The 56,995-nt window shown below is 70.0% G+C and carries 44 protein-coding genes (2 of these 44 running past the window's edge); 21 read left to right on the plus strand and 23 right to left on the minus strand.

Annotated features, from left to right (window positions below):
- Positions 1 to 21, plus strand: the end of a protein-coding gene (locus G4D85_RS32975; RefSeq protein WP_164018038.1) for a hypothetical protein. Its footprint begins 351 nt before the window's first position; 21 of the gene's 372 nt are visible here — the last part of the coding sequence; its start codon lies beyond the left edge, outside the window; the stop codon is at positions 19 to 21.
- A gap of 16 nt (positions 22 to 37) precedes the next feature.
- Here G4D85_RS32975 and G4D85_RS32980 read toward each other — a convergent pair whose 3' ends face one another.
- Positions 38 to 1,255, minus strand: a complete 1,218-nt coding sequence (locus G4D85_RS32980) for an RICIN domain-containing protein (RefSeq protein WP_164018039.1) — start codon at positions 1,253 to 1,255, stop codon at positions 38 to 40.
- 285 nt (positions 1,256 to 1,540) lie between these two features.
- On the opposite strand from G4D85_RS32980, the gene G4D85_RS32985 reads away from it, so the two are divergent.
- From G4D85_RS32985 to G4D85_RS33015, 7 genes are all read left to right on the plus strand, one after another.
- Complete coding sequence (locus G4D85_RS32985) at positions 1,541 to 1,897, plus strand: hypothetical protein (protein ID WP_164018040.1); 357 nt, start codon at positions 1,541 to 1,543, stop codon at positions 1,895 to 1,897.
- Entirely contained in the window at positions 1,897 to 3,912 is a 2,016-nt protein-coding gene (locus G4D85_RS32990) for a hypothetical protein (protein WP_164018041.1), read from the plus strand. The genes G4D85_RS32985 and G4D85_RS32990 overlap by 1 nt, the downstream gene beginning before the upstream one ends.
- Positions 3,913 to 3,931: 19 nt before the next feature.
- Entirely contained in the window at positions 3,932 to 4,408 is a 477-nt protein-coding gene (locus tag G4D85_RS32995; RefSeq protein WP_164018042.1) for a hypothetical protein, read from the plus strand.
- A gap of 148 nt (positions 4,409 to 4,556) precedes the next feature.
- Complete coding sequence (locus G4D85_RS33000) at positions 4,557 to 4,748, plus strand: hypothetical protein (protein WP_240359641.1); 192 nt, start codon at positions 4,557 to 4,559, stop codon at positions 4,746 to 4,748.
- Positions 4,749 to 5,402: 654 nt separating this feature from the next.
- Positions 5,403 to 6,728, plus strand: a complete 1,326-nt coding sequence (locus G4D85_RS33005) for an SIR2 family protein (RefSeq protein WP_164018043.1) — start codon at positions 5,403 to 5,405, stop codon at positions 6,726 to 6,728.
- Between the two features lie 302 nt (positions 6,729 to 7,030).
- A complete protein-coding gene (locus G4D85_RS33010; protein WP_164018044.1) occupies positions 7,031 to 7,603 on the plus strand; it encodes a tRNA-uridine aminocarboxypropyltransferase in 573 nt (190 codons plus the stop codon).
- 142 nt (positions 7,604 to 7,745) lie between these two features.
- A complete protein-coding gene (locus tag G4D85_RS33015; protein WP_164018045.1) occupies positions 7,746 to 10,205 on the plus strand; it encodes a helicase-related protein in 2,460 nt (819 codons plus the stop codon).
- Positions 10,206 to 10,247: 42 nt separating this feature from the next.
- Here the strand turns inward: G4D85_RS33015 and G4D85_RS33020 are convergent, their stop codons facing one another.
- On the minus strand, positions 10,248 to 11,162 hold the full coding sequence (locus G4D85_RS33020) for a JmjC domain-containing protein (protein ID WP_164018046.1): 915 nt from the start codon (positions 11,160 to 11,162) through the stop codon (positions 10,248 to 10,250).
- Positions 11,163 to 11,232: 70 nt separating this feature from the next.
- Here G4D85_RS33020 and G4D85_RS33025 point away from each other — a divergent pair, with 70 nt between their 5' ends.
- A complete protein-coding gene (locus tag G4D85_RS33025) occupies positions 11,233 to 11,649 on the plus strand; it encodes a hypothetical protein (RefSeq protein WP_164018047.1) in 417 nt (138 codons plus the stop codon).
- Here the strand turns inward: G4D85_RS33025 and G4D85_RS33030 are convergent.
- The 3 genes from G4D85_RS33030 to G4D85_RS33040 all read right to left on the minus strand — a co-directional run bounded on the left by G4D85_RS33030 (position 11,629) and on the right by G4D85_RS33040 (position 15,070).
- Positions 11,629 to 12,510 (minus strand): hypothetical protein, encoded by an 882-nt coding sequence (locus G4D85_RS33030; protein WP_164018048.1) that lies wholly within the window; start codon positions 12,508 to 12,510, stop codon positions 11,629 to 11,631. The genes G4D85_RS33025 and G4D85_RS33030 overlap by 21 nt on opposite strands.
- 130 nt (positions 12,511 to 12,640) lie before the next feature.
- Entirely contained in the window at positions 12,641 to 13,477 is an 837-nt protein-coding gene (locus G4D85_RS33035) for a hypothetical protein (RefSeq protein ID WP_164018049.1), read from the minus strand.
- Positions 13,478 to 13,630: 153 nt separating this feature from the next.
- Positions 13,631 to 15,070 carry a di-heme oxidoreductase family protein gene (locus G4D85_RS33040; RefSeq protein WP_240359642.1) on the minus strand — a complete coding sequence of 480 codons (1,440 nt, stop codon included), beginning with the start codon at positions 15,068 to 15,070 and terminating at the stop codon, positions 13,631 to 13,633.
- 372 nt (positions 15,071 to 15,442) lie between these two features.
- On the opposite strand from G4D85_RS33040, the gene G4D85_RS33045 reads away from it, so the two are divergent.
- Positions 15,443 to 16,432, plus strand: coding sequence for a fatty acid desaturase family protein (locus tag G4D85_RS33045; RefSeq protein WP_164018050.1), 990 nt, complete (start codon positions 15,443 to 15,445; stop codon positions 16,430 to 16,432).
- Between the two features lie 42 nt (positions 16,433 to 16,474).
- Complete coding sequence (locus tag G4D85_RS33050; protein WP_164018051.1) at positions 16,475 to 17,233, plus strand: tetratricopeptide repeat protein; 759 nt, start codon at positions 16,475 to 16,477, stop codon at positions 17,231 to 17,233.
- 13 nt (positions 17,234 to 17,246) lie between these two features.
- Here the strand turns inward: G4D85_RS33050 and G4D85_RS33055 are convergent, their stop codons facing one another.
- The 4 genes from G4D85_RS33055 to G4D85_RS33070 form a co-directional block, all read right to left on the minus strand.
- A complete protein-coding gene (locus tag G4D85_RS33055) occupies positions 17,247 to 18,284 on the minus strand; it encodes a pirin family protein (protein WP_164018052.1) in 1,038 nt (345 codons plus the stop codon).
- A gap of 188 nt (positions 18,285 to 18,472) precedes the next feature.
- Positions 18,473 to 19,192, minus strand: coding sequence for a VOC family protein (locus G4D85_RS33060; protein WP_164018053.1), 720 nt, complete (start codon positions 19,190 to 19,192; stop codon positions 18,473 to 18,475).
- A complete protein-coding gene (locus tag G4D85_RS33065) occupies positions 19,189 to 19,647 on the minus strand; it encodes a MarR family winged helix-turn-helix transcriptional regulator (RefSeq protein ID WP_164018054.1) in 459 nt (152 codons plus the stop codon). Before G4D85_RS33065 ends, G4D85_RS33060 begins: the two co-directional genes overlap by 4 nt.
- Positions 19,648 to 19,764: 117 nt before the next feature.
- The gene (locus G4D85_RS33070) at positions 19,765 to 20,667 is read right to left on the minus strand and encodes a LysR substrate-binding domain-containing protein (protein WP_164018055.1); all 903 of its coding nucleotides are present in this window, start codon (positions 20,665 to 20,667) and stop codon (positions 19,765 to 19,767) included.
- A gap of 108 nt (positions 20,668 to 20,775) precedes the next feature.
- Between G4D85_RS33070 and G4D85_RS33075 the strand changes: the two genes are divergently transcribed.
- On the plus strand, positions 20,776 to 21,672 hold the full coding sequence (locus tag G4D85_RS33075; protein WP_164018056.1) for a DMT family transporter: 897 nt from the start codon (positions 20,776 to 20,778) through the stop codon (positions 21,670 to 21,672).
- A gap of 71 nt (positions 21,673 to 21,743) precedes the next feature.
- On the opposite strand, the gene G4D85_RS33080 is transcribed toward G4D85_RS33075, so the two are convergent.
- From G4D85_RS33080 to G4D85_RS33090, 3 genes are read right to left on the minus strand one after another with little or no spacing between them, the layout of a single operon-like run.
- The gene (locus G4D85_RS33080; RefSeq protein WP_164018057.1) at positions 21,744 to 23,975 is read right to left on the minus strand and encodes a xanthine dehydrogenase family protein molybdopterin-binding subunit; all 2,232 of its coding nucleotides are present in this window, start codon (positions 23,973 to 23,975) and stop codon (positions 21,744 to 21,746) included.
- Positions 23,972 to 24,967, minus strand: coding sequence for an FAD binding domain-containing protein (locus tag G4D85_RS33085; protein ID WP_164018058.1), 996 nt, complete (start codon positions 24,965 to 24,967; stop codon positions 23,972 to 23,974). The genes G4D85_RS33080 and G4D85_RS33085 overlap by 4 nt, the downstream gene beginning before the upstream one ends.
- A complete protein-coding gene (locus G4D85_RS33090; RefSeq protein WP_240359643.1) occupies positions 24,964 to 25,500 on the minus strand; it encodes a (2Fe-2S)-binding protein in 537 nt (178 codons plus the stop codon). The genes G4D85_RS33085 and G4D85_RS33090 overlap by 4 nt, the downstream gene beginning before the upstream one ends.
- A gap of 398 nt (positions 25,501 to 25,898) precedes the next feature.
- Here G4D85_RS33090 and G4D85_RS33095 point away from each other — a divergent pair, with 398 nt between their 5' ends.
- A complete protein-coding gene (locus tag G4D85_RS33095; RefSeq protein ID WP_164018060.1) occupies positions 25,899 to 27,080 on the plus strand; it encodes a bifunctional methionine sulfoxide reductase B/A protein in 1,182 nt (393 codons plus the stop codon).
- Between the two features lie 17 nt (positions 27,081 to 27,097).
- Here G4D85_RS33095 and G4D85_RS33100 read toward each other — a convergent pair whose 3' ends face one another.
- The 4 genes from G4D85_RS33100 to G4D85_RS33115 form a co-directional block, all read right to left on the minus strand.
- Positions 27,098 to 27,919: a mechanosensitive ion channel family protein gene (locus G4D85_RS33100; RefSeq protein ID WP_164018061.1), complete on the minus strand. Its 822-nt coding sequence runs from the start codon at positions 27,917 to 27,919 to the stop codon at positions 27,098 to 27,100.
- 163 nt (positions 27,920 to 28,082) lie between these two features.
- Positions 28,083 to 29,699: a sigma-54-dependent transcriptional regulator gene (locus G4D85_RS33105; RefSeq protein WP_164018062.1), complete on the minus strand. Its 1,617-nt coding sequence runs from the start codon at positions 29,697 to 29,699 to the stop codon at positions 28,083 to 28,085.
- Positions 29,700 to 29,744: 45 nt separating this feature from the next.
- Positions 29,745 to 32,723 (minus strand): serine/threonine-protein kinase, encoded by a 2,979-nt coding sequence (locus G4D85_RS33110; RefSeq protein ID WP_164018063.1) that lies wholly within the window; start codon positions 32,721 to 32,723, stop codon positions 29,745 to 29,747.
- A 27-nt stretch (positions 32,724 to 32,750) separates the two neighbouring features.
- The gene (locus tag G4D85_RS33115) at positions 32,751 to 36,254 is read right to left on the minus strand and encodes a pyruvate carboxylase (RefSeq protein ID WP_164018064.1); all 3,504 of its coding nucleotides are present in this window, start codon (positions 36,252 to 36,254) and stop codon (positions 32,751 to 32,753) included.
- Between the two features lie 139 nt (positions 36,255 to 36,393).
- Here G4D85_RS33115 and G4D85_RS33120 point away from each other — a divergent pair, with 139 nt between their 5' ends.
- On the plus strand, positions 36,394 to 37,749 hold the full coding sequence (locus G4D85_RS33120) for a cytochrome P450 (protein WP_164018065.1): 1,356 nt from the start codon (positions 36,394 to 36,396) through the stop codon (positions 37,747 to 37,749).
- A 10-nt stretch (positions 37,750 to 37,759) separates the two neighbouring features.
- Here the strand turns inward: G4D85_RS33120 and G4D85_RS33125 are convergent, their stop codons facing one another.
- The 4 genes from G4D85_RS33125 to G4D85_RS33140 all read right to left on the minus strand — a co-directional run bounded on the left by G4D85_RS33125 (position 37,760) and on the right by G4D85_RS33140 (position 44,480).
- Positions 37,760 to 39,028, minus strand: coding sequence for an MFS transporter (locus tag G4D85_RS33125; protein ID WP_164018066.1), 1,269 nt, complete (start codon positions 39,026 to 39,028; stop codon positions 37,760 to 37,762).
- A gap of 166 nt (positions 39,029 to 39,194) precedes the next feature.
- Entirely contained in the window at positions 39,195 to 41,780 is a 2,586-nt protein-coding gene (locus G4D85_RS33130; RefSeq protein WP_164018067.1) for a response regulator, read from the minus strand.
- A gap of 634 nt (positions 41,781 to 42,414) precedes the next feature.
- The gene (locus tag G4D85_RS33135) at positions 42,415 to 43,521 is read right to left on the minus strand and encodes an isopenicillin N synthase family dioxygenase (RefSeq protein WP_164018068.1); all 1,107 of its coding nucleotides are present in this window, start codon (positions 43,519 to 43,521) and stop codon (positions 42,415 to 42,417) included.
- Positions 43,522 to 43,712: 191 nt separating this feature from the next.
- On the minus strand, positions 43,713 to 44,480 hold the full coding sequence (locus G4D85_RS33140; RefSeq protein WP_164018069.1) for a Uma2 family endonuclease: 768 nt from the start codon (positions 44,478 to 44,480) through the stop codon (positions 43,713 to 43,715).
- A 265-nt stretch (positions 44,481 to 44,745) separates the two neighbouring features.
- On the opposite strand from G4D85_RS33140, the gene G4D85_RS33145 reads away from it, so the two are divergent.
- Positions 44,746 to 46,026: a dicarboxylate/amino acid:cation symporter gene (locus G4D85_RS33145; RefSeq protein ID WP_164018070.1), complete on the plus strand. Its 1,281-nt coding sequence runs from the start codon at positions 44,746 to 44,748 to the stop codon at positions 46,024 to 46,026.
- Positions 46,027 to 46,150: 124 nt separating this feature from the next.
- Complete coding sequence (locus tag G4D85_RS33150; protein ID WP_164018071.1) at positions 46,151 to 47,944, plus strand: thiamine pyrophosphate-requiring protein; 1,794 nt, start codon at positions 46,151 to 46,153, stop codon at positions 47,942 to 47,944.
- A 34-nt stretch (positions 47,945 to 47,978) separates the two neighbouring features.
- Here G4D85_RS33150 and G4D85_RS33155 read toward each other — a convergent pair whose 3' ends face one another.
- Positions 47,979 to 48,668, minus strand: a complete 690-nt coding sequence (locus G4D85_RS33155; protein WP_164018072.1) for a hypothetical protein — start codon at positions 48,666 to 48,668, stop codon at positions 47,979 to 47,981.
- Positions 48,669 to 48,807: 139 nt separating this feature from the next.
- Positions 48,808 to 51,714, minus strand: a complete 2,907-nt coding sequence (locus G4D85_RS33160; RefSeq protein WP_164018073.1) for a carboxypeptidase regulatory-like domain-containing protein — start codon at positions 51,712 to 51,714, stop codon at positions 48,808 to 48,810.
- A 149-nt stretch (positions 51,715 to 51,863) separates the two neighbouring features.
- Here G4D85_RS33160 and G4D85_RS33165 point away from each other — a divergent pair, with 149 nt between their 5' ends.
- From G4D85_RS33165 to G4D85_RS33185, 5 genes are all read left to right on the plus strand, one after another.
- On the plus strand, positions 51,864 to 52,442 hold the full coding sequence (locus tag G4D85_RS33165) for an ArsR/SmtB family transcription factor (protein WP_164018074.1): 579 nt from the start codon (positions 51,864 to 51,866) through the stop codon (positions 52,440 to 52,442).
- Positions 52,439 to 53,215, plus strand: coding sequence for an SRPBCC family protein (locus G4D85_RS33170; protein WP_164018075.1), 777 nt, complete (start codon positions 52,439 to 52,441; stop codon positions 53,213 to 53,215). The genes G4D85_RS33165 and G4D85_RS33170 overlap by 4 nt, the downstream gene beginning before the upstream one ends.
- 66 nt (positions 53,216 to 53,281) lie before the next feature.
- Positions 53,282 to 54,253 carry a Rieske 2Fe-2S domain-containing protein gene (locus G4D85_RS33175; RefSeq protein WP_164018076.1) on the plus strand — a complete coding sequence of 324 codons (972 nt, stop codon included), beginning with the start codon at positions 53,282 to 53,284 and terminating at the stop codon, positions 54,251 to 54,253.
- Positions 54,237 to 55,157 carry a fatty acid desaturase gene (locus G4D85_RS33180; RefSeq protein ID WP_164018077.1) on the plus strand — a complete coding sequence of 307 codons (921 nt, stop codon included), beginning with the start codon at positions 54,237 to 54,239 and terminating at the stop codon, positions 55,155 to 55,157. Before G4D85_RS33175 ends, G4D85_RS33180 begins: the two co-directional genes overlap by 17 nt.
- A 64-nt stretch (positions 55,158 to 55,221) precedes the next feature.
- Positions 55,222 to 56,739, plus strand: coding sequence for a phosphatase PAP2 family protein (locus G4D85_RS33185; RefSeq protein ID WP_164018078.1), 1,518 nt, complete (start codon positions 55,222 to 55,224; stop codon positions 56,737 to 56,739).
- Here G4D85_RS33185 and G4D85_RS33190 read toward each other — a convergent pair.
- Positions 56,702 to 56,995 carry the final stretch of an SgcJ/EcaC family oxidoreductase gene (locus G4D85_RS33190; RefSeq protein WP_164018079.1) on the minus strand. Its footprint extends 330 nt past the window's final position, so the window shows 294 of its 624 coding nt (coding positions 331-624); its start codon lies beyond the right edge, outside the window; it ends in the stop codon at positions 56,702 to 56,704. The genes G4D85_RS33185 and G4D85_RS33190 overlap by 38 nt on opposite strands.

Consider the following 56,995-nt stretch of genomic DNA (forward strand, 5'->3'; position numbering starts at 1 on the left):
CAGCGCGGTGCGCACGGGTGAGCTCAAGGTGGCTGGCTCACGGCGAATCCTCCACTCCAGGCTCAGGGAGCGCGGGGACGGGGGTCACCTTCCACAGCTGCCCCGAGTCATTGCAGCCTGTCTTGTCGAGGATGGGGATGTTGTTGGCCCTGCTGTCATTGACGATGTCCAGTGATAGCGCGTCGCCCTGCGCCTGGGTCGTCAGCCGGTAGATGCCGTTGGGCTCCGGAGTCAGCTTCCATCGCTGCTCCGGAACAGCCGCCGATTTGACGAGGAGGGGGCGATTGCTGGCGGTGTTGGCCAGGGACAGGCTGGTCCCATGCCACTGGGTCGTCAGTCGGTAGAAGCCGTTGGCCTCCGGAGTCAGCTTCCACAGCTGTCCCCAGTAGTCGCCCGTCTTGGCGAGGATGGGCACGTTGTTGGCCTTGCCGTCAGAGAGAATGTCCAGCGACATGCCATCGCCCTGCCACAGGGTCGTCAACCGGTAGTAGCAGCGGGCATCGAAGGCGGCGGACACCGGCGGCGGGGTGGGGGGCGTGGTCGTGGGCACCTGCCACACCTGCTGGAGCAGCGCGAGCATGCCCGGGTCGTGCTTGCCCAGCTCTTCACGCGTGAAGGGATAGAAGTCGTTACGGCCGAAAAACGCCTCCGAGTTCTCCGCGAAGTACTCCCCCACGTCAGTCATGGCATAGGCACGTTCGAACGTGTTGGGCTGCTCGGGCCCACGCCAGCGCTCCACGCGGTCGTAGCTCTTGCATGCCCTGGCGTGCTCATAGACAGCCGCGAGGCCGGCGTGCTCCCAGCCGAGCACCTGGTCATGATAGGCGTGGCTGAGCTCGTGGAGCACGAACACGGGCATCCGCTTGGATTCCTCCTCGAAGATGAAGACATTCGAAAACTCGACGCTCTTCAACATCGCCAGGTTGCGACCATTCTGGCTCATCCAGGATTCGGAAAGATGGTACGTAGCCCTCGGCTTCTCGTTGGGATAGGGCGGCGACAGCCACAGCGTCACCTTGCGGAGCTGAGCCACGGGGCCCGCGGGGACGATCCGGACGACATCCTTGAGCTGCGCCGCCAGGAGCACCAGGGCCTTGTCCGTCGCGGGCTTGTTCGCCGCTGTCAGCAGGCGGTCATCGATGCGAACCGTCCAGCCCTCGAGGGTCTGGGTCTGGTAGGTGGGAACGGGGCTGGCCGCGGAGGCGACGCAAGCGAATGCCAGGGCGGCCAGGAGGGGCCATTTTGGAGAGCGCATGCCTCATCCTACTGCCCGCGTGGCAGGCAGCGCCCACCCTCCACGCTGGCGATTCCCGCCGCCTCCACATTTTCCGGCATGCAGCCGCGTCTTCACGGAACGCTCCCGCGTCCCGGCGAGACGCGGTCGCCCTGAGCCGGAGCGACTGGCTCCGGGCCCGAGGACGAAGAGCGCCCACGGCGAACAGCCTTGCGCGCCATGGAGAAGGAGCCGCCGGTGCCTCTGGCACGCTCGTTGCGACCGGGCCTTCCACAGAAGGCTCGCTTCGCTCACGGGAGGAACTCGGTGCTCGTCATCCGGGATGATCAAATCGCCGCCCTCCGGCAAGCCCGCGGCGAAGCCTTCGAGCGCCGCGTCGAGGCGCTGCTCCGAGCCCAGCTGCCGGAGTGGCGCGACGCGCCGGAAGGAATGGTTCGCCAGCTCGTCACCGCCGCCCGTGCGCGAGCGGCGCGTCACGCCATCTTCCAGCCCGCGGATCTGGAGCGCTTCATCCTCTATGCCGGACGCTACGGGGCAGATCTCGGCGAGACGCCGGAGACCGGGTGGGCCCGGCCCATCCTCGAGGATCGGTCCAGGCTCGGGCGGCAGAAGCTCGACGCCCTCGACGCGCTGGGGCGCTCACCGCTCGCCCGGAGCCGCTGATGCCCATCATCACCGCCCAGCCCGGGACCCCGGAGGAAGTCGAGGAGCATGCGCTGAGCTGCTCCCCCACCCGTGTCATCGTCACGGTGTGCAACGCCGGCACCGAGAACCGCGCGGGGGGCACCGGCGTTCGCCTGACGCTGCTGGCAGACGGGCCGAGCGCGGAAGGCACCACCGATGCGCACGGCGTCGTGACCTTCACGATCACCGACCTCGACCAGGGCAGCGCCGAGCTCACGCTCACGTCCACGAACCCGAAGCGTCCCGCGAAGGCCTGTCAGCGCAGCGTGACGCGCGGCGAGTACCATGCCGTCCCCCTGGAGCTGGGAAGCCACATCGCGGCGATCGACATCCTCCACGGCGACGACGTGGCCGGCGAGGGCGACCTCATCCAGTTCGTCAATCTCCCGGCGGAGGAGGCGTGGCTCGCCCGGACGAAGGCGCCGAACCTGGACCGGCTGTCGACATGCATCCGCGTCCGGGTGCGGTTCCACTACCCATGCGTCGAGCCGTTCACCGTCAAGATGGCCGCCTCCGTCGACAACGCCATCTACACGGCCCATGAGAGGGAGCGGAACGCGCGGTACAAGCCCGTACCGGAAGATCCCGAGGGCGGTGTCAAAAGCACTACCGACGACAAGGGCATGGCCACGCTCCCCGACGACTTCCGGGTGACCGCGGCCGGTGGCGACCGCTATCGCTTCGAAGCCGTGGACTCCTATGGGAACGGGGTCAGGACGGAGAACGCGTCCATCGTGACGCGCCGGCTCTTCTTCCTTCAACCCCTGCTGATGACAGGGCTGACGAACCAGCCCACCCGCGAGCTGTCGGTGCTGACCGAGGAGTACCGGACGCACCACGTCGAGCTCGTCATCCTCGAGCCCGTGGACATGGCCTACATCTCGAACGTGGGCCTGTCCAACATGGATGACTTCAAGGTCAAGGCCCGGGAGGCCTGCCCGGAGAGCGAATACACGCCATACGTCATCTTCGTCGCGTTCGCCGAACAGCTCGCCGAACGCGCGGATGGCCTCTCGCTCAAGAACAACTACACCGTGAGACCGGGCATGCCGGACTACACCATCCTGTGCCTGGCAACACTATGGACCGGCTTCGGCGACGGCATCCCCTGGCTGCTCGATGCCACGTTCACACCGGACGCGCCCAGGGACGACGATCTGGAGAATGACGCGGAGGAGCTCAGGCTTGCGTTCGACGCGTATGATGCGAAGCGCGATACGTTCGAACTGGAGCGCTCCGAGCTCAACGAGGAGTGGACTCTCCTCCGAAAGGATGCGGAGGGCGTGACGGAGCAGTCAGATGGCTTCGCGGCACTGAAGGACAGGAAAGAGGAACTCGACGAGAAGCAACGGCTCCTCGACGAACGAAAAGAGGATCTCGACGCCGAGGAGGACGACCTCTCGCAGAGGCAGGAGGACATCGATGCGCGCCGGCAGGTAACGGCCTTGGAGCCCATCGACCTCACAGACTACTGCATCGCCGTCAACAAGGAGGGCGGGACCGACGTGGGGCCGTTCAAGCGAATCGTCATCAAGCTGGGCGACGCCGTCGAACAGGAGATGACCGGAACGCTGAGGGTCAGCTACCAGAAGATTGGCTACCAGCGCGGCGGCCTCAGCATCCCCAAGACCAACCTCTGCGCCGTGGCGACACGCATCAACGGGAAACCGAAGGACGCGTCGGGGCAGAACCAGATCCTGATTCACGAGATCGGGCACCAGATTGGCATGGTTCCAAGCCATGATCCCCAGGGCAACGTCGGGCCCAGGAGCGCGGCCGAGCTCGACCGCCACGCGAACCAGTACGAGGGCAGGGGACACAATGGCTCTCATTGCTGCAATGGGCTGGATGCAATGGCCGAGGACTACCAGAAAGTGAAAGAGGGCGCCCTGTGTGTGATGTTCGGCTCTGTGCATGCGCCCACCACGTTCTGCGTGGACTGCGCGAGCGCGGTTCGCCGCAAGGACTTGAGTGCTGGATTCACTTTCGTCTGAGCCACGGAGAGGTGATGTCATGACCCGCAGGGACGACTTCTCTGACGTGGTGCTGGGCTCGCTGACGTCGAACGCGCAGTCCCCCCGGCCCCCTCACCCCGGCTTTCAAGGTGTCCTCCTGCGCGCGCCACGGCGGGTCGTGCTGCGCCCGGGGGCGGCAATCCCGGTCTGCGGGTTCTACCTGCTCCCCGCCGCGTCCCTCCTGCCGCCAGGCGATCCTCCCTCGGCCATACAGCTCATGGCGGTGGACGTGATGACCGGACTCGTGCTGTCCGCGCACCTGACGCCGCCGGACCCGATCGAGCCGCCGGACGAGGCGGATGCCGTGAGTCCGGCAGAGGTTGGCGACGCGCTGTGCGGAGGCTACTTCAATCCCAACCTGTTCGATTACCTCCCGCTCCCCTGGCGCCCCGCGAGCTATGAAGTCGTCGCGGAGCTCGCCGGCCGGAGGTCCAATGTGGTGCGTATCCGGCTGGAGGAGGAGCGCCGGGCCTGAGTGAAGGCGATGCGGTGGCGCGGCCGTGCCGCCCGTGAAGGCCGGCACGGCGTGGGCTCCGGGACTACTGGACGAGCACGCTCCAAGGCCAGCGCCTTCTTCATCCAGCTGCTGTGGCGACTGGCCCGCGAGTACCGGAGCGCTCGGCGTGTGCTACTTCCCCCAGGCCAACCGCATCGAGCGCGTGTGGTTGGACCTGCACGCCAACGTCACCCGCAACCACCGCTGCCGCGCCCTGAACGGGCTGATGGCACGGGTCCATGCCTACCTGGCTGCGCGCAACACCCAGCGCCATGCCAGTCCATGCCTGCGGCGAGCCGAGCTCAGGCGGGCCGCCTGAGCCCGTGCGAGAATCCCGATTCTTTGTTTTGTTCCTCCTCTGTGCGGAACAGCTCTGCGTAGAGATCAGCCACACGACCGCTGTCGCTGACAATGAACTTTGGAGTGGAGGGATTGACGCTGAGGAGGAGGCAGTGGCGGTGTGAGGATTGGTCGGCGAACCCGGATGATGAGCTCGCCTTCGCTGGACTCTGTGGCTTCGGTATCGTTCGATACTGTCCCCACACTGCGATTGAGGCGGACGGAGGGGTATCGCGGCAAATCGTGGAGCCTCAGGCTTCAGAGTTGCTCACGCAACAGGCGCGGCTCCGGGTTGCGGTGTTGGTTCAGCGTCTGGAGGTAGCGGTAGAGGCGGGCCACGCGGTCGCGCGCGACACGCAATTTATCTGGGGACGTCATCGGATTGACTTTGAGAATGCCCCTGCCGATCATGATGGCCGGGCGTGGAAGGGTTTCGCATTGTGCCCTTACAGAACCAGGACTGACAACACAGGGTCAGGAAGGCCCCACCGTAGGCCCCCAATACCGACAGCAGGTAGCGCGTAATACGCTGTGGGGTGCTGCCACTGTATATCATGCAGCGTCAGCGCTCGTCAGCGCGAAGCCTGAGGGCCGTGCGAAGCCCATCCGTCTTATCAGTACTTTCAGGAGAACCATGGACACGTCCAAATCGAGTGCAGCCGAACTGCCAGCGGGGCTTATCTCCGCCATCCAGGCAGGAAACTGCATTGCCTTCGTTGGCGCAGGCTTCAGCATCCCAGCAAAGCTGCCGAGCTGGTCTGAACTCCTGAACGACCTTTCCCAGCATGTCGGTGCGGGGCTGCGCAAACACCTGAAACTGCTCCTTGAGAAGAAGGATGGCGGCGCTTCCTTGGAGGAAGCGGCACAGGCTATCGAGGATGAACTCGGCCAGAACAAGCTGGCCAAGCGCCTGAAGGCGCGGCTGACCACCCGCGAGCTTCCGCTGGAGATGGCAGAACGTATACGCCTTCTACAGGGCATCCCTTTTCGCGCAATACTTACCACGAATTTCGACATGCTGCTCGAAGGCGAGACACCAAGTCCCCCTGCCTACCGAAAGATCATGCGGGCGCCGCGCCCAAGGTGGTGGGACGAGGGATTCTGGGACCAGAAGGCGTGTTTCCCTCCAGTGCTAAAGATCCATGGCGACGTTCGAGATGCGGACACCGTCGTCTTCACCCGACGAGGGTACCGCCAGCGCCTGCACAACGACCCACATTTTACGAGATTTCTGAGCTCTCTATTCACACAGCACACAGTGCTGTACCTCGGTTTTTCCTTCAGCGATGCGTACCTAAATGAACTGCGCTCTGGAGCGCTCTCGCTGCTCGGGGAAGGTGGCGGAGATAGTCCAATCGCATACGCCATTGCGAACGACATTCCACCTCGCTCATGCCGCCACCTCATGCGCCACGAGGGCATCCATGCTCTCTCATACTCGAGCAACGGCCACAAAGACTTCTCAGGCTTTGATGCTCTCCTGCGCGACCTCCATGAAGCGACGAACCCCCTCCTCCATTTCGGCCGGCGTCTGAAAGGACGAAGACTTCTCTGGCTCGACAAAGCTCCTGAGAACAACGCTCTGGTCGAGCGGTTCTTCTTGCAGGCGAAACGAGAGGCTCATTTACCACTCGGCACGCTACAAGTTACGCATGTGCGGAGTGTAGAGAAGGCAATCGCCGCGCTGCGCTCCGAGAAAATGAAGAACGAGCAATTCGATCTTGTCATCTCCCACTTCGGGCAAGAGCTTAAAGGCCTGACCGTTGCTGAACGGTTGCTCGAAGCAATGCGACACCAAGACCTTCGCAGCCCTGTCCTCATCTTCTCCAAAAATGATGACGCGTCAGAGCGTCGGCGTCGCGCGCTTGCCCTTGGCGCCCATGAATACTGTTGGTCCTTCGGGGGGCTATTACGAGCAATCGAGCGCGTGCTGGGACCAGGGGTCGAACACGAACCATAGGTGCGCGGTAGGGACGGCCCTTGATAGGCCGCCCCCACGGATCCCAGCAAGCACTGCTAACACACCGAGCTCTTGTCTTGGGTCCTGATGTGGAGTCACTCGATGGGCCAGGGATGCAGAGCCCGTGTGCAAGCGTAGTTGTCGCCCGGACCACGAGGTCGGAAGAAGCACCCAGGAGCGTGAAGTGCAGAGAGGGCGTCCTGCCTGGGGTTTCTTATCGCCGTGTCCACGGGGGCAATTCCCGCCGCCACCATCCAACGAAGGCTTCACTTCCCGCGGCCACCGGATCAGGATGAGGGAGGATGTCTCACCGCGCCGCCCTCCGACCCCGCTGTCACCGTTGCAACCTCCCGTCACACCTCTGCCTGTGTGCGGAGATCCCCCGGGTGGAGACGCGCACCCGGTTCCTCCTGCTCCAGCATGTGATGGAGGCCGGGAAGAAGAGCAACACGGGGCGGGTCGCCGCGCTGGCCCTCGTGAATGGCAGGTTGCTCCTCCACGGAGCACCCACCGAGTCCTACGACACCGCGCTGCTCTCCGAGCCCGGCACCTGGCTGCTCTTCCCCGATGGCCCGTCCGCGCCGCCGGACGCTCCCGCGCCGAGGCAGGTGGTGGTGCTGGACGGAAGCTGGTCCCAGGCACGGCGGATGACCCAACGGCTCCCCGCGCTGCGGGCGCTGCCCCGACTGGTGCTGCCGCCGCCCGAGCCCGGGATGCTCCGGCTCCGCGAGCCCTCGCACCCGTCAGGGATGTCCACCCTGGATGCGGTCGCCCGCGCGGTGGCGATGCTCGAGGGGCCGGAGGCGGCCGCGCCGCTGGAGCGGCTGGCCGCGCTTCGGGTGCAGCGAATCGCCGAGTGCGGGACGCTGAACTGAGCCTCCCGTCGAGCTGGAGCGCCGCGCCCAGCGAGCTCGCCTCCTCTGCATCCACCGTGTCCCTTCCATAGGGAAGTCGTCCTCGGCCTCCGGGTGTTTCATCCTCCCGGGCGGAAGGCCCTGCCGAGGTTAGACTTCCCGAATGAACTCCAGCCCATCCAGCCGAGCGTCCATCGTCGTGGCGGAGCTGGGGCCCACGAACACGGGGAAGACCCACCGTGCCATCGAGCGGATGCTCGAGCACGACACGGGCATGATGGGCCTGCCGCTGCGCCTGCTTGCTCGCGAGGTGTACGACCGGGTGACCGCTCGGGTGGGCGAGGGGCGGGTGGCCTTGATGACGGGCGAGGAGAAGCGCCTGCCGCCACGTCCCGACTATTGGATCTGCACGGTCGAGGCGATGCCGACCGACCATCCTGTCGACTTCCTCGCCGTCGATGAAATCCAGCTCGCCGCCCACCGCGAGCGCGGGCACGTCTTCACCGACCGGCTGCTCCATGCGCGGGGGCGCAGGGAGACCTGGTTCCTCGGCGCGGACACGATGCGGCCGATGGTCCAGACGCTCATCCCCCATGCTTCGGTGAAGCGCGCCAACCGCCTGTCCCAGCTTCGCTACTCCGGGCGCCGCTCCCTGAAGAGCCTTCCCCCGCGCTCGGCCGTGGTCGCGTTCTCCGCGGACCGCGTGTACGAGCTCGCCGAATCGCTGCGCCGCCTCCGTGGAGGGGTGGCCGTGGTGATGGGAGCGCTCTCCCCGAGGACGCGGAATGCCCAGGTGGCGATGTACCAGTCCGGGGAGGTCCAGTACCTCGTGGCCACCGATGCCATTGGCATGGGTCTGAATCTCGACCTCAACCACGTGGCCTTCGCGGCGCTCTCCAAGTACGACGGCGCTGAGCAGCGAGACCTCTACACGGACGAAATGGCCCAGATCGCGGGCCGCGCGGGGCGCCACCTGAATGACGGGAGCTTCGGCACCCTGAACACGCTGCCCGAGCTGTCTCCGCGCGTGGTCTCGGCCATCGAGTCACACCGGTTCCCGGCGGTGCGCAGTCTCATCTGGCGCAATGCCGCGCTCGACTTCTCCAGCCCGGAGTCTCTGCTGGACTCGCTGTCGCGAGCCCCGGGCCACAACGCCTTCGTCCGGGTGGAGCGGGCGGATGACTTCGATGCGCTTCGGGAGCTCTCGCACACTCCCGCCATCCGAGACGTCGCCACCACCCGGCCCATGGTCGAGCTGCTGTGGCAGGTCTGCCAGATTCCGGATTTCCGCAAGGGGCTCTTCGGTCAGCACGTCTCGCTGTTGCGAGAGACGTTCCTCCAGCTCACCGCGGGGGATGGGAGGCTGGAGCCGGACTGGCTGGCCAGGCAGGTGTCGCCGCTCGACGATGTCTCCGGAGACATCCACACCCTGATGGATCGGCTGGCCGCCATCCGCATCTGGACGTACATCAGTCATCGCGCGAGCTGGCTCCACGACGCCGAGCACTGGCAGGAGCGCACCCGCCGCATCGAGGACGCGCTGGGCGACGCCCTGCATGAGCGGCTCGTGGAGCGCTTCGTGCAGCGGGCCGCCCGGAGGAGTGCCCGCCGGTTCGTGAGAGCCGCCGCACACCCTCCGCCCGGGTCGGACAGCCCCTTCGCCAGGCTGGGGCTGCTGCTGGGTGAGGTGTCGGGGGCTGACGGCGCCGCGATGACCGAGGAGCAGTTCGTCCAGCGGGTGGTCGATGCGACGCATGACGCCTTCGAGGTGGATGCAACAGGAAGCGTCTCATTCGAAGGGCAGCCGCTGGCCCGGCTGGTTCGCGGCAAGGACCGGCGCTCACCGCAGCTTGCGCTCGCGGAGCCGGAGGTCTGGACCGGAGGCGCGCGGCAGCGACTGGAGCGCCGGCTGTTGGCGCTGGCGCGGGACCTCGTCACCGAGGCCATGGGAGGCTTTCCCGCCGAGGCCCTGGCAGGAGCGGGGCGCTCCGCGGCGACGCGGGGCCTTGCCTACCGTCTGGCCGAGGGGCTGGGAGTGATTTCCCAGGGCGAGGCGCGCGAGCAGTGGCGGCTCCTGGACGATGAGGCACGGGAGCGCCTGAGGGCGCTGGGCGTCCGTGAGGGACAGCGCTTCCTCTACGTCGCCGAGGCGCTCGCGCCGCACGCGCTCGAGCGGCGATGCATGCTGACGGCGCTGTTCCAGCAGAGTCCCTCACCCAGGGGCGTTCCACGAGATCCAACGCTCGACGTCGCGGAGCGTGGCGGCCGGAGCGCGCGCGCCTTCGGCTATGAGGTGCTCGGTCCCGTGGCGTTGCGGATTGACGTCGTCGAGCGGCTCTGTGAAGCGCTGCGCCACCCGCAGGGAGCCCGGCAGGTGCACCTGCTCATGCAGGAGCTGGGGCTGGAGAGTGGAGCGCGCGCGCGGGTGCTGCGAGAGCTCGGAGGCCCGTCCGGGGGCGCTCCGTCGAAGCGGCGGCGGCGACGGCGGGGTGGCAGAGCGCCGGGGACGGCACCTGACAAGAGTGGCGCCCACGGGCCACCGGCTCACGCCGGCGCGCACCCGCAGCCTCGGAGAAGCGGGGCCGGGGAGGGGCGTACCGGGGGCGGGCCGAAGCCCGATTGAAGGGGCCTGGGTTGGGGCAGGCAAGGCGCTGCCCTGGAGGACTCAGCTCTCCTCGACGATCTTCCGGGCCTCCAGCTCCAGGACGTGGGCCTGCAGCTCGTGCAGCAGCTCGGAGAGGCGCGTGCCGCACGCCCCGCTGCGCTCGGGGTCCGGCGAGCCGATGCCATCGGCGAGCTCGCGCCACCTCACGTCCTTCAGCAGGTGCTGTCGCAGCGCGGCGCTGACCACGTCCGCCCAGGTGGGCTGGCTGTACGTGAAGTTCAGCGCCAGCGTGTCCTCCGAGGCCTCGGTGGAGTGCCAGTAGCCTCGCGGCACGAAGAGGACCGAGCCGGGCTCGAGCGTGATGACCTCGGCGCCCTCGGGCATCTGCTCAGGCAGCTCCTGCTCCAGGTAGCTGGCCAGCTCGGGGGAGGGCGGGCCCATGTTCATCGCCCAGCGGTCCGTGGGGAGGGGCAGCTGCGTGTTGGGCGCGAGCGTCCAGCGCTTGGTGCCGCGCACCTGCACGACGATGTTCGCGTTCGCGTCGAAGTGGGGGCTGTTGCCGCCACCCGACGGCGAGGCATAGAAGATGGCTCGTGCGACAGCGTTGCGCGCAAGGCCCAGCTCGAAGGCCAGCATGTGCAGCCACTGCTCGACCAGCGGGAGGAAGCGCTCCGCCGAGTCGAGGATGAGCGCCATGCCGCTGCGGTACAGCGCCCCGGCGGTCTGCGCTTCCACCCGGATGACACTGTGCTCATCTCGCCGGTCCGGCAGCGCGACCATCACCGGGCCGCGGTAGGTGTGCAGCAGCCGCTCGAGGTCATGGAGCTCGGGAAGCTGCGCGAGTTCCCCGAGTCGTTCGAGCGGGCCGTGGCAGACCAGGTGCCGCCTGGGCCAGTACTCCGCCAGGAACTCGCGGGGCGGGTGCGGCGTGAAGAGCTGTTCGAGGAAGGGATGCTCCGACGACTCCAAAGCCATGCGAGACGCTAACACGCGAGCCAATCAGCGGGCGTAGACTGAAGCGAGCGGAGGGTAGGTGGGAACAGCCGTGGGACAGCACCTGGAAGGCGCCCTGTGCGGCCAACACGTGAAGGCCATGGCCGTGGGCGTGTGTGCTCGCTGCGGCACGTTCACCTGCCTGGAGTGCGTGTGCAGCGTGGCGGGCGCGGTGTGGTGCGCGGCGTGCGCCCGGCGCCCCGTGGAGGCCCGGGAGGACTCGCAGGTGGGCGTGGAGCTGGCGCGGCTGCTCTCCTTGCTCGCGTGGTTCCTCCCACCCCTCGCGCTGGTGGCGCTCGCGGTGGGGTGGCATCAGCGGCGGCGGCTCCAGCGCGGCGAGCTGGCGTGGTCCGCGGGCTGGCACCTGCGCCAGTCCCTACGCCAGGCCCTGGTGGTGCTCGCCGTGTGGGGTCTCATCCTCGGCGGCGTCGTCACACTCTTCCTGCTCTCAGGCGGCGCGAGCGACTGAGAGTCCCCGGCGCTCCATGAAGGTGCGCAGCTCCGGCCATTGGGCGGTGAGCGCCTCGAAGTCGCCCGGCCGCACCGGCTGCGCGGCGGCCAGTGCGTCCTGGATGGCCGCCGCGTGGGCGGACGCATCCTGCGCGTCCAGCGCGAAGGCCTTGAGCAGCTTGAGCCTGCGCACGTCCCGGCCTCCCGACGCATCCGCCTCGGCCCACCGCGCGTCGACAGTCTTTACCGCCACCGGGTAGTGGCCCTCGCGGCACAGGATTACGACCTCCGGGAGCAGCGCGTACATGGGCGGCGTGTCGCCCAGTCGCTTGCGCCCCTCCTCCAGCCAGGCCCTCGCGGAGGCCGTGTCGCCCAGGACCGCGCCACACGTGGCGATGAGGTTGGGCATCCACCGGTGCGCGGCGGGTATCCCCCACTTCAGGTTGCGAGCCCGCTCCGTCGTGCCGAAGAGCTCGAGCGCGCGGCCCGGCTCTCCCAGCGCGAGGATGCACTGTCCCAGCATCGCGACGGAGACCGAGCGCTGCACTCCATTGGTGCTGCGCCGCGCGGCTTCCTCGAAGCAGCCCGCTGCCTCCCGCTCGTTCCCCGCGCCGTAGAAGGAGATGCCCCGGTTGTAGAGCGTGGACCACCGGCGGAGCCGCAGGAAGAAGAAGCCGAACAACCCCAGGAACGTCACTGCGGCCAAGGGGATGTAGAAGCCCGGAGTGAGGCGCTCCCGGAGCGCTTCATTGCCCTGGGAGAAGAGGTTGTAGAAGAACACGAAGAGCACGACCAGGATGACCCACCCGGCGACCTTCTTCAGCGGCGAGGAGGCGAAGGGCCTGAGGTGGCGCTCCTTCGGAAGTGGCAGCTCGGTCATGCGGCGCTCCGGCAAGGCGGGGACGGCCCTCTCGTAGCGCGTGCGACTCCCTGGAGTCCAGCCGCACTGCGTGCGTCGAGCCACCCCTCCGCGACAGACGCGGAGGGGCGGTCCGACACGCGGGCGGTGACTACTTCCCGCCGTTCGCCGTCACGTCGGTGAGCGTCGTCGTCTTGGCGTTGGTCTCGACGAGGATGCGGTCGAAGTTCAGGTAGGGGTAGCTGCCGCCCGGGACGATGTCCTCGGTCAGCACCACCGTGTCACCCTCGACAGTCTCACCGTCGGCCAGCCCCTGCGTCAGCGCGAAGCTCGCCCGCTGCACCTGCAGGGTCCAGCGGCAGGCGCCGTTCTCGTCCACGCGGTCGAACGTCCGTCGGCACGGGATGGAGCAGTAGCCGCAGAGGTAGTTGCCCTGCTGGCGGCACTGCTGCATGCACTGGTTGTAGGGCAGGTTCGTGCAGCCCGGCGAGGTGGTGCCGCCGATGACCGGACCATAGCTGATGAACGCCACCCGGCCGCTCCGCACGTTGCTGACGGAGCCCACGAGCCGGCCGTTGGAGAACACCTCCGCCGTATAGGTGGACGTCTCCTGCGTGGCCGCCGTGAAGGTCGCCGCGAAGGACGTCCTGCCGCCCTCCGTCGCGATGGTGGCGGTGCTGGCCGCCGCGCCTTCCGACTCACCCGTGAGCACGGTCTGCTCCACGGCCCGGCCAGAGGGCTCACTGCGGAAGCCCGCGCTCCAGAAGGTGGAGCCCTCGGTGGAGATGGCCACGCCGTCCCGCTCGGACGCGTCCGGGGATACGACGTGCAGCTCCTTGCCCTCCACGGCGAGCTGCGCGCTGCCCAGGCCGCAGTGCTTCAGTCCGGAGAAGGTCACGCAGTCCTCCGCGTGGGCCTGCGTGAGCGGGAGGGCGAGGGTGAGCAGGGTGGCGAGGCCCGCGGGGGCCAGACGGTGGAACAGACGCATGGGGGGAACTCCAGATGCCTCCCGGGGGAAATCCCCGGCGGGCATGCGGCCGCTGTTCATGTGTCGTGCCAGGAATTCCCTGCGCACGGCTCCGAGGGAGACGAGCCCAGGCGCCAAAAGGTTTGTAGCCAAATCAGTTACACGGCCCGGGCGTCAGAGCGACCGCAGGAAGCTCACGAGCGCATCCCGGTCCGCGCGCTCCAGATGGGTGAAGCGCTCCTGGGCGCCCGCGGCCTCACCGCCGTGCCAGAGGATGGCTTCCTCGAAGCTGCGCGCGCGGCCGTCGTGGAGCATCCGCACCTGGCGGTTGACGGCCTCCAGCAGCCCCAGGCCCCACAGCGGAGGTGTCCGCCACTCGGAGCCGGTGGCCTCGGCGTCGGGCCTGCCGTCCGCGAGGCCCTCGCCCATGTCGTGCAACAGTAAATCGGTATACGGCTGGAGGTCCTGCTGGGACAGCTCCGGCAGGTCGGCCACGTCGCCGGTGCGCAGGGCTGGGTGGTGGCAGGTGGCGCAGCCCACCTGCTGGAACAGCGCCTGTCCGCGCAGCACCGTGGGGTCTTCCACGTCCCGGCGCGCGGGCACCGCCAGCAGGCGCAGGTAGAGCGTCACTCCGTCCAGCTGCGCGTCGTCCAGCGCGGGCTTCGCGGAGGGCGCCCGCGAGCGGCAGCGGGGTTGCTTCGCGGTGCAGGTGGGCTCCGGGTAGAGGGGCGACGTCAGGCCCAGGTCCTCCGAGAAGGCCCGGGCCGTCTGCTGCTTCACCGAGGGCTGGTTGGCCTTCCAGCCAAAGCGCCCCAGACGCGGCGTGCCCGTGAGTGCGTCCGGGACGCGGTTGGGGCGGCCCGAGACTCCATCCCCGTCGCGGTCATCGGGGTCCGCCAGCGCCAGCAGGGCCTCGTCGGGAACCGCCTCCAGCAGCCCCAGTCCGAACACGGGCGAGGAGATGCGCGCGGAGCGCTGCGTGTGGGGCGACAGCTTGCCGTAGCCCAGCCGGGTCAGCCGGACGTCGGGCCTGCGCAGGGCGTAGGCGGTGCCATCCGGGTAGCTGCCAGAGAGCTCCGCATAGGTGACTTCCAGCGCGCCCTCCGCGGGCACGCCGGGCACGGCGCGGTCGTTGATCTGGCCTCCGTAGGTCGGCTCGGGCAGGCCCGCCGGGCTCCGGCGGGAAGGCACGCTCAGCCGCACGAGCAGCGGCGCCTCCGTGCCCAGGTCCGGAAGGGGCCGCCCCCGGCCGTCCTTGAAATGACAGTCATTGCACCGGACCGCGTTCGACAGAGGGCCAGCGAGTCCGCCCGGCGCCCGGCTCCAGTCCTTCATGAACAGCGCCTTGCCCGCGGCCATCGTCATCCAGCGGCGGGGCTCCATGTTGGCCAGGGCCCGGCCGAAGGCGTTGTGCGAGGTATCGAAGACGGTCGTCTGTCCCCCTGAGCGTGACGCGGCCGGACGTGGGGCCTTCTCCGGAGGCGGGACGGTCGGTGAGGCCGTGGCCTCCAGGGCCTGCGCCCCCGGAGTGGACGGAGGCGCGGCGGCCGACAGCAGCAGGCACAGGGCGGCTCCAAGCGACGGCATCCACCAGCGGAATCGGGAAGAGGGCATGGGTCTGCCACGCGCATTTCATACTGCGTGCCAGGGCCTTGCCCGCGGTGCCACGGGGGTGTCCCCAGGTGCCGCCGCCGACGTCGCGGTGCGTGTGACACGGAATGTCACGGCCCCCGGGGTCATGTTGCATCCCTGGCTACAAGGCGACTGAAGGCCTCGGCGGGTAGGGCGGGCCCCACTCCAGCTACTCATGCAATGCAATGGACGTGGGTCCAGGGTGGAGCGAGCGCAGGGACCGCTGCCTGCCCGGCGCAGGGGGCCGGGCCGACGCCGCCTCGTTCCGCCGGGTGACGCGCCCATGACATGGCCATGTCAAAAGCCCGGAGTGTCGTGACTCGCCGTCCCCACACCCCTCGGAGCCCGTCACCCATGGAACGGACCGCCCAGCACGCGGACAAGGAACTCCTCGCCCGGACACGTCCCTTCGCCGTCCAGGACACGGCGCGTGCGGGGTGGAACATCGCGGCGACCTTCGGTGCGCTGGTCGCCGCCGTGGCCATCGCCGCCGCCGCGCCGTGGTGGCCGCTGCGAGTCGTGGGCACCGTTGTCGAGGCGCTCGTCCTCGTCCGCGCGTTCATCCTCTTCCATGACTTCATGCATGGCGCACTGCTGCCCGGCTCGCGCGTGACGCGGCTGCTCTTCCACGTCCAGGGCATCCTGACGCTCACGCCCGCGCGCATCTGGAACGACACCCACAACCACCATCACGCCAACACCGCGCGCCTCGCCGCGTCCGCCGCGGGCACCTTCACGACCTGGACCACCGACACCTGGCACAAGGCCTCGCGCTGGCAGCGCCTGGCCTATGTCGTCGAGCGTCATCCGGTGACGTTCCTGACCGGCTACTTCACGGCCTTCCTGCTGAGCCTGTGCGTGGTTCCCTTCCTGCGGAATCCGCGCCGGTACTGGACGTCGGGGCTCGCGGTGCTCGTGCACGTCGCGCTGTCGGTGGCCGTCTGGAGCCTGTTCGGTCCGGGCGTCTACTTCTCCGCGCTCCTCGGTCCCCTGGTCGTGGCCTACGCCCTGGGCGTCTATCTCTTCTATTCGCAGCACAACTTCCCGGACGTGGAGATCCGCTCGGAAGAGCGGTGGACGCACGCGGGCTCGGCGCTGGAGGCCTCCAGCTACCTGGACTGCGGGCCCGTCCTGGCGTGGTTCACCGGCAACATCGGCTACCACCACGTCCACCACCTGAACCCGCGCATCCCGTTCTACCGGCTGCCCGAGGCGATGGCCGCCATCCCGGAGCTGCAAGGGCCCCACGTCACGACGCTGCGCCTGCGCGACATGCTCGCGTGCCTGCGTCAGAACCTGTGGGATCCGGAGCAGGGGCGGATGGTGCGCTACCCCGGGGCCTGAGGCTCGCGCGCCGGGGAGCGTCCCGGCTACGCTTCGCGTGCCATGCGCTTCCGACGGTCCGCTCCCGTACTGTCCGCTGTCTCCGCGCTGCTCCTCGTCGCCTGCGCGCATGACCCTCCGAGCCCCGTCTGCGTTCTCGTGAGGGACCACAACGAGCAGTGCGCCCAGAAGCTCGCGGAGGGTGACCTGGAGCGCGCGGAGACGTACTGCGACCTGGGCCTGGAGTTCTCTCCCCAGTCCGCGGACCTGTGGGCCAACAAGGGCCTCATCGCGCTCTACCGGGGCGACACCGCGAAGGCGAAGGAACGCCTCCTCTGGGCGCTCCAGTACAACCCGGACCACCGGGAGGCGCAGGTGCACCTGGGCTCCGCCTACCTGGAAGAAGGGGCCTACGCACAGGCGCGGGAGCGCTTCGTTCAGGCCCTGAAGGGCGACCCGAAGTTCGTCCCCGCGAGGTACGCCCTGGGCCTTGCGCTCGTGAAGCTGGGCAGGCGGGCGGAGGCCCGGACGGAGCTCGACGCCGTGCTGGCCGCCGACCCCGGCCATGTCGACGCGCACCACACCCTGGGCATCCTGGACTACGAGGAGGAGAGGCTGGAGGGCGCCTTCCAGCACCTCTCCAGGGTGGCCCAGCTCACGCCGGAGGCACCTGTCGTCTGGATGGAGCTGGGCACCGTGCTGATGGCACAGCGCCGCTTCAGTGAGGCGGAAGTGGCCTTCGGCCACTGCGTGCTGCTGGAGGAGGCGCATGCCGACTGCCGGAAGGGGCTGGCGCGGGCCCGGCACGCGTCCTCCCCGTGAGCGCCGCGCGTCCTCAGCTCGGCTTTTCGATGTGGCCGTCCGCGTGCCGGGCGAAGCGGCCTTCCTCGCGCGGGTGGACGGGGTCGTTGTTCGGCCAGGGCCAGCCGCCGAAGTTCGTGCGCTGGTAGTCGGCGAAGGCCTGCTGGATTTCCTGCCGTGTGTTCATCACGAACGGGCCGTATTGGACGACGGGCTCGCCAATGGGGCGCCCCTGCAGGAGCAGCAATTCGGCCACGTCCGCGCCGTTCTCCAGCGCCACATCCACCTCGGCGCGCAATTCGATGCCGTGGGATGACGGAATGGCGCGGCCTGCCACGCGCAGCCCGGAGCCCTGGAAGTAGTAGAGCATGCGGTGGGTGCCCTTCGCCGCCGCCGGAAGCGTCCACCGGGCGCCGGGCTCCAGCTTGAGGGTCCAGATGGCCACGTCCGCGTCGGCGCGCGCGGCCCAGGACTTCGGCGGCGGCGGTGGCGCCTTCACGTCGCCCAGGCGGCCGGCGACCACGGTGACTTCGGTGGTGCGTCCCGCCTCGTCCCGTGCGACGTGCCGGGGGATGACGTGGCTCCAGAGCATGGAGAAGTGCGGCGCCACGAGCTTGTCCGCGCGCGGCAGGTTCAGCCAGATCTGGAACAGCTCGACGTGGTTCGGCTTGTCCTTCTGGAGCAGCGGGAACATCTCCGAGTGGTTGATGCCGCTGCCCGCGGTGAGCCACTGCACGTCACCCCCGCCAAAACGCGCCGCCGCGCCCAGCGAGTCCGAGTGGTCGAGCAGTCCGTTGCGGACGATGGTCACCGTCTCGAAGCCACGGTGCGGGTGCTGGGGAAAGCCGGGCACGACGGTGCCGTGGTACATGTTCCAGCCGTCCCGCCCGCCGAAGTCCTGGCCCAGCTCGCGCCCCGCCAGCGAGGCGGCCGGCCCCATGCGCTCGTTGCCTGCGGGATACCGGTCGTCATGGTGCACGCAGAACAGGAACGGGTCTGGCGTCCGCCAGGGCATCCCCAGCGGGTCGACACGGACGATGGCGTCTGGCTGCTTGCTCTCCTGCTGACTCATCCCTTGCTCCTTCGCTTCCCCGGAACCTCGCGAGCAGCCAGCGGCAGTGGAGACCCCCGCTGCCGCAATCAACTTCAGTGCCGCTCTCCGGCTCACTTCGTCCAAGGTCCACCTCGCTCGTGCTGCCGGTTGGAGTGATTAATCCTAGCAGCCCTCCCGGGCACTCCTTTCTCAAGGCGGCGCTCCCGCTATCCGAGGGCGCGCACCAGGTCCTCCGCGGCCCGCAGCTCCCCCTGGAGGCGCTCACGCTCCTCGTCGGACAGGGGTATTTGCTGGAGCTCGGCCTGGAGGGCCCGCGCGCGCTCCACGTCCCCCAGGGCCACCGCCAGCTCGGCCCGGGCCGCGAGCGCTCGAGCGCGTTCGACGGGCGCGGCGGGTTCCTTCCGCGCGAGCGCCGCGTCGAGGACCTTCGCCGCCGCGGCGTCGTCCGTCTTGAAGTCCCGCAGGCGGGCGGCAGCGGCCAGCGCCTTCGCCATGCGGGACTGGGGCTCCGTCGCCGGTGGGGCCTTGGCGGCTTCGGACGTGGCGGGCTGCTGCCGCCGGACGAAGATGAGGGAGTTGCCGGACAGGTCGACCAGGGTGAAGCGGCCCTGGCCCGGCTTCATCCGGGTGAGCCGGGGGATGCCGGACACCGGGAGCTTGCCGCGCGTACGCCGCAGGGCCTCGGCGAAGGTCGCATGCAGGGACTCCACCTCGGGCAGCACCACCAGGCACGAGCTGAAGGCCGTCGAGGGCTCCAGGCCCTTGAGGGTGAAGAAGTGCAGCTCGAAGCCCCCTCGGCGCACCACCGCGTACGGGTTGGGCGAGGTCTGCTGGTAGGTCACCTCGAAGCCCAGGGCCCGGTAGAACTCCAGCGTCTCGCCCAGCGAGACACAGGGCAGGAGGGGAATCGTCGACTCGCCACTCATCGCGCACCTCCAGCATGCTCTTCCAGTTGCCGCCGCGCCTCGCGCAGCCCGTCCACCGCCGCCCGCAGGGCCCGCGCGTCCAGCTTCGCGGCGAGCTGGTTGGCCCAGGCCGCCTGGCGCGCCTCGACCTTGCGGAGCGCCTCTCGCCCCCGGTCCGTCAGCGCGATGAGCTTCGCGCGGCGATGGTGCGGGTTCTCCCGGTACTCGATGAAGCCATCCCGCTCCAGCGCGTCGGCCGTCTGCTGCACGCTCTGACGCGCAAGCCCCATGACGCGGGCGACATTCGCGACGGGCGCCGGCTCGTGGTCCACCACGCCGAGCACCTGCCAGCGGGCGCTGCTCAGTCCCAGGGACTCCGTCAGGGCGTCGCCCGCCTCCAGCGCCAGGCCGTTGACGCGGAAGACCTCCACCACCAGCTCCGTGAAGACCTCTCCTGCCGCCGTGAGCTTCGCCATGGGCAGTGGTATGTCAATTGGACAGGTTCCTGTCAATCTGAGCGAAGGCCGGGAATTGGCCCGGGCCAGGCGCTCACGCCGCCGCCGGGGCCTCCGGTGCTGGTGGCCGCTCGAGCGTCACGCGCGTGGTACGGACGGGCGGACCGCCTGCTGGAGCAGCCAGTCCACGAAGGTGCGTGCCGCCGGGCGCAGCCGCCGGTGGGCCGGGTACACCACGAAGTAGCCGGAGCGGGCGGGCAGGGTGGGGCCGGGCAGGCGCACCAGGCTGCCCTCGGCGAGGAACGGCGCGACAATCTGCTCGCGCCCGAGCGCCGCGCCCAGGCCATGCACCGCGGCCTTCAGCGCGTCGGTGGTCTCGCTGAAGTGGTAGCGCTCTTCCAGTCGCGAGTCGCGCATGCCCGCCGCGCGGAACCAGTCCTGCCAGCCCTGGCGCGACAAGTCTCCTATCAGCGGCAGCTTCGCGACGTCCGCCGCGTCCCGGAGGTCCTGCAATCCCGCCAGCCGGGGCGAGGCCACCGGGAAGAGGGTGTCATCCATCAGGTGGTGCGCTGTCAGCCCTGGCCAGTGGCCCTCCCCAAAGCGGATGGCCAGGTCGGGGCCTCCCTCGTCGAAGCGCGTCAGTGACATCTCCGTGTCGACGTGGATGCGCAGGTGCGGGTGCGCGGTGGTGAACGCCGGCAGGCGCGGCATCAGCCAGGAGTACGTCAGCGAGTGCAGCGTGTTGACGCGCACGCGGTGGCGCTCATCGCGCGCGGCGCTGAGCCCTCGCAGCACGCCGTCGATGTCGGCCATCGCGCTGCTGGCGGTGTCCGCGAGCTGGCGCCCCTCCGCCGTCAGCGACACGCCCCGCGCGTGCCGCTGGAAGAGGGCGACGCCGAGCTGCGCCTCCAGCTTGCGCACATGGTGGCTGACCGCGCTGGCGGTCAGGTGCAGCTCCTCCGCCGCGTGGGCGAAGTTCTGGTGACGGGCGGCGGACTCGAACGCCGCCAGGGCCGGGAGCCATTCCGAGGGTAGGGGCATGGTGAGCCTCAAATCTAGCTTGTGGCTGGCCGGAAAAACATGCGCTTGTGAGTCAGGACGGCCGGCGACATTCATGGGCGCAGGCAGCAGTCATTTTGGAGTCTCGCCATGAGCGCATCCACGCTGGTCCGTCCTTCCTCTCCCTCCCTCTCGTTCGCCTGGCAGACGCCGCTCGAGCTGGGGTTGCTGGGCGCCATCTGGGGCGCGTCCTTCATGTTCATGCGCGTGGCGGCCCCGGATTTTGGCGCGCTGCCCCTGGTGGAGATCCGGCTCGCGCTGGGCGCGCTGGTGCTGCTGCCGTTCCTGTGGCGCGCGCGGGCGGACTTCCCCCTGAAGGTCTGGCCGAAGCTGGCCCTGATTGGCGCCATCAACTCGGCGGTGCCCTTCGCGCTGTTCGCCTGGGCCGCTGCGCGGGCGCCGGCCGGCGTGGGCGCCATCACCAACAGCCTGGCGGTGCTGTTCACCGCGCTGGTGGCGTTCCTGTTCTACGGTGAGCGCATTGGCACGCGGCGGGCGGTCGCGCTGTTCGCGGGCTTCGTCGGCGTGGTGGTGCTGGCCAGTGGCAAGGCCGCGGGGGCGAGCATCGGCCTCGCGGTGGGCGCGGGCACCACGGCCGCGTTCCTGTACGGCGTCGGTGTGAACATGCTCCGGCGTCACCTCAAGGGGCTGCCTGCCGGCGCGGTCGCCGCGGCCACCCTGTTGAGCGCGGCGGTGCTGACGCTGCCGTTCGCGGTCGCCTCGTGGCCGACGCGCTCCATCCCCGCGCTGTCCTGGCTGTCGGCGGGGGCGCTCGGTGTCCTCGGCAGTGGCCTGGCGTATGCCGTGTACTACCGGCTCATCCAGCGTGTCGGCGCGGCGCGCGCCGTCACCGTTACGTACCTCACGCCGCTGTTCGGCGTGGCGTGGGCCTGGCTCCTGCTGGGCGAGGCGCTGACGCTGCCCATGCTCGTCGCCGGGACGCTGATTCTCGGCAGTGTGGCGCTGAGCCAGCGGCAGCCGGCGTAGTGGGGCGCCGGCCCCGGCACCCGGAGGGGCGGGCCATGGGCCTGGCCCTCCGGGCGCTGCGTCCCAAGAGGCTAGAGCAGCTTGTCGAGGGTGATGGGCAGGCTCCGGACGCGCTTCCCCGTCGCATGGAACACGGCGTTGGCGATGGCCGCGGCGACACCGACGATGCCAATCTCTCCCAGGCCCTTGGCCCCGAGCGGGTTGACCACCGTGTCCTCCTCGTCCACGAAGATGACGTCGAGGTCGTGCACGTCCGCGTTCACCGGCACGTGGTACTCGGCGAGGTTGTGGTTGATGAAGCGGCCGAGCTGCTGGTCGATGGCCGTCTCCTCTTCCAGCGCCATGCCGATGCCCCAGACGATGCCGCCCAGAATCTGACTGCGCGCCGTCTTCGGATTGAGGATGCGGCCTCCGGCAATCGCACTGACGACGCGGGTAACGCGCACCGTGCCCAGCTCCTCGTCGACCTTCACCTCGACGAACACCGCGCTGTGCGTGCTCCGCGTGTACTCCAGTTGCTTGGGGTTCGGCACGGCCAGCGACTTCTCCTCCAGGTGGGTGACGTCACCGTGGCGCAGGGCCTCGACAATGGAGACGGACTGGGAGCCGTCGGACGTCAGGCGGACGCGGCCCTCCGCGAAGGTCACCTCCTCCAGGCTCGCCTTCGCGAGCGGCGAGCCCTTCGCCTTCCGGGCGAACGTGAAGACCTGCTCGCGGAGCTTCTCGCAGACCTCCTTCACCGCCGAGCCCACCGACGACACCGTCCAGGAGCCACCCTCGAGCGGCGCCATGGGCAGCGAGCTGTCTCCCAGCTTGAACGTCACGGCTTCAATGGGCAGGCCGAGCGTGTCCGCGGCAATCTGCGTCATCACCGTGTAGGTGCCCGTGCCGATGTCGGACGTGGCGCTGCTGACGGTGAGCCTTCCATCCAGACTCAGGACGGCCTTCGCGCTCGCGGGCTGCTGCATCGCTTCCCAGACTCCGGTGGCCATGCCCCAGCCGACGAGCTCTCGGCCGTCGCGCATGGAGCGCGGCGCCGGGGTCCTCCGCATCCAGCCGAACCGGTCCGCGCCCTGCTGGTAGCAGGCCCGCAGCTCCTTGCTCGAATAGGGCTTGTCCTTGTTCTGGTCTCGCTCCGCGTAGTTCTTGAGGCGCAGCGCGATGGGGTCCATGCGCAGCGCATGCGCCAGCTCGTCCATGGCGCACTCCAGCGCGTAGACGCCGAGCGCCGCGCCCGGCGCCCGCATGTCCAGGGGCGTGTAGCAGTCCAGCTGGGCAAGCTTGTGGTCAGCCCGGACGTTGTCGCAGCGATACAGCATGCTGCCCCAGTTCACGAGGACCTCGACGTAGTCCTCGAAGCGCGAGGTCTCCTGTACGGCCTCGTGGATGAGGGCCTCGAGCGTGCCGTCTTCCGAGGCCCCGAGCGCCACGCGTTGCAGCGTCGCGGGGCGGTGGCCGAAGGTGAACATCTGCTCGCGCGACAGCGTCACCCGGACCGAGCGCTTCAGCTCCCGCGCCGCGAGGACGGCGAGGAAGAGCTGGTACTGCGGCCGCAGTCCCGAGCCGAACGCACCTCCGACGAAGGGGGACCTGACGCGCACCTGCTCCTTCGGCAGGTCGAACACGTTGCAGACATACGCCTGGGTGTTCAGCACGCCCTGGGTCTTGTCGTAGAGGGTGAGCGAGCCATCGTCCTCGTGGATGACCGTGGACGCGTGGGGCTCCATCGGGTTGTGGTGCTCGACGGGGGACTCGTACTCCACGTCGACCTGGATGGCGGCTTTCTTGTGGGCCTTGTCCGCATGGCCCCAGGGCTTGGGTGGCGGCTCGTAGCCGCTCTTGGCCTTGCCCGGGGCATACGCCTTTCTGCGCCGGGCGCGCAGGTCCGTCTCGTGCGCGTCGATAGCGTAGTCGATGCGCACGAGCGAGGCCGCGTGGCGGGCCTGCTCGAAGGTCTCCGCCACCACGAGCGCGACGGGCTGTCCGCTGTAGACAATCGTGTCGTCGTAGAGAGGCCGGAACGGTGAGCCATTGGGTGAGTCGTCGTCACGGTACTTGCGGTCGAACCAGGGCAGGCTGGGGCGGTTCTCGTGCGTGAAGACGCGCAGCACGCCCGGCACGGCGAGCGCCTCGCTCACGTCCAGCTTCTTGATACGCCCCCGGGCGATGGTGCTCGACACCACCTGTCCGTAGAGGAGCCCGGGGACGTTGAACTCCCCGGCGTACCGGGCCTCGCCCGTCACCTTGGCGCGGCCATCGACGCGGCTGACGGGCCGTCCGAGCTGCGTGGAAGAGGTCGTCATCGGCGTGCCTCCAGTCCGGCGGCCTGCTCCAGGGCGCGCACGACGGTGCGCTTCGCCAGCTCTATCTTGAAGGTGTTGTGGCCGTGGCCCTTCGCGTCCCGGACCAGCGCGTCGGCCGCTGTCTGGAAGTGTTCCCGCGTGGCGGGCTTGCCCGTCAGGAGCGCCTCGGCGCCCATGTCCCGCCAGGGTTTGTGCGCCACGCCGCCGAGCGCCAGCCGGGCCGTCTTGATGCGCCCTCCGTCCACGCTGAGCGCGGCGGCCACCGACACGAGCGCGAAGGCGTAGGAAGCGCGGTCCCGGACCTTGAGGTAGGAGGAGTGCGCGGCGAAGCCCTCCCGGGGAAGCTCCACGGCGGTGATGAGCTCATCGGGCCGCAGGTTCGTGTCCAGGTGCGGCGTGTCCCCGGGGAGCCGGTGGAAGTCGGCGAAGGGGATGGCGCGCTCTCCGTCCTTGCCCGTCACGTGGATGACGGCCTCCAGCGCCGCCAACGCCACGCACATGTCGGAAGGGTGGGTGGCGATGCACTGCTCGCTCGCCCCGAGGATGGCGTGGATGCGGTTGAACCCTTCCTTCGCGCCACAGCCGGAGCCCGGCTCGCGTTTGTTGCAGGGCGTGCCGACGTCGTAGAAGTAGTAGCAGCGCGTGCGCTGGAGCAGGTTCCCGCCCGTCGTCGCCATGTTGCGCAGTTGCGCCGAGGCGCCGGCCAGGATGGCCTTGGAGAGCAGCGGGTAGCGCTGCTCCACCTGTGCGTTCCAGGCCAGGTCCGAGTTGGTGACGAGCGCGCCGATGCGCAGGCCGCCTGCCGCCGTCTCCTCAATCCGGCTCAGGGGCAGCCGGGTGATGTCGACCAGGTGGCTGGGGCGGGTGACGCCCTCCTTCATCAGGTCGAGGAGGTTGGTGCCACCTCCGATGAAGCGGGCCGTGGGGCTTCGCGAGACGCCCTCCACGGCGGTGGGAATGTCCGTCGCACGCAGGTAGGAGAAGGGGTTCATTTGCCGTCCCCCGCCTTGCGCGTCCCCATCGCCTGCTGGATGGCCGCCAGGATGTTGGGGTAGGCGCCACAGCGGCAGAGGTTGCCGCTCATCAGCTCGCGGATGTCATCCGCCGTCTTCGCCCGGCCTTCCGACAGCAGCCCCACGGCGGAGCAGATCTGCCCGGGGGTGCAGTAGCCGCACTGGAAGGCGTCCTGCTCGACGAAGGCCTCCTGGAGCGGGTGGAGCACGTCGCCCTTCGCGAGGCCCTCGATGGTCGTCACGTCGCGACCGTCCTGCATGAGGGCCAGCGTCAGGCAGGAGTTGATGCGCCTGCCGTCGACCAGCACGGTGCACGCGCCGCACTGGCCGTGGTCACAGCCCTTCTTCGTTCCCGTCAGGTCCAGCGACTCTCGCAGCAGGTCCAGCAGGGTGGTCCACGGTGCCACGTCCAGCTGCTTCTCCGCGCCGTTGATGCGGATCGAGAGCCGTTGCTTCGCAGGCTCACCGGAGGGCGGCCCTCCGGCCTCCGGACTTCTGGTTGACGTCTTCACGCGTGCACCCTCCCGGTCCATCCAAGCAGTGGCCCTGGGAATAGTGCGGGGCGCTGGGACCGGGTACCTGGGAACGCGCCCACCGTTTCGTTGCGGACCGATAGGACAACCAAGTGGCGGATAGCTCACGGAAAGGGCCCGTGGCACGGGACGGCGTGGAGGCGACGTCCCTGGCTCCGCGCCGGGTTAGGATTTGAGCGTGCTCTACCTCAAGCTCCCACCCAATCCCGGGAGCCAACCCTTCGGACGCCGGGCCGTCCGGGGACCTGCCGGGCCTCGCTGCCGGTGTGATTCCGGGAGGAGCGGGACAGGGAAACGCTGAAGTGTGAAACCCGATTCGGGCTCGTGCGTACCAGGAGAGAACCTGCACGCGCCGGGCGTGCTCGGAGGCCGAATCCATGTCGCCTGCTACCGCCATCCCACCTCCTTTCCGCCGCGCCCCTCCGTCGGCGGCGCACCGGCTCCTTCCCGTCGTCCTGGCCGCCTTCGCCGTGCTCTCCGCCTGCACCGAGGCGCGTGGCGCGAATCCAGCCGCCACCGCCGGCGCGGCGCTCACCCCGAGGTCCCCCGTGACGGACACCCGCCGCTACGAGAAGCCCGCCGACGCGGAGCTCCGCCGCACGCTGTCGCCCATGGCGTACAAGGTCACCCAGGAGGACTCCACCGAGCCCGCCTTCCGCAACGCCTTCTGGGACCACCACGCCGAGGGCCTCTACGTCGACGTCGCCACCGGAGAGCCGCTGTTCTCCTCGCGAGACAAGTTCGACTCCGGCACCGGTTGGCCCAGCTTCACGCGCCCGGTCGACGGCGCCCGCGTCGTCGAGAAGAAGGACGTCACGCTGGGCATGGTCCGCGTGGAGGTCCGCTCCAAGGCCGGTGACTCCCACCTGGGCCATGTGTTCGAGGACGGGCCGAAGCCCACGGGCCTGCGCTACTGCATCAACTCGGCGTCGCTGCGCTTCGTCTCCGTGAATGACCTGGAGAAGGAGGGCTACGGCGCGTGGCTGCCGCACTTCGGCCGCACGGCGGCGGCGAGCGCCCCGGCTCCGAAGTCCGACGCCAGCGGGCCGAAGTTCGTCGTCCCCGGAGGCACCGCGGAGACGGCGCTGCTGGCGGGCGGCTGCTTCTGGGGAATGGAGGATTTGCTCCGGAAGATTCCGGGCGTCCTCAGGACGGACGTCGGCTACACGGGCGGGGCCATCAAGAACCCCTCGTACGAAGTCGTGAGCTCGGGGGACACCGGACACGCGGAGTCGGTGCGCGTGGTGTTCGACCCGAAGGTCCTGACGTACGAGACGCTGCTGGAGAAGTGGTTCTTCCGCATGCACGACCCGACGACGCCCAACCGCCAGGGCAACGACGTGGGCACCCAGTACCGCTCCGCCATCTTCTACCTGTCCGACGAGCAGCGGCGCGTGGCCGAGGCGGTGAAGGCGCGCGTCAACGCGGCCGGCAAGTGGAAGCGGCCCGTCGTCACGGAGATAACCCCGGCCGGCGAGTTCACCCCCGCCGAGGCTTACCACCAGGACTACCTGGTGAAGAACCCGGGCGGGTACACCTGCCACTACCTGCGTGACTGACGGCCCGTCCGCAGGCCTCAGCTGATCTTGGCCAGCAGCTGCTGCGCCGCCTGGGGCGGCACGGCGTAGCCAGAGGCGACGAGGAAGTCCGCGGCGGTGTCAGTCACAGCGTTCTGCACCGCCGTGGCACTCGTCGGCTTGCAGTGCACGCCGATGCCGAGCACGGGCCCGAGCGCGGTGAACTCCGCCACGCCGACCGAGGGCGCGGGCGTCTGGAGGACGCCGGGCACCGCCGCCACCATCTCCAGGAGGGCGCGCATCTGCATGCGCACGTCACCACCGTGCAGCAGCGGCAGCTTCACCACGAGCTTGCGGTGGGGGTGGTGGGTGAAGTTGATGATGTTGTCGCCGAACAGCCGGTTGTTGCCCACGGAGATGCGCAGGTTGTCCGCCGTGTCGAGCGTGGTGGCGAACAGGCCAATCTCCTGCACCACCCCGGTGATGCCCGCGGCGGAGATTTCATCGCCCACGCGGAAGGGGCGCAGCACGAGCAGGAAGATGCCCGCAGCGAAGTTGGAGAGCAGGCCCGCCCACGCCGCGCCAATCGCGATGCCCGCCGCCGCCAGCAGCGCGGCGAAGGACGTGGTCTCCACCCCCATCATCCCCAGGATGCCGAGCAGCAGGAGGATGGTGAGGGAGCCCGCGAAGAGCGACTCGACGTAGCGGATGAGCGTGGAGTCGAGCTGCCGCTTCTGCAGCGCCAGGTTCAGCACGCGCCGGAAGCCGTTGATGATGGTGCGACCCACGAACCACAACACCAGCGCCCCCATTGCTTTGAGCAGAAAGGGAAGGGCTTCGGTGAGGGCCAGCGACTTGAGTTGGTTGATGATGGCGTCCATGCCCGCGTCACTGTGCAGGCGCCGCGCCAGCCCAGTCCCACGCGTAAGTCCCTGCCGCGGTGGGGCTTCGCGCCCGTCACCCGGCCCGGTGCGCGCCGGGCTGACGCGTCCGGTGGGCCGTCAGCCGGGGCGCTGACACGTCAGGCTCGGGCTCCGGCGGGCTTCAGGTGCTGCCCAGCCCCAGCTCCCGCAGGCGGCGCTGGAGCGCGCGCTTGGAGACCTCCAGGCGTTGCACCATCCGGTCCAGGTCCCCCTCGCACTCGTGGAAGCAGCGGGTGATTTCCTCCGGGCTCAAGTCCCGCGCGGTGCGCAGCAGGGAGCTCTTGTCGATGAGCACGTAGACGGAGGGACGGGGGATGCCCAGCCAGTCCGCGGTGGCCTTGAGGTCCCATGAGCAGGCGCGCAGGGCCTCCAGCAACTCCTGCTCGCTCACCTCGGAGGGCTTGCGCCGGGCGGCCTTCGCCTCGGGCGCGTCGGGCGCCGAAGGCGTGGCGCCGGAGGGGACGTGGCCGGGGACGGGCAGGGCGTCGGCGTCCAGCGTCTGCTCCAGGCGCGGGTCGACGCGCAGGTGCGGCAGGCCCCGGCTGCCGATGACGAGCTGCCGGACGACGTTGCGCAGCTGGCGCACGTTGCCGGGCCACGCGTAGCGCACCAGCCGCACGGCCAGGGAGGCGGGCACCCACGGCTCCGCGCGCGGGTCCGCGGGCGCCAGCGGCCCGGACTCGCCGGTGACCTCCACCTCCTGGCGGGCGAAGTGGAGGAAGAGCGGGCCAATGTCCTCGCGGCGCGAGCGCAGCGGCGGCACATGGATTTCGTACCCGGCCAGCCGGTGCAGCAGCGGCGCCTTGAAGAGCCGCTCTTCGATGCGCGCCTCCAGGTCGGAGTCGGTGGCGGACACCAGACGCACGTCGACGGGCACCGGGGTGTGGCCTCCCACGGGGTAGACCTCGCCCGTCTCCAGCACGCGCAGCAGCGCGGCCTGCACCTCGGGCGGGGCCTCGCCCACCTCGTCGAGGAAGAGGGTGCCTCCGTGCGCGGCGCGGAAGAAGCCCTCGCGGTCCTTGGTGGCGCCGGTGTACGCACCTCGCTGCGCGCCGAACAGCTCGGCGGAGACCAGCTCCTTGGCGAGCGCACCCAGGTTGACGCTGACGAAGGGGCCGGCGCGGCGGGGCCCGTGGTCATGGATGGCGCGCGCCACCAGCTCCTTGCCCGTGCCCGTCTCACCCCGGATGAGCACGGGGACGTTCAGGTCCGTCACGCGAGCGATGTTCTCTCGCAGCTGGCGGATGCCCTCGCCCTGTCCGACGATGCCCAGGTCCTTCGTCACGGGCTCGCGGTGCGTCGAGGCCAGGTGCAGCAGCAGCACCACGCGGTCGGCGAGCACCAGCGGCACGCCCGCGGCCAGCTCCTCGGGGGTGAACTCGCGGACGCCCTGCACGGGCGTGTCCGCCACCCATACCCGCGTCCCGTTCTCCGGCACCCGCAGCCGCAGGTGGCCGCGCGCTCCCGGCTCGAGGTGGATGGGCGTGCGGCTGATGAACGGGTCTCCCAGGGCCTCCGTCACCAGTCCGCCCGGCCGGGAGAACTCTGGCGTGTTCCGCGCCAGGGACACCGGCCGGCCGGAGGTGGCCAGCGTGTCCAGCAGCAGCAGCTCGCCGATGCGCCGTGCCTGCGGGTGGGACATGACTGTCAGCGCCGGCACCACGCGCGGGGCGGGGGTCTCCCGGCCATGCGAGTGCTCCGCGGTCTGCGACAGGTCGTCGGAGGTCTTCTGCTGCATGGGAGTGTCCGAGGCGCCGCCTTCGTCAGGAGTGGGGTCCCCGCCCTACCGGATCTCAGCCGCGAGGGGGGAAGAGTGTGACAACAGCCATTTCGAGACCTGGGCGTGCTTCCGCTCCTGGCCAATATTTCCGTAATGGTCGCGGGCCTGGGTGGCCAGGTCCAGGGCGCGAGCCCGGTCGGTGTTCGCCTCCCAGAGTGCCCGGGCCAGGGCCCACCGGGCCTCGGCGCGGGCGCGGAAGGGGATGTGCGTGAGCGAGCGCTCGAGGAGCGGCACGGCCAGGGCGGGCTGGTTGCGGGAGAGGTGCAGCTCGCCCAAGCCGAGCAGCGCCTGGGCGAGGAGCCTGGGGGCTGTGGTCTGGAGCTGCTCCCCGGTGGCCCGGGCCCGCTGGAGGTGCTGGAGGGCTTCGTCCCACCGTCCCAGCCGCACCAGCGTCTGGCCCAGCAGCGCGGACACGTGGGCGGCGTCGGTGGGGTCGCCGTCCTCCACCTTCTCGTGCAGCGCCAGGGCGAGGGCGAGCTCCTCCCTCGCCCGTGCATCCTGGCCGAGGGCGGCCCGCACCTCGCCGAGGCTGGTGTGTGAGCTGGCGACGCTGGGGTGCTGCGAGCCCAGCGTCTCCTGCCTCAGCGCGAGCGCGCGCTCATGGTGCGCCAGCGCCGCTTCCAGGTGTCCCCGGGCGAGCAGGACGTCGCCCAGGTTGGCGAGCGAGGACGCCACCATGGGGTGATCGGGCCCGAGCAGCTTCTGGCGCATGGTGAGGGAGCGCTCGTACAGCGCCTGGGCCTGCGCGTACTCGCCCAGCTCCTCGTGGACGATGCCCAGGTTGTTGAGCGTCACGGCGACGGACGGGTGCTCGGCGCCGAACAGCTTCTGCTTCAGCGCCAGGGTGCGCTCGAAGTGCCCCCGGGCCTCGGCGTACCGCCCCTGGTCCATGAGCACGTTGCCGAGGCTGTTGAGCAGGCTCGTGAGGTTGACGCTCTCCGGATTCGGAGCCTTCTCCATGAGGGCCAGCGCGCGCTCGTAGTGCCCGAGGGCCAGGGCATGGTCGCCCTTCATCCAGCGCACGTTGCCCAGCGTCTCCAGCGCCTGGGCGAGCTGCTGCTCGTCACCGAGGCGCTCGGCGGAGGCCATCAGCGGCAGCTCCAGCCACAGCGCTTCCGCGTAGCGGGCCTGCCGCGCGCCCACCTCGGTGACGAGGAAGCTCCACGCGCGCGCTTCCAGCAAGGCGTCCCGGCCGCGCGCCGCCAGCACCAGCACCTCGCGCAGCAGGGCCTCGGCGCCCTTGTAGTCGCCGTCGCCGTCCAGGTGCATGGCGTGCCAGAAGAGCGTCTGCCCCTGGGCCGGGGCGTAGCCCAGCGTCGCGAGCCGGGGCCGCAGCTCCTCGGCGAAGGCCAGGCCTTCCTTGAAGCGGCCGGCGCGGTGGAGCGCCTCCAGCCGGTCCTCCAGGGGCTGGAAGGCCTCGACGCGGGCCCGCACCGCCGGGTCCTCGGGAGGCGGCACCACGGCGGTGAGCAGGCGCGTGTCCGAGCAGTCACTCAGGAGCGGCAGCGACTGAACGGCCGGCGCCGCCTTGTCCACCAGCTTCGGGTCCGGCTCGCGCGCGAGTAGCTCCGTGAGCGCGCCGAGCTGGCCGCGCCGCCGCTCCAGGCAGTACTCCCGCAGGGCCGCCAGCCGCTGGGGCTGCGCCGCGCCGTCCTGCCGCGCCAGCTCACACGCCTCGGTCCGCTGCTTCACCCACTCCTCCGAGTACGCGCTCAGCATCCGCGACACGCGCTCGAAGGCGTCCTTCTCCCGCGCCTGCCCCGGGCCGACCATGGCCGTCTCCAGCCGCGCCCGGAGCCGCGCATCCCAGACGCCCGCCAGCCGTTCCTCCATGCCGACGCAGGCGGAGACCGGGGCCTCCTGGCGCACCCAGCCCCAGATGGCGGCCACGCCCAGCAGGGCCACGCCGCTTGCGAGCGCCCCGGCGCGCAGCAGCGCCCGCCGCCGCTGCTCCGGGTCGTTCTCCAGCTCCAGCAGCAGCTCGCGCATGGAGCCCGGGCGCTGGAGCGGGTCGGCCTTCAGCCCTCGCAGGACGGCCCGCGCCACCCAGGCGGGCACCTCGCTCTGCGTTGGAGGGGGGAGGATGCGCTCGTCGAGCCGCGCCTCGAGGATGGCGCCGAAGGTGTCGCCCGCGAAGGGCCTCGTGCCGTAGAGGGCCTCGTAGAGCGCCACGCAGAAGCCGTACAAGTCACTGCGCGCGTCGACGGCGCGGCCCTGGAGTTGCTCGGGGGCCATGTAGCGCGGCGTGCCCAGCACCTTGCCGGACTCGGTGAGGGGCTCCAGCCACGTCCGCGGCTGCGAGCGCTCCAGGGGCTCGGGACCCTCGGGCTCCGAGGTGAGGCCGTGCGCGGCCTGCGCCAGCCCGAAGTCCGTCACCCGGACGCGTCCGTCCGCGCCGACCAGCACGTTGTCCGGCTTGAAGTCGCGGTGGACGAGCCCCGCCGCATGCGCCGCCGTCAGGCCCCGGCCCGCGTCCAGGAAGGCGCGCAGCACCTCGCGCCACGTGCGGGGCCGCTGCTTGAGCCACTGCTGCAGCGTCTGCCCCTCCACGTACTCCATGGCGATGAAGACGGAGTCGTCCTCCAGTCGCCCCGAGTCGTAGACGTGCACCACGTTGGGGTGGTTGAGGCGCGCCATCGCCTGCGCCTCGCGGAGCAGGCGCACCTGGGCGGCGTCGCTGTCGTCGAGGCTCCAGATGGGGCGCAGCAGCTTGACGGCCACGCGCCGGTTCAGCCGCGCGTCATACGCGGAGAGGACGAGCCCCATGCCGCCGTGCCCCAGCACGTCGAGCACCGTGTAGCGCTCCGCCAACACCCGCCCCGGAGGCGGCGAGGCGACGGCAGGCCCCGTGCGGATGGAGTCCACCGTCAGTCCCGAGGTCGGCCGCGCGGAGTCCACCCCGCCCGGGGCGGCGGGCCCCAGGGTAAGCGTCACCTCTGGAATGTCGGAGTCGGGCGCCCCCCCGGGCCGGTGAGGACTCATGTCCGACACTGTACCTCAGATGGAGGGCTACTGGAGCACCGCGAGCAGGTCTCCGCCCTGCACGGCGCCCTTGAGCGTGGGCACCACCTCCGCCACGGTGCCCGCGCGCGGGGCGCGGACCACCGTCTCCATCTTCATCGCCTCCAGCGTGACGATTGGCGCCCCGGCCTCCACACGCGCGCCCGGCTTGACGTGCAGCGCGATGACGGTGCCCGGCATGCTCGCCGCCACGTGGTTCGGGTTGCCGCGGTCCGCCTGGCGGCGGGCCTCCACCTTCGCCGCGAGGCTGCGGTCCCTCACCAGCACGGAGCGGTTGTGGCCGTTGAGGGCGAAGTACACGGTGCGGCAGCCGTCGTCGTCCGGCTCGCCCATCGCCGTCAGGCTGATGACCAGCGTCTTGCCCGGCTCCAGGTCCACCCAGATTTCCTGGCCCACCTCCATGCCGTAGAAGTAGTTGGGCGTGTCGAGGATGGACACGTCCTCGTACTTCGCCTGGTCGTCCAGGAAGCCGGCCATGACGCGCGGGTAGAGCGCGCTGGAGATGGCGTCCGCGCGGGTGAGCGGGTGGCCCGCCTTCTGGGACAGCTCGCTCTGGAGCGCGCCAAGGTCCAGCGGCGGCATGCTGGACGAGGGCCGGCCCTCCACGCGAGGCAGGCCCTTGAGCACCGCGGCGCGCAAGTCCTCGGGGAAGCCGTTGGGCGGCTGGCCCAGCTCGCCGCGGAAGTAGCCCACCACGCTGGAGGGGAAGTCCAGGCGCGGCGCCTCGGCGATGAGCTTCGCGCGGGTGAGCGCCGCGCTCTCCTCCATGGCCGCGCCGCGCACGGCCAGGTCGTTCTTCAAGAGGAAGATGGCGAAGTCGCCCACCATCTTCGAGGAGGGCGTCACCTTGGGGATGTCCCCCACCAGCGCATTGACGAGCGCGAAGGCGTCCTTCACGTCGTTCCACCGGCCCAGCAGTCCCATCTCCGCCACCTGGGGCCGGAGGTTGGAGTACTGGCCGCCTGGAATCTCGTGGTAGTAGACCTCGCTCGTCGTGCTCTTGAGGCCGCTCTCGAAGGGGGCGTAGTACTCGCGCACGTCCTCCCAGTAGTTGGCCAGCGGCTGCAGGCGCGCGTTGGCCAGCCCCGTCTCGCGCGGGTGGCCGCGCAGGGCGCTGACCAGCGCGTTCAGGCTGGGCTGGCTGGTGAGGCCCGCCATGCTGCCCAGCGCCACGTCGACGATGTGCACGCCGTGCTCAATCGCCTCCAGGTAGCTGGCGATGCCGTTGCCCGCCGTGTCGTGCATGTGCAGGTGGATGGGCAGGCGCGTCACCTCGCGCAGTCGGTCCATCAGCATGGCCGCGGCGCGCGGGCGCAGCAGGCCCGCCATGTCCTTGATGCACAGGAAGTGGGCGCCCGAGTCCTCGATGCGCTTCGCGAGGTCCGCGTAGTACTCCAGCGTGTACTTCTTGCGCTTGGGGTTGGCGACGTCGCCCGTGTAGCAGATGGCCACCTCCGCCACCTTGCCCGTCTTGAGCACGCGGCGGATGGACACGTCCATGCTGCCCAGATCATTGAGGCTGTCGAAGATGCGGAAGACGTCCACGCCCGCCTCGGCCGCCTCGTCGATGAAGCCCTCCACCACGTTGTCCGGGTAGCTGGTGTAGCCCACGGCGTTGGCGCCGCGCAGGAGCATCTGGAGCAGCAGGTTGGGCGCGGCGGCCTTGAGCGCGCGCAGGCGGGCCCACGGGTCCTCGTTCAGGAAGCGGTAGGCGGTGTCGAACGTCGCGCCGCCCCAGCTCTCCAGGCTGAAGAGGTCGGACGCGAGGTGCGCGGTGGCCGGCGCCACGCGCAGCACGTCCCGGGTGCGCATGCGCGTGGCCAGCAGGGACTGGTGCGCGTCGCGCATCGTCGTGTCGGTGAGCAGCACGCGCTTCTGGGCCAGCACCCACTCGGCCAGGCCCCGGGGGCCCTTCTCCGCGAGAATCTGCGCGGTGCCGCGCGGCACGGGGCCGGGCGGCGTCACCGGCAGGCGTGGCTCCAGGAACTGCGTGGGCTTGAGCCGCTGGTGCTTCTTGATGGTGGGGTGGCCGTTGACGATGACGTCGCCCAGGTACTGGAGGAGCTTGCTGGCCCTGTCCCGCCGGGGCTCCAGCTGGAACAGCTCCGGCGTCTCGTCGATGAAGCGCGTGTACGTCTGCCCCTGCTGGAAGGCGGGGTGGCGCAGCACGTTCTCCAGGAAGGGCAGGTTGGTCTTCACGCCGCGGATGCGGAACTCGCGCAGCGCGCGCTGGCCCTTCATCACCGCGCCCTGGAACGTCGGCGCGTAGGCGATGACCTTCACCAGCATGGAGTCGTAGTACGGCGAGATGTGCGCCTGGGTGTAGCCGTTGGAGCCGTCCAGCCGGATGCCGAAGCCGTGGGCCGCGCGCCAGGCGGTGATGACACCGGCGTCGGGCATGAAGTTGTTGGCCGGGTCCTCGGTGGTGACGCGCAGCTGCACCGCGTAGCCGCGCGGGACGATGGCCTCCTGCGAGGGGATGCCCACCTCGGGCGAGTCCAGCCGGTAGCCCTCGGCGATGCGAAGCTGGCTCTGCACCAGGTCCACGCCCGTCACCTGCTCGGTGACGGTGTGCTCCACCTGGAGCCGCGCGTTGCACTCGATGAAGTAGAAGGCGTCGCCGGAGACGAGGAACTCGGCCGTGCCCGCGCTGGAGTAGCGCGCCTCACGCGCCAGCCGCACCGCGGCGTCGCAGATGGAGGCGCGCAGCGTCGGGGACAGGTTGGGGGCGGGGGCAATCTCGATGACCTTCTGGTGGCGGCGCTGCACGGAGCAGTCGCGCTCGTGCAGGTGCACCAGGTTGCCGTGCAGGTCGCCCAGCAGCTGCACCTCGATGTGGCGCACCTTCTCCAGGAACTTCTCCAGGAACACCGCCGCCGAGCCGAACGCGCTCTTCGCCTCGGAGCGCGCGGAGGCGAGCGCCGACTCCAGCTCCTTCTCCTCGCGCACCACGCGCATGCCCCGGCCGCCGCCGCCGTGCGCCGCCTTCACCAGGATGGGGCCGCCGTGCTGGGCGAAGAAGGCGCGCGCCTGCTCCAGCACCCGGGCGTCGTCGCCCTCGAGGGTGATGCCCGGCACCACCGGCACGCCCACCTTCTGGGCCAGCTGCTTGGCGGCCACCTTGTCACCCATGATTCGCACCACCGGCGAGCGCGGGCCGATGAAGCGGATGCCCCGGCGCTCACACGCCTCGGCGAAGTCGGCGTTCTCCGACAGGAAGCCGTAGCCCGGGTGGATGGCGTCCACGCCGGCCTTCTGGGCCACGTCGAGGATTTCATCGATGCCCAGGTACGCCTCCACGGGGCGCTTGCCGCGCCCGACGAGGTAGGCCTCATCCGCCTTGTGACGGTGCTCGTGGGTGCGGTCCTCGTCGCTGTAGATGGCGACGGTGCGGATGCCCAGCTCGTTGCAGGCCCGGAAGACGCGGATGGCAATCTCACCGCGGTTGGCGCACAGCACCTTCTGGATGGGAGTCAGGGCAGGGATGGCCATATCCCGCGCGCTGTAGTCACTCCCCGAGCCACGGCGCAACCCTTCCCGGGCGGAACGTCGGCTTTACTGCGCTGATACAACACCCCCGGCCTTGACGGCGTGAGGTCCGCAGGTGGAAATCGGACGCATGGACACCTCAGTGACTGCACCCCCCTTGCGCTCCAACCCGGGGCCGAAGGGACTGCCCCGGCTCGGCATGTTCTTCCCCATGCTCCGAGAGCCGCTCGCCCTGGCCAACCGGCTCCACGCCGACTACGGGGACTCGGTGGTGTTTCCCATCGCCGGCTTCAAGATGGCCTTCCTGAGGAATCCGGTGGACGTGAAGCGGGTGCTCATCGACGAGCCCGCCACCTTTCCCAAGCCGCGCATCGTCAACCCCTTCAACGGCAACGGGCTGACGGTGAGCCGCGGCGACTTCTGGAAGCGGCAGCGGCACATGGTGCAGCCGCTCTTCAGCAAGGAGAAGGTCAAGCTGTGGGCGGGCATCTTCTCGGACGAGATGCGCAAGGCGGTGGTGCGCTGGAAGGAGTTCGGCGCGCGCGGCGAGAGCTTCGACATGTACCACGAGGCCGCGCGGATGATGTTCGGGGTGATGTGGCGCACCTGCTTCGATGAGCAGCCGTCCGAGAAGCACTTCCACGGCATCATGCAGGCGATAGAGATCTTCGGGAAGCGCCCCTCGCCGTACTTCTCCCTGCTGTACTCCGTGGTGCCGAGGCTCAACCCGATGGGAAAGCGGGTGTACTTCTCGGTGCGGCAGGTCAACGAGTGGATCTACGGGCGGCTGGCGTCCCGGCGCGAGCGGGGGACGCAGGAGGGAGACATCACCCTGCTGTCCATGCTGGTGGAGGCGCGGGCGCGCGACACGGGCGAGGGGATGAAGGACGTGGAGGTCCGCGACGAAATCGTCAACCTCTTCGGCGCCAGCTTCGAGATGATCGCCACGTCCATCACCTGGGCGGTCCACGCCTGCACGCAGCACCCGGACGTGGTGCGCAACATCCGCGACGAGGTGCGGGGGGCGGTGGGGACGGCGGAGCCCACGCTGGAGGACGTGCCGAAGCTTCCGTACACGGCCCGCGTCGTCCAGGAGATCAACCGGCTGTGCCCGCCGGCCTTCGCCATCCTCCGTGAGGCGAAGGAGACCACCCAGGTCAACGACGTGATGATTCCCGAGCGCTCCAACATCCTGATGTTCCCGTATGCCATCCACCGGCACCCGGACTACTGGACGTCGCCAGAGACGTTCGACCCGGACCGCTTCCTGCCGGAGCGGATGGCAGGAATGCACAAGTGCGCCTACGTGCCCTTCGGCGCGGGACAGCGCATCTGCGTGGGCCAGCACATGTCGATGGTGGACACGGTGCTGGCGCTCGCCATGATGTTGCAGCACCTGGACGTGGAGTACGCGAGCCCCCGCCCGGTGCAGTGGGAGACGAAGCTCACCTTCGTCCCCAAGGGCGGGCTGCCGGTGAAGGTGCGGCCCGTGGCCTGAGGCCGCGGCCTCAGGTGCTGGACTGGGACTGGGGGACGGCCGCCGTGCTACCGGCCGTCTCCTCGTAGTCGAGGTCGCGGTGGAAGGTCTCCTCGATGCGCAGGAGCGCGAGGAGCGCGAGGCCGAAGCAGAGGCTGCCCACCATCATCGCCGCGTTGGCGACGGTGACGCCCTCCAGGCCCTTGAGCCAGGCGAAGCCACTGGCGGCGAGCGCGGCCGAGCCACGCACGAAGTTGGGGACCGTCGTCGCCACGGTGCCGCGGATGTTGGTGCCGAACTGCTCGGCCGCCATCGTCACCAGCACCGCCCAGTAGCCCACGGTGATGCCCATGAAGAAGCTGAGGACGTAGACGCCCGTGCTGGTGAGCCCCGGCGCGAAGCCGTAGACGAGCATCAGCAGGAAGCCGGCGGTGAGGTTGAGGGCCACCGCGCGCTTGCGGCTCTTGAGCCACTGGCTGAAGACACCCGCGAGCAGGTCGCCGAGCGTCAGGCCGATGGAGCCGTAGAGGATGGCATTGCCGGCCGTCACCGTGCCCGTCACGCCCAGGCCCGCCGTGAGCTCGGGGGCGAAGGTGAAGAGGATGCCCGTGGTGAAGTAGATGGGCACGCCGATGAGGATGCAGCAGATGTACTTGAGGAAGCGCCCCCCTTGCAGGATGAGGAAGGGGTTGGCGCGCGCCGGGTCGCTCTTCTTGGAGAACAGCTCGGACTCGGAGACCTTGAACCGCGCGAACAGCAGCGCGAGGCCCATGACGCCGCCGGTGATGTAGGCCGTCTTCCAGGACAGGTGCTGGCCGACGATGGCCGCGGCGACGATGCCGAGCATGCCCAGCGTCGCGACGACGGTGGTGCCCAGGCCGCGCTTCTCCTTGGGCAGGGACTCGGCGACCAGCGTAATCGCCGCGCCCAGCTCGCCCGCGAGGCCCACGCCGCCCAGGAAGCGGCAGACCGCGTAGCTCGTCACGTCCCACGCGAAGGCGTTGGCCAGGTTGGCGAACGAGTACAGGAGGATGGAGCCGAACATCACCGACAGGCGCCCGCGCTTGTCCGCGAGCACGCCCCAGAGGAGCCCGCCGACCATCATCCCCACCATCTGCGCGTTGTAGATGAACAGGCCCTTCTGGAGGATCTCCGCCGGGTCGGTGATGCCGAGGTCGATGAGCGACGCCCGCCGCACCACTCCGAACAGCGTGATGTCGAAGAGGTCGACGAAGTACCCAAGCCCGGCGACCACGACGGTCAGGTTGAGGACCGAGCGGAGATCTCTCAGGAATTTCATGGTCGGAATTAAGGGGTTTTGCGGGCCGGCGGGCAAGTGCCCCGGCCATTACCCAGCGGGTGGAGCCCCCTTGCATGGGACCGTGAGTTATGAATCACCATTCAGGTTCTGATACGGGCGCCCGGAGGAGGTTTTCCGGACCCGTTTTGACGCGCCTTGTCAGTCATCAGGCGCGCGCCACCTTCGCCAGCGCCTGTTCCAGGCGGGGCAGGTCATAGGGCTTCGAGAGCACCACGGCTTCCGCCAGCGCCTCGCCCCCGCCGCGTAGCACCTCGGGGCCATGTCCGGAGGCGACAATCACCCGCAGCTCGGGTGTCGCCCGGACGGCCCGGACGGCCAGGTCCACGCCCGACATGCCAGGGAGGCTCACGTCCGTGAACAGGACGTCGACGTGCGCCGAGGCGAGCACTTCCAGGGCCTCCTCCGCGCTCATGACGGCGACGACGTCATGCCCCAGGGACTCCAGCAGCTCACTGGCCGGGAGGCGGATCTGCTCGTCGTCCTCCACGAGGAGGATGCGCAGCGCCTTGTGGACCCTGGGCGCCGCTTCCCCTCCGGGCCGCGCCAGCTTCGCGTGCGCCTCGCGCTCGGCCACGCGCTGCTGGCGGGCCATGAGCAACTGGCGGACCTTCCGGGCCAGGTACTCCCGCCGATAGGGCTTGCTCAGCAGGTGCACGCCCGGGTCGAGCCGGCCGCCATGGACGATGGCGTTCTCGGTGTAGCCCGAGGTGAACAGCACCTCCAGGTCCGGCAGCAGCGTCCGGGCATGGCGGGCCAGCTCGGGGCTGCGGACGGGGCCCGGCATCACCACATCGGTGAACAGCAGGTCAATGGGGATGCCGCTCTGGATGATGGCCAGCGCGCTCTGTCCGTCGGACGCCTTGAGCACGCGGTAGCCCAGCTCCGTGAGCAGCTCCACGGCGGTGGCGCGCACCTCGGCGTCGTCCTCGACCACCAGCAGCGTCTCTGTGCCGCCCTCGACCTGCTCCGGGACGGGCTCGGAGCGCGGCAGCTCCACCTGGAGCGAGCGGGGGAGGTAGATCTTGATGGTCGTCCCGTGCCCCACCTCGCTGTAGATCTTGATGTGGCCGCCGGTCTGCTTGACGAAGCCATACACCATGCTCAGCCCGAGTCCCGTGCCGCGGCCCTCGGGCTTGGTCGTGAAGAAGGGCTCGAAGGCGCGCTCCATGATTTCGGGAGGCATGCCGCAGCCAGTGTCGGAGATGGCCAGCAGCACGTACTGGCCGGCCGCCGCGTCCGGGTGAAGCTGGGCGTAGTGGTCGTCGAGCATGGCGTTGCCGGCCTCAATGGTCAGCCTGCCTTCGCCCTCCATGGCGTCGCGGGCGTTGATGGCCAGGTTGAGGATGACGTTCTCGAGCTGGTTGGGGTCGGCGAACGTGTTCCAGAGGCCGCCGCCGATGACGGTCTCCAGCTCGATGTCCTCGCCCAGGGCGCGGCGCAGCAGGTCATCCATGTCGCGGACCAGCCGGCCCAGGTTGATGACGGTGGGGTCCAGCGGCTGCTGCCGCGCGAAGGCGAGCAGCTGGGAGGCGAGCCTGGCGCCGCGGTCGACGGCGCCCATGGCGGTGGCCACTCGCCGCCGGGCCTGCGCGTTGCCGCCCAGCTCCCGGTCCATGAGCTGGAGGTTCCCTCCGATGACCTGGAGCAGGTTGTTGAAGTCGTGCGCCACGCCGCCGGTGAGCTTGCCCACCGCTTCCATCTTCTGGGCCTGCCGCAGCGCGGCCTCTGTCTGGCGCCGCTCGGCCTCGCTGTCCTCCAGCGCCCGGGTGCGCTCGCGGACCAGGTTCTCGAGGTGCTCGCGGTACCCGCGCAGCTCGTCCTGCGCGCGCTTCTGCTCGGTGATGTCGTGGCCCTGGACGAAGACCCCGGAGATGCTCCCGTCCGGCTCGACCACCGGCTGGTAGACCAGATCGACATAGGCCTCATCGAGCGGGGCGTCGGGGTTCCGCTGGAGCAGGACCTTCATCCCCTGGCCGACGAAGGCCTTCCCCGTGGTGATGACCCCGTCGAGCAGCTCGAAGTAGCCCTGGCCCGCCACCTCTGGCAGGGCCTCGCGCACGGGGCGGCCGATGATCTTCCGGTGGCCCACGAGCTGGTAGTAGGCGACGTTGACGAGCTCGAAGACGTGCTGGCGCCCGCGCAGGAAGCACATGAAGCCGGGGGCCTGCTCGAAGAGCCGCCGGAGGTGGCGGCGCTCCGCGTCCAGCGTCACGTTGGCCTCCTGGACGAACTGAGCGCGCTGGAAGAGGCCTGCCTCCACCTGCTCCCGTGAGACCACGGCCAGACCTCGCGCCGTCTCCTCGGCCTCCACCGGCGGGGCCAGCCGGGACCGCTCGGTGACTTCCACGGTGTGCTGGAGGATGAAGGCGACCTCATCCCGGGAGTCGAGGATGGGCGTGTGGGTGGCGCTCCAGTAACGCTCCCTGAGGACTGTTCCCTCGGGCGTCTCCAGGGGGACGCGGTAGGGAATCAGCGCGAGGCTGTCCGGGGCGCGCCGCTCCAGGACCCGGGCGAAGGAGGCCCGGAGCAGGAGTGCACTGGCGTTGTTGGGATCGTCCGGATCATTCGGGAAGGCCTCAAGGACGTACCGCCCGACGAGGTCTTCGATTCGGCTCGCCGTGGCGCGAAGGTAGGCCGGGTTGGCCGCGACGTACCGCAGCTCGCGGTCCAACACCATGTAGGGATTGGGGGAGGCCTCGAAGAGCAGCTTGAAGTCGATGGTGTCGAGCATCGCGGTGCGGGCACTCCGGTGTCACTGGGAGCACCGGGCAGAGCGGGGCACCCTCCATAAACCGTGCTGTCGGCGGTTGCGACGCCGAAGGCCCGGCCCTTGTCCTGAACCGCGCGCGGGTGACGCTCATTCGACAGTTCCTACCTGAACAAGGCTTCAGCCATTCTTCCGGAGGGGCGCCAGGCTCGCCGCGCCGCCTGCGCACGGGGCAGGGAAGCCCATGCCTACATCGTCGGACATCCAGGCAAGGGACGGAACTCACGGCTCCGGGCAGGAAGGGCAATGCCTACCTGAACGAACCTTCAGCCAGTTTTCAGGCGCTCGCGGGGCGTGCAGGGAAGGAGGCGTGCCTACCTGAACGAGTCTTCAGCCAGTTTCCAGGCCGCCGTGCGGGGAGCCGGAAAGGGCCGTGCCTACATGAACGAACCTTCAGCCAGTCGCGGACGTGGGCGGGCATGGCCGCGCCCGCGACGGCAGGCTCTCCGCCATCCCTTGCAGGCCACTGGGACCGGGCATGGACAGACGTAAATGCAAGCAATGACAATCAATATTGTTGATATTGATTGTCATTGCCTGTGATTGAGGTTTTTGGCTGTGTCTGTGTTTCAGTCGCCGGCGGCCCCGCCAGCGAGCACTACGTCCCCGCGCGCTGGCGGTTGAGGCGGTCGTAGTGGCGGTAGCCCAGCTTGTCGAGCGCGCCCGGGGGCGCGAGGCCGATGTCCACCAGCGTCTTGATGTCGTACGTGCCCGCGAGCACAGGCGGCGCGTAGTTCCGGACCGCGTCGGGCGTGCGGAACTTCTGCAGGGGGTAGAGCACCGTGCTCGTGTGCACGTGCATGAAGTGCGCGGCGGACTGGCGCTGCCAGCCTGGCACTCCGGGGGCGGTGATGACGTGGGGCGTGGCCAGGAAGGTGCCGCCCGTGAGGATCTCCAGCTGCTGGCCCACCTGGGCGACGATGCAGCCCGCGGGCGCGGTGCCGCGCACCATCTTCCCCTGCGGGTCCTCCGGCGTGGCGCGCGTGCGGAGGTACAGGCCGCTCTTGCTGTCGGGCGCGGGCGCCGGGCGCCGCTCCGGGTCGAGGAACCGGCCCCCGGGCAGCAGCGTGAGCAGGTTGAAGTCCGTGTGCTCCTCGCCCCAGACGATGTCCGTGTTCACCTGCGCGTCGGTGAGCGGCAGGTACTGGAGCGCGCGGGTGACGTGGGGGGCGCGCTGGCAGAGGTCCGAGAACACCGTCTCGGGCAGGCCCAGCGCCAGCGCGGAGCCGCGCAGCAGCTTGAGGCCGGCCTCATGGAGCGAGCGGCCCAGCTGCATGATGCCTTCCTGGAAGAAGGGCGGCGCGCTCTCGGGCCAGACGTTCTCCGGGTACAGCTCCGGGAACTCCATCGCGGACTGCTCGTCGTTGGGGTATGGCGCGACGAAGTAGCACTCCTTGAAGTCCGGCTGGCCGTTGCCCGCGACGGCGACCTCGGTGTTCGGCGGCGTCCAGCCCCGCTGGTACCAGATGTCGGCGCGGCCGAAGGGCTTCTTCACCTCGGCGGGCTGGGCGATGAACGCGGCGAACGCGTCGTAGTAGCGGTTGAGCGCCTGCGTGTCGACGCCGTGGTTCTTCAGGTACACGAGGCCGAAGACACCGAACGCCTCGCGGAGCGACGCGGCGGCGCGCTCGACGCGGGCCGGGTCCTCCGACGCGAGGTCGGCGAGGTCGACAGTGGGGATGTTGAGCGAAGAGGTCTCGGCCATGGTGGGCCAAGGTGTATCGCTCCTCGGGCCCGAAGGGGAGGGGCTCCGTGGGGAAGAAGGGGCCTGGACGGGCAGGACCCTGGAAAGAAAGGACAGCCAGGGGGGCGGGCGCCCGACAGGACGTGGGGAGCCTCTATCCTACCCAGGAGGCTGGCGGAGGGCCCGAGCAGAGCCCACCGCCAGGTGGCGAGTCAGTGCTGCTGGAGCCGCGCCAGCTGCGCTTGCAGCTCGGCCACACGCCGCTCGGCTTCCTCGCGCCGCCGTGTCTCCTCGTCCGCACGGCGCTGGATGCGTTCCACCTCTTCCTGCATCCGCTCCAGCAGCTCCGCCGATTCGAGCACCAGGGACTCGCCCGCCCAGAGGCGCAGCTTCTCGTTCACCACCTCCAGCTCCAGCCCCAGCACCTCCGAGGCGAAGCGGCCCTGTCTCGGCGGCATCGGCGTGTACGTCCGCGCCCTCGAAGTCGCCAGCCGGTACCCGAACAGCTCCTCCCGCGAGCGGTCATAGATGAAGTACTCGGGGATACCGAGGCGGGCGTAGCGCTCCACGTTGTACTCGGCGTCCTTCTTCCGGTCGCCGCCGACGTGGACCTCCATGACCCAGTCCAGCCCCTTGCCCTCGTGGCTGACCACCCACTTGCCGCGCATGTGGGGCTCCGCGTCCAGCACCACCAGCAGGTCGGGCGCGAAGCGCCGCTCACCCGGATAGTAGATGGGCAGCTCCGAGCCGACGTACACCTTGCGCTTCTTGCGGCCGAAGTAGCCCAGGAGCGCGTCCCGCGTCTCCACCTTCGCGTGGAAGTGGAGGTCGCCCTCCGGCATCGCCAGCTCTTCGTCCGTCACCTCATCAGGCAGGGACTTCACCACCCTCGCCCGTTCCTCCGGTCCCATCACGTCCCACTCCGCCTGCGTGGGGGCCCGGGGGAAGGCCTCTCCACGTCCGTTCGTGTGCCGTCCCATGCCGTGAAGCGTGCTGCGCTCGGCCCGGGCCGTCAATCTCCCCAGGAGCCCTTCAGCAAGTGGCGGGCCGGGCGGCCGGAGCCCGCTCCACCCGCGACTTCGCGCTTCTCGGGACTCGGGGCCATCCCGTTCCAGAGGCGGTGTCCCCATCCGTGGACACTTCAAGTCCTCCTCCCGCGAATCCACGGGAGTCCGGCTTCGCGAACTCCTGCGCGCTTCGGGGCTCTTCGTTATCGTCCGCCGGCCGTCCCCCCGAGGTGCTCCCGTGAAGACGCTCTTCTCCGCCTGGTTCCGCATTCCCTTCTGGCAGCGTGTGCTCGGGGGCTTCGTGCTCGGCGCCCTGGCCGGCTGGCTCGCGGGGCCCGCCGCGGGCCCGTGGTTCCAGCCGCTGGGCACGCTCTACGTCAACCTCATCAAGATGATCGCCACGCCGCTGGTGTTCTTCGCGGTCATCAACGCGGTGGCCGCGCTGCACGGGCAGAAGAGCGTGGCCGCGCTGGGCGGAAAGACGTTCCTCTGGTTCGCCATCACCGCGGCGCTCGCCGTGGGCGTGGGGCTGGGCACCGGCACCGTGCTGAAGCCCGGCGTCGGCGTGGGCCAGCTCCAGCTCGCCGAGTCCTATACGCCGCGCGAGGTTCCGGGCCCCATCCAGGTGCTGCTGGACGTGGTGCCCACCAACCCCTTCGCCGCGCTGGCCGGAGGGAAGATCCTCCAGGTCATCTTCTTCGCGGGCCTGCTCGGGTTCGCCCTCGTCAAGCTGGGCGCGAAGACTGCTCGCCTGCGCGAGCTGGTCCGCGAGGCCAGCGACGCGATGATTCAGGTGACGCGCTTCGTGCTGGAGCTGACCCCGCTGGGCACCTTCGGCCTCATCGCCGCGCTCGTGGGCACCTACGGCTTCGAGCGCCTGCTGCCGCTCGGCCGGCTCGTGTTCGCGCTGTACCTCGCGTGCGCGCTGCACGTCGTCTTCGTCTACGGCGGCCTGCTGCTGGCGCACGGGCTCAACCCCCTGCGCTTCTTCCGCGGCGCCGCGCCCGGCATGCAGGTGGCCTTCGTCAGCTCGTCCAGCTTCGCGTCGCTGCCGGTGTCCCTGCGCAGCGTCACGCACAACCTCGGCGTCAACAAGGACTACGCCGCCTTCGCCGTGCCGCTGGGTGCCACCATCAAGATGGACGGCTGCGGCGCCATCTACCCGGCCATCGCCTCGCTCTTCGTCGCGCAATACTTCGGCCTGGAGCTGTCCGCGTCCCAGTACTTCATCATCCTCCTCGCCTCGGTGCTGGGCAGCTTCGGCACCGCGGGCGTGCCCGGCACGGCCGTCGTCATGGCCACCGTGGTGCTCAGCTCCGCCGGCCTGCCGCTGGAGGGGCTGGGCTACCTCCTCGCCATCGACCGCGTGCTCGACATGATGCGCACGCTCACCAACGTCACCGGGCAGATGCTGGTGCCCGTGCTGGTGGCCCGCGAGGAGGGACTGCTCGACGAGGCCGTCTACAACCGCGCCGCCACCAACGTCGGCCTGGAGAAGGACGTGGCCGAGGCGGAGTGACACGAGGCCGGCCCGCCCGGGCCGGGACATGGCGGGAGAGGGGCCGGCTGACTGGCTGGCGGCCTTTCCCCGCACCCGAGGGGTGCCCAGCTTGAACCTGCTGGCTCCAACCCCGGGGAAACCGATGAGCGCCACCGTCGCCGACTACCTCCTCTATCGCCTCGGGCAGTGGGGCGTGCGCCGCATCTACGGCTACCCGGGCGACGGCATCAACGGCATCCTCGGGGCGCTCGGGCGCAACACGGAGCTCCAGTTCGTCCAGTCGCGCCACGAGGAGATGTCCGCCTTCATGGCCTGCGCCCACGCCAAGTTCACCGGCGAGCCGGGCGTGTGCCTCGCCACCTCCGGCCCGGGTGCCATCCACCTGCTCAACGGCCTCTACGACGCGAAGCTGGACCACCAGCCGGTGGTGGCCATCGTCGGGCAGCAGTCGAGCATGTCGCTGGGCGGCCACTACCAGCAGGAGGTGGACCTGGCGTCCCTCTTCAAGGACGTGGCCAGCGAGTACGTCACCATGGTGACCCACCCCTCCGCCGTGCGCCACGCGGTGGACCGGGCCATGCGCATCGCCCGGTACGAGCGCACCGTGACGTGCGTCATCCTCCCCAACGACGTCCAGGAGCAGCCGTACCAGAAGCCGGAGCGCGCGCACGGCACGCTGCACTCCAGCGTGGGCTACAGCGTGCCCCGCGTCCTGCCCCAGGACGCCGACCTGCGCCGCGCGGCGGACGTCCTCAACGCGGGCAAGAAGGTGGCCATGCTGGTGGGCGCCGGGGCCATGAACGCCGCCGACGAGGTGGTGCAGGTGGCGGACCTGCTGGGCGCGGGCGTGGCCAAGGCGCTGCTGGGCAAGGCGGTGCTGCCGGATGAGCTGCCCTTCGTCACCGGCACCATCGGCCTGCTGGGCACGAAGCCCAGCTGGGACTTGATGTCTGACTGCGACACGCTGCTGATGGTGGGCACCAGCTTCCCGTACTCGGAGTTCCTCCCCAAGGAGGGGCAGGCGCGGGGCGTGCAGATCGACATCGACGGCCGGATGCTCGCCATCCGCTACCCCATGGAGGTGCCGCTGGTGGGGGACAGCCGCGAGACGCTCCGCGCGCTGCTGCCGCTGCTCCAGCGCAAGCAGGACCGGGGCTGGCGCGACACGGTGGAGAAGGGCGTGCGCCAGTGGTGGAAGCAGGCCGAGGCGCTGGCCATGAGCGCCGCCGACCCCGTCAGCCCCCGCCGCGTGTTCTGGGAGCTGTCCCCCCGGATTCCGGACGAGGCCATCCTCACGGCGGACTCGGGCTCGGGGACCATCTGGTACGCGCAGAACATCAAGGTGCGGAAGGGGATGATGGCGTCGCTGTCCGGCAACCTCGCCACCATGGGCTGCGGCGTGCCGTACGCCATCGGCGCGAAGTTCGCCTTCCCGCACCGGCCCGTCATCGCCATGGTGGGGGACGGCGCCATGCAGATGAACGGCAACAGCGAGCTCATCACCGTGGCGAAGTACTGGAAGGAGTGGAAGGACCCGCGCTTCATCGTCCTGGTCCTCAACAACCGGGACCTGAACATGGTGACGTGGGAGCAGCGCATCCTGGCCGGAGACCCGAAGCTGCCTGCCACGCAGGACCTGCCGGACTTCCCGTACGCGCGCTACGCGGAGTCGCTGGGCCTCAAGGGCATCCGCGTGGACCGGCCGGAGGCGCTCGGCCGCGCCTGGGAAGAGGCGCTGAGCGCGGACAGGCCGGTGGTGTTCGAGGCCTATGTCGACCCGAACGTGCCGCCGCTCCCGCCGCACATCACCCTCGACCAGGCGAAGAACTACACCCAGGCCCTGCTCAAGGGCGACGTGGACTCGGGCGGCATCATCAAGCAGTCCATCAAGGGCATGGTGGAGCAGCTCCTGCCGCACAAGGGCGACAAGTCGTAGCGGGCAGGCACGCCGTGGCGGACGGAAGGCGCGGCTACTTCGCCTTCAGCTCGTACTCGCCACCCGGGTAGACGAACGAGTCGCGGGGCGCGTACCAGCACCACGCCTCCACCTTCTGCAGCGGGCTGGCCGGCCGCAGCGCGTACACCGGGTGGTCCGGCGCCAGGAAGTCCAGGGACTGGAGCTCGAAGCCGGCGGCAATGTCACCGACGTAGGGGTAGTTGCCCGCCATCAGCTTGTTCTTCACCTGTGTCACGTACATGAGCTGACCGCGCGCCACCGAGGCCACCTGCTGGCCCACCCGCGCCACGGCGCGGATGATGGGGATGCCGTCCACGCGAGTCACCGCCACCAGCCGGCCGTCCTCCAGGTCCAGCGTCGTGGTGCCCGCAGAGGCGGGGACGCCGCGCTCGCTCACGTAGTCGCGCACCGTCTGCGACGAGTTGAGGTAGTGCGTGAAGAAGCGGCCCGGTGTCACGCCGTCCGGCGCCGTGTGGTCCGCGAGGTCCAGGCCCAGGTACGTCAGCGAGTACGCGCCGAAGCCCGACGTCTGGTCCGCCGAGTCCACCACGTACTGGTTCATGTAGATGGCGCGGTTGGCCGCGGGCGACAGCCCCCTGGGCAGCAGCGCGGCGGCGGCCCTGCGGTCGGCGGGAATCCAGCTCGAATAGAGCATGCGGCTGTTGAGGACGAGCTGCGGCGCGGCGAGGGTACTGGTGGACATGATGGCTCCTGGACGGGTGAGCTCTCTTCAATTCATTCGGAGCCAGCCACGCGGTCTGGTTGTCGTCCATCGTCCCGCCGGGCCGCCGCGTCCTGGTGCGGTGCGGCGGCGACGCTCTCGCACACCGCCGCTCCACGAGTCACAGCGCGCGGTTGAGGGTGACGGGGGTGGCGCGTCCCTCGCGGAGGATGAGGAGCGTGGCCGGACTGCCCGGCGCGCCCAGCTCACGGTGGCGGGCCTCGCCCGGGTCGTGCACGGAGGCCCCGTCGATGGCCTTCACCACGTCACCCAGGCGCAGTGACGCGGCCGGGCCTCCCTCCGCCAGCCAGCTCACGGTGACGTCGTCCCCGCTCATCGCGAAGTGGAGCCCCAGGCGCCCAGGCTCCACCCGGGCCGGACCCATGCGCCAGTCGCCCAGGTCCTCCGCCTTGCCGGACGTGAGTGTCACCTGCCGGTCCGCGAGCTGCCCACCGCGGCCCCACGCAATGACACGGTGCGGACCCGGCGCGAGGTCCTCCACCCGGAAGCGCCCATCCGCGCCCACCTGCGGCGAGAAGACTCCGTCCACGTCCACGAAGCCGCCCGCGAGGGGCGCACCTGAGGCGTCGACCAGCCGGCCGGAGAGGCTGCCTCCCGCCTCGACGACGAGGTCCACCTGGGCGGTGGCGCCAGCGGTGACGGTGGCCTCCGCCTTCCCGGCGCGGCCGTCCGGCAGCGTGGCGGTGAGGGCCACCCGTCCCGCCACCATGTCCTCGACGACGAAGCGGTCTCCCGCGAAGTCCAGCTCCTGCCGGGTGAGGAAGTCGTCGTCGCTCCGGAGGGCGGTGGCCACCAGCCGGAAGCCCTCGACGGCGCGGCCTCCTCCCGAGCGGACGGTGCCCGTCAGGCGTCCTCCTGCCGTGAGCTGGAGGGTGACGGCCGTGCGCGTCGACGGCACCGAGGGCAGGTCTCCCCGGCGTCCGCCGTTGGTGGCCCAGAAGTGCACCGCGGGCCCGCCGATGGAGTCCGCCACCATCGTCACCTGTCCGGAGGCGTCGGTGACGTCCTCCAGGAGCACCTCGTACTTGCCGGGCTCGCTGCCCATCACCGTGGCGCCGACGCTGGGCGCGCCGTTGGGTTCGAGCACCGTGACGACGATGGGCTTGCTCGGCTCGCTCACCTCCAAATCCACGCGCTTCGAGCCTCCGGCCTCCAGCTCCACGACCTTCTCCTGGTCGCTATTCTGGCTGGCGGAGTCCGCCATCCAGGCGGTGAGCGTGTAGCGGCCCGCGCGTACTCGCATCGACCAGGCGCCGTCGGGAGTGGCCGCGACCTTCACGGCCTCGGTGTAGGGGGCGCCCGCCCGCAGGGCGGAGACGGTGACGGGCTTCGGGGGCACCCGGCCTCCCCGGAGCCGGACGGTGCCTTCGAGCAGGCCCTCCCCGGTGAGCTGGAGGCGGACGCGGCTCGTCTCTCCCGGGAGGACCTTCACTGGCTCGCGGACATGCGTCTCGCTGCCGGGGCGGCGGGCCGCGACATACACCTCTCCCGGGGGCATCCCTTCGAGGACGAAGCCGCCCTGCGCATCCGTCACCGTGACGAGCGCGCCCTCCAGCGGCGCCATGCGCCAGCGCGTCTCCGGGGTGACCTGGATGCCCGCCAGGGGCTTCGCGTCCCCGTCCACCACCGTGCCCTCGATGCGACCGTGCGCGGACAGCTCGGCAAGCAGGTCGAAACGCTGGCCGTCCAGCACGCTCACTCCGCTCCGCATCAGTGTCTTGAAGCCCCGGGCCCGCACCGTCACCGAGTACAGCCCCGGCGCGAGCGCTCCCGCTTCGAACCGTCCGTCCGCTCCGGAGACGGCGCTGGCGACCTCGGCCTGGGTGTCGTCCAGGCTGAAGGTGAGGGCGCCCGGGGTGATGGAGATGTTCGCACCGCCGATGGGCTCACCCGAGCCCTTGCGCCGCACGAGGCCTGTGAGTGAGGCCGCTGCCCCCAGGCGGATGCGGACGTCGCGGGCCGTCATTCCCGCACCCACCACGACTCGCGACGGTGCCGCGCCCGTCAGCGCTCCCTGGCTCGCGGAGACCTGGTACACGCCGGGGGAAACGTCGAGCGAGAAGCCTCCGCCCTCGCTGGTGTCGGTCTGCACGGCGTCTCCCGTGCCGGAGGCGACCACCCGTGCCCCGAGGGCCGGCTCTCCGTCGGGCAGCTCCACGAACCCCTCGAGGAAGGCCGAGCCCTCCAGCTCGACGGTGAGCCCGGAGGAGGGCACGTGCACACGCCCGAGCCGCTTCGGCGCGCGCCCCGGCGCCCGGGCGTCCAGCTGGTACTCGCCCGGCGCCAGTCCCTGGAAGCGGAAGTCGCCGCGGCCGTCACTGGTGGTGGCGTGCTGCTCCTCCTCCGGCATCGACGCCCCCATCCACAGCGCGGTGGGCTGCACGACGTCATGGCGGGACGAGCGCGGCGTCAACGTGAGCTCCACCAGCGGTACGGGGGTCCGCGAGCCCCGCTCCACGGTGGCGCCTTCGAGAAGGACTCCCGCGTCGAGCATGAGCCGCACCGAAGTCAGGGCTTCGCCTCGGGGCCGGGTGACGTGGGCTCGCGCGATGGCGAGGCCGTCCGCCCGGGCGGTGACGAGGTAGTGCCCCGGTCTCGCGGGGAGCACGACGACTCCCGCCGCATCGGTGACGCCGGTGCCCGCCACGAACCAGTCGGGCCGTCCCGCGCGGGAAGCAACGAGCTCCCGGAGGTAGAGCGTCACCCGCGCTCCCGCCCGTGGCCCCGAGGCGGTGAGCACCTCGGTGCGAAGGGTGCCTTCCTCCTCGCGCATCGGCTCCGCGATGCGCGGGGTTCCGTCTTTCGCGAGGTCGCCGGGCGTCGCGCCACGCTGCGCATCGCCGCCTGCGTCGTTCTGGAGAGCGGGGCTCCGAGGCGCCGACGTCGAGGCCGTCTGGGCGGGCCCGGGTGACGCCGGGCCGCCGCTGTCCGTGCCGCCAGCCCACCAGAGCCCGAGGCCAGCGAGGACCGCCACCACAGCCACCAGAGCGAGTGTCTTCCGTCTCATTCCAGCTCCCGAAGCCAACCGTCATCGGATGGCGCGTAGGACAGCAGGCCGGTTGCTCCGGATCCAGCCCACCCCCGACAAAGTCCGTGGCCCACCGACAAACTTTCTTTGTCTTGACCAAGGAAGTTTGTCGGCGTTAGAAGTCGGGCATGGCGAAGGACAGCAGCGCGGCGAAGGCCCGGCCCATGCGGGCGCGCATCCTGGAGCGGCTCGCGACGCCCACCACGGCGGCGGCGCTCTCGCGCGAGCTGGACACGTCGCGGCAGAAGGTGGGCTACCACCTGCGCGAGCTGGAGCAGCAGGGCCTGGTCGAGCTGGTCGAGGAGCGCCGCAAGGGCAACGTGGTGGAGCGGCTGGTGAAGGCCAGCTCGCGCGCGTACCTCGTGTCCGCCGAGGCGCTGGCCTCGCTGGCCCCGGACCCCGCCGCCGCGGTGGACCGCTTCTCGTCGGCCTACCTCATCGCCGTCGCGGCCCGGAGCGTGAGGGAGGTGGCCACCCTGCGAGAGCGCGCGCAGCAGGCGGGCAAGACGCTGCCGACCTTCTCCCTCCAGGCCGACGTGCGCTTCGCCAACGCGAAGGCACGACATGCCTTCGCCGAGGAGCTGGCGGACACCGTCGGCCGCCTCGTCGCCCGCTACCACGATGAAAGAGTCGAGGGAGGGCGCCACTACCGCCTCTTCCTCGGCGTCCACCCCGCAGCCGCCCCCGAGAAGGAGAGCCCCGAGTGAGCCAGGAGAAGACGCGCAGTCTCGAGAAGCAGGTGAAGATCAAGGCCCCTCGCGACGCCGTCTGGCGCGCGATTACCGAGGCCGACCAGATTGTCCGCTGGTTCGCGCTCGACGCGAAGGTGAAGCCGGGCGTCGGCGGCTTCGTGTGGCTGAGCTGGCCGGGCATGGCGGGCGAGGAGCGCATCGACGTCTGGGAGCAGGGGACGCACTTCCGGACGAGCAACCCCGCCCGGCCTCAAGTCGCCACCGACTGGTACGTGGAAGGCGAGGGCGGTGAGACGACGCTCCGGCTCGTGCACTCCGGCTTTGGCGAGGGCGCGGACTGGGATGCCGAGTACGACTCGCTGGACCGCGGCTGGTCCGTGTTCTTCCAGAACCTCAAGCACATGCTGGAGCGGCATCCGGGCGCTCCCGGGCAGCAGGTGATGGTGCCCGTGCCAGTGGGGAACGTCGGACTGGAACAGGCGTGGCAGTGCCTGCTGGGGCCGGGCGTGCTCGGCCTGGAGCGCACCGGCGAGCGGACCTTCAAGGCCCGCTCCGTCACGGGCGAGGCGCTGGAAGGGGAGGTGGACCTGTGGATGCCGCCTCGTGCGCTCGGCATCACCGTGAAGAACTGGAACGACGCGCGCTTCACCGTGGACATCAACGGGTGCGACGGCGAGGTGCGGGTCTGGGTCTGCCTGCTCACCTGGGGGCTGGATGCTCCCGCCGTCGAGGCGCTCCGCTCCCGGTGGCAGCCCGCGCTGGAAGGAATGTTCCGTCCCGCGGCGTGAGCGCGCGCTGACAGACAGTCACGGTGTGGGTGGCCACCGGAGGGCCCCGTCCGATAGCCTCTCCGCATGGCGGTGAATGTCGTGGCGTGGGCGGATCCGGTCCGTCAACCCGAGCTGGGACGGCTCCGGGCGTGGCACCTCGTGTGCCCGTCCGAGTCGCTCCGGCGCGGGCAGGTGATGGGCTGGAGTCTCGGCGGGCGGGAGCTGGTCCTCTTCCGGGGACAGGGCGGCGGCGTGCATGCGCTGTCCGCCCACTGCGCCCACATGGGCACCCACCTCGCGGGCGGCACCGTGGTGGGGGACTGCCTCCGCTGCCCGCTGCACCACTGGCGCTTCGACGGCAGCGGCGCCTGTCAGGCCGACGTGGGCGCCAGGTCCGGGCAGCGGCCGTTCCCCGTGGTGGAGCGCTTTGGCGCCATCCTCGTCTTCAACGGGCCGGTGGTCCTCTGTCCACCGCCGGAGCTCGGCGCCGCGGACCTGATGTGGCGTGCCGGGCCCGCCGTCACCGTGCGCTGTGACTGGCTGCCCGTCCTGGCCAACTCCTTCGACATCGAGCACCTGCGCACCGTGCACCACCGCGAGCTGCGGGAGGCTCCGGTGGTGGAGCGGCCGGACCCGTTCACCCTGCGCCTGCGCTACACCTCGCGCGTCACCGGCTCCGGGCCGAGTGACTGGCTGATGAAGACGCTGTCCGGCAACCGCATCGGCGTCACCATTACGCTGCACGGCGGGACGCTCCTCTCCGTGGAGAGCGACCTGGGACGGACGCGGAGCGCCCTGGTCGCCGGCTTCCGTAAGACGCCCGAGGGCCTGTCCGTGCGGCTGGCCTTCGCCGCGCGCCGGGGACGGGTTCCGGGGATGGACAGGCTGTCGCTCGCGGTGTCCCGGTGGCTCTTCACGTCCTTCCTGCGGCGGGACTTGTCCGTGCTCCATGACATGCGCTTCAACGCGGTCGGCGCCGCGGAGGACCCCGTCCTGAAGCAGTTGTTGGACTTCACCGCCAGCCTGCCCGAGGACCGCGATGACGAGCGAGGGTAGGGACACGTCCATCCCCGCCACCCTCAACGTCGTGCTCCTGGCCTCCGCGCTCACCGTGGGCGCCGGGTGCCTGTGGCTGGCCTCGCACGCGGACACGTGGGCCGTGCGGCTGCTGGCGGCCGTGGGGTTCTCCTTCGTGAACAACACCGTGTTCTCGCTGCTCCACGAGGCGACGCACGGGGTGCTCCACCCATCGCGCCGGGTGAATGACGGGCTCGGGCGCGTGGCGGCGGCGCTGTTTCCGACGTCCTTCACCATGCAGCGGGCCTTCCACCTCAACCACCACCGCCACAACCGGACGCGGCTGGAGCAGTTCGACTACTTCCGGCCCGGGGACAACCGCTTCCTGAAGCGCGCGCAGTGGTACTCCATCCTCAGCGGCCTCTACTGGCTCTTCGTGCCGGTGGGCGCGGTGGCCTTCGCGCTCGTTCCGGGGTTGCTGCATCGGCTGCGCGGCACCGGCACCCGCTATGGCGAGCAGACCGGCGCGGACGCGTACCTGGGCCGTCTGGAGGATGCGCCTGGCGCCGCCATCCGCTGGGAGGTGCTGCTGGCGGTGGCAGTGCAGGCCGGGCTCATGGTGGCGCTGGACCTGTCCGTGACGGGGTGGGCGCTGTGCTACGCGGCCTTCGCGGTCAACTGGAGCGGGCTCCAGTACGCGGACCATGCGTGGTCTCCGCTGCACGTCCGAGATGGGGCGTGGGACTTGCGGGTGGCCGCGCCCGTGCGGTGGCTGTTCCTCAACTACCACTACCACCGCGCGCACCACCGGCATCCCCATGTGCCGTGGCTGCACCTGGAGCGCTACGTGGATTCGAGTGTGCCCCGTCCGTCGTACCTTCGCGTCTGGCTGTCCATGTGGCGCGGGCCCCGGCCGCTGCCCGTCACGGTGGAGGAGCCATGAGCCAGCGCTCAGTGCTGTTCGGTCTGCCCCAGCGCAGGCCGCTTCCCGCTTCGGTGGAAACACGATGAGCCCGCGCCCCGCCTTGTTCGGCCTGCCCCGCCGGGAGGAGCTGGTCCTCACCGGCTCGCTCACCGTGGGCTTCGCGCTGTTCTTCCTCGCCGTGTACGGCGGCGCGAGCTGGGTGACGGGCTTCTATTCCGGCGGCCTCCGCGTGGAGCTGCCGTTCGAGCGGCACATCCCGTTCGTCCCCGCGTGGGCGGCGGTCTACGTGAGCATGGACGTGCTGCTGCTGCTGTCGCTGCTCGTCTTCCGCACGTGGCGGGACATGGTGCCCTTCGCGCTCGCGCTGTGCGTGGAGACGGTGGTGGGCGCGGTGGGCTTCCTGGTGCTGCCCGTGGAGGTCGCCTGGCCCGCTCGCGTCGTGCACGGCGGCTGGGCCGAGGTCTTCTTCCTGGCCGACACGATGAACCTGGAGCGCAACTACCTGCCGTCGCTCCACGTGGCCTTCGCGTGCACCGCCGCGCTGGCATATGCGGAGCGCTCGGGCTGGCTGGCGCGGACGGTGTTCGGGCTGTGGGCGGCGGGCATCGCCGCGTCCACGCTGCTCATCCACGAGCACCACCTGGTGGACGTGGTGGCGGGCGCGCTATTGGCCTGGTGGACGTGGCGGCTCGTCGCGCCCCGGGCCCGCCGTGAGGACTTCTTGAATGCGCTCCACGTGGAGGCGCTCTGTGCCCGGGAGCTGTTCCGCTTCTCCCGGCGGCACCTGCGCTACGCGCTGATTGCCCTGGCGCTCTATCGCTACTCGCTGGGCCGGTGGTGGCGCGCCGCGCGGGTGGCCCGGGTGGGGTTCTGCTTCCTCCAGCTCGTGGACGACGTGCTGGACGGAGACCGGCGCATCGAGGGCGAGCCGCTCGACTGGGTGGACGCGCTCCTGGTGGAGCTGGAGACGGGGCGCGCGCAGGACACCGGGACGGCGGCCACGCTGGGACGGGTGCTGCTGGCCAGTCTGGAAGACCGGGAGGCGCGGGGGCACGTCTTCCAGCTCATGCGCACCATGCGCGCGGACCGGGAGCGGGTGCTCGGGCGGCGGTGGCTCGGCGCCGAGGCGCTCCGTGCGCAGCACCGGGACACGTTCCGGCTCTCCGTGGACCTGATGCTGCACGTGGCCGGGGCGGGAGTGCGTGCCTCGGATGCTCCGGCGCTCATCGACGCGTTCGGCTGGTGCTCCAGCCTGCGAGACCTGCGCGAGGACCTGGCGCAGGGGCTCTACAACGTGCCGGCCGAGGTGGCGGAGGAGGTGAGGACCGAGGGGGCGGACCCTTCGGACTGCGACGCGCTGCTCGCGTCGGCCGCCGGGCGCGCGTGGGTGGTGGGGGAGTACGCCCGTGCTCGCACGCTGTTGGATTGCTGCTCGGTGGAGCTGGCCGCCCTCGAAGGGCGCGCCGGGGTGCCACTGCTGCGGCTGTTTCACCGCTCCATCGAGAGCTTCTGGGCGAAGCGGCTCCCCCGCCGCATGCCCTTCCTTCGCGACGCGGCCCGGCTCAGGCCGTGGCCTTCCGGCGCCGCGTCCGGCCGATGACGAAGCCGGCGAGGAGCGCGCCAATCGCAACGATGGAGAGCAGCCCCGCCCCGTAGTTCTTCATCTTCGAGAGCAGCGGGTTGTCGAACACGTTGGTGGAGTAGTGGAAGGCGGCGATGAGCCAGCGGTCGCCCTCGCGCACCATGGTGCACGTCCACCGGCTGTCGATGACGATGTCCGTGCCGTCCGTGAGCACGTAGTGGTCCTTGGACGAGCCCCGGGCGATGCCGGTGTTGCCGTAGAGGCGGGTGAGGTC

Origin of the sequence: Pyxidicoccus trucidator, from assembly GCF_010894435.1 — a bacterium.
Classification (GTDB): domain Bacteria; phylum Myxococcota; class Myxococcia; order Myxococcales; family Myxococcaceae; genus Myxococcus; species Myxococcus trucidator.

Coding starts and splice junctions, on each gene's coding strand:
- G4D85_RS32995 (WP_164018042.1), top strand. CDS start 3,932: ATGACCCGCAGGGACGACTTCTCTGACGTGGTGCTGGGCTCGCTGACG.
- G4D85_RS33030 (WP_164018048.1), bottom strand. CDS start 12,510: ATGACCGAGCTGCCACTTCCGAAGGAGCGCCACCTCAGGCCCTTCGCC.
- G4D85_RS33165 (WP_164018074.1), top strand. CDS start 51,864: ATGGCGAAGGACAGCAGCGCGGCGAAGGCCCGGCCCATGCGGGCGCGC.
- G4D85_RS33180 (WP_164018077.1), top strand. CDS start 54,237: ATGACGAGCGAGGGTAGGGACACGTCCATCCCCGCCACCCTCAACGTC.
- G4D85_RS33005 (WP_164018043.1), top strand. CDS start 5,403: ATGGACACGTCCAAATCGAGTGCAGCCGAACTGCCAGCGGGGCTTATC.
- G4D85_RS33045 (WP_164018050.1), top strand. CDS start 15,443: ATGGAACGGACCGCCCAGCACGCGGACAAGGAACTCCTCGCCCGGACA.
- G4D85_RS33070 (WP_164018055.1), bottom strand. CDS start 20,667: ATGCCCCTACCCTCGGAATGGCTCCCGGCCCTGGCGGCGTTCGAGTCC.
- G4D85_RS32990 (WP_164018041.1), top strand. CDS start 1,897: ATGCCCATCATCACCGCCCAGCCCGGGACCCCGGAGGAAGTCGAGGAG.
- G4D85_RS33105 (WP_164018062.1), bottom strand. CDS start 29,699: ATGCAGCAGAAGACCTCCGACGACCTGTCGCAGACCGCGGAGCACTCG.
- G4D85_RS33065 (WP_164018054.1), bottom strand. CDS start 19,647: ATGGCGAAGCTCACGGCGGCAGGAGAGGTCTTCACGGAGCTGGTGGTG.
- G4D85_RS33110 (WP_164018063.1), bottom strand. CDS start 32,723: ATGAGTCCTCACCGGCCCGGGGGGGCGCCCGACTCCGACATTCCAGAG.
- G4D85_RS33115 (WP_164018064.1), bottom strand. CDS start 36,254: ATGGCCATCCCTGCCCTGACTCCCATCCAGAAGGTGCTGTGCGCCAAC.
- G4D85_RS33100 (WP_164018061.1), bottom strand. CDS start 27,919: ATGGACGCCATCATCAACCAACTCAAGTCGCTGGCCCTCACCGAAGCC.
- G4D85_RS33140 (WP_164018069.1), bottom strand. CDS start 44,480: ATGGGACGGCACACGAACGGACGTGGAGAGGCCTTCCCCCGGGCCCCC.
- G4D85_RS33060 (WP_164018053.1), bottom strand. CDS start 19,192: ATGAGTGGCGAGTCGACGATTCCCCTCCTGCCCTGTGTCTCGCTGGGC.
- G4D85_RS33075 (WP_164018056.1), top strand. CDS start 20,776: ATGAGCGCATCCACGCTGGTCCGTCCTTCCTCTCCCTCCCTCTCGTTC.
- G4D85_RS33010 (WP_164018044.1), top strand. CDS start 7,031: ATGTCTCACCGCGCCGCCCTCCGACCCCGCTGTCACCGTTGCAACCTC.
- G4D85_RS33020 (WP_164018046.1), bottom strand. CDS start 11,162: ATGGCTTTGGAGTCGTCGGAGCATCCCTTCCTCGAACAGCTCTTCACG.
- G4D85_RS33155 (WP_164018072.1), bottom strand. CDS start 48,668: ATGTCCACCAGTACCCTCGCCGCGCCGCAGCTCGTCCTCAACAGCCGC.
- G4D85_RS33035 (WP_164018049.1), bottom strand. CDS start 13,477: ATGCGTCTGTTCCACCGTCTGGCCCCCGCGGGCCTCGCCACCCTGCTC.
- G4D85_RS33080 (WP_164018057.1), bottom strand. CDS start 23,975: ATGACGACCTCTTCCACGCAGCTCGGACGGCCCGTCAGCCGCGTCGAT.
- G4D85_RS33015 (WP_164018045.1), top strand. CDS start 7,746: ATGAACTCCAGCCCATCCAGCCGAGCGTCCATCGTCGTGGCGGAGCTG.
- G4D85_RS33085 (WP_164018058.1), bottom strand. CDS start 24,967: ATGAACCCCTTCTCCTACCTGCGTGCGACGGACATTCCCACCGCCGTG.
- G4D85_RS33150 (WP_164018071.1), top strand. CDS start 46,151: ATGAGCGCCACCGTCGCCGACTACCTCCTCTATCGCCTCGGGCAGTGG.
- G4D85_RS33185 (WP_164018078.1), top strand. CDS start 55,222: ATGAGCCCGCGCCCCGCCTTGTTCGGCCTGCCCCGCCGGGAGGAGCTG.
- G4D85_RS33050 (WP_164018051.1), top strand. CDS start 16,475: ATGCGCTTCCGACGGTCCGCTCCCGTACTGTCCGCTGTCTCCGCGCTG.
- G4D85_RS32980 (WP_164018039.1), bottom strand. CDS start 1,255: ATGCGCTCTCCAAAATGGCCCCTCCTGGCCGCCCTGGCATTCGCTTGC.
- G4D85_RS33040 (WP_240359642.1), bottom strand. CDS start 15,070: ATGCCCTCTTCCCGATTCCGCTGGTGGATGCCGTCGCTTGGAGCCGCC.
- G4D85_RS33125 (WP_164018066.1), bottom strand. CDS start 39,028: ATGAAATTCCTGAGAGATCTCCGCTCGGTCCTCAACCTGACCGTCGTG.
- G4D85_RS33135 (WP_164018068.1), bottom strand. CDS start 43,521: ATGGCCGAGACCTCTTCGCTCAACATCCCCACTGTCGACCTCGCCGAC.
- G4D85_RS33160 (WP_164018073.1), bottom strand. CDS start 51,714: ATGAGACGGAAGACACTCGCTCTGGTGGCTGTGGTGGCGGTCCTCGCT.
- G4D85_RS33055 (WP_164018052.1), bottom strand. CDS start 18,284: ATGAGTCAGCAGGAGAGCAAGCAGCCAGACGCCATCGTCCGTGTCGAC.
- G4D85_RS33095 (WP_164018060.1), top strand. CDS start 25,899: ATGTCGCCTGCTACCGCCATCCCACCTCCTTTCCGCCGCGCCCCTCCG.
- G4D85_RS33175 (WP_164018076.1), top strand. CDS start 53,282: ATGGCGGTGAATGTCGTGGCGTGGGCGGATCCGGTCCGTCAACCCGAG.
- G4D85_RS33130 (WP_164018067.1), bottom strand. CDS start 41,780: ATGCTCGACACCATCGACTTCAAGCTGCTCTTCGAGGCCTCCCCCAAT.